This window comes from Arthrobacter sp. 001422645, from assembly GCF_059816125.1.
In genome coordinates, this window is record NZ_JCBANT010000003.1 from 1 (window position 1) to 57,671 (window position 57,671).

Consider the following 57,671-nt stretch of genomic DNA (forward strand, 5'->3'; position numbering starts at 1 on the left):
CCCGGGACGACACCTGCCGCACCCCGTACTGCGACGCCCCGATCCGCCACTTCGACCACATCATCCCCTGGCACCGCGGCGGACCCACCACCCAGGCCAACGGCGCCGGACTCTGCGAAGCCTGCAACCACACCAAAGAAACCCCCGGCTGGAGTGTCCGGCCCCGGCCCGGCCCCAGACACACCATCGAGATTCAGACCCCCACCGGCCACAGCTACCAATCCACCGCACCCCCACTGCCCGGGACGGGTCTGACCGACTCGCCTCCGCTGCCCAACACGGCCGTGCCGGCCACCGACACCAACCATCACCGCCGCAAACTCCGACACCGTTTGAAGACGGTCAGGCGGGCGCAGTCCGCGAAGTCGCTCGCGGCCTGAGTTGCGGCAGGACAGTCACGGGCGGCAAACCTGCGTACAACGCAGCCGCCCGCCGATCCAAAAAGATCGGCGGGCGGCAAGAGGTGAACCGTCGTGGCGCAAGGTCCGCCAGGCGGGCGGGCCGGTCAGCGCGCGGCGACTTCCTCGGGCTCAGGCTCGCCGACGTCCGCCGTCGAGGTTGCCGGTTTGCGCAGCTTGGCGCCCTCCACATCGACGTCCGGGAGGATGCGGTCCAGCCAGCGCGGCAGCCACCAGGCCTTTTCGCCCAGCAGATACATCACGGCCGGGACGATCGTCATCCGGACCACGAAGGCATCAATCAGCACACCGAAGGCCATGGCGAAGCCGAGCGGGCGGACCATGTTCAGGTGCGAGAAGATGAAGCCCGAGAACACGCTGACCATGATGATCGCGGCCGCGGTGACCACGGCGGCGGCGTGGCTGAAGCCGGAGCGGACCGCATGCTTCGCCGATTCGCCGTGCATGTAGGACTCGCGCATGCCCGAGGCGATGAACACCTGGTAGTCCATTGCCAGGCCGAACAGCACGCCGATCAGGATGATCGGCAGGAAGCTCAGCACGGCGCCCGGGTTCTCGACGCCGAAGATGGTCCCCAGCCAGCCCCACTGGTAGACGGCGACGACGGCGCCGAACGCGGCGGCGAGTGAGAGCAGGAATCCGCCGGTGGCGAGCAGGGGCACCCAGATGGAGCGGAACACGAGGAGCAGCAGGATCAGCGACAGTCCCACCACGATGGCCAGATACGGCGGCAGTGCGTCGCCGAGTTTGGTGGACACGTCGACGTTGCCGGCGGTCTGCCCCGTGAGGCCGATGCTGGCGCCGGTGGTGTCCTTGATCTGGCCCTTTTCGGCGCGAAGTTCGGAGACTACCTGGACCGTGCTGGCGCTGGCCGGCCCTTCGTTGGGGATGACCTGGAACACCGCGGTGCGCCGGTCATCGCTCAGCGCCAGTGGCACGGCGGCGGCGACGTTCTCCGTCTCGCGGAGGATGTCCGCGACGTCGAACTGTTTGGCCTGCGCCTCGGCGGCGGTCAGTCCCGCGGGGAAGTCGCCCACCACGATGATCGGGCCGGTCATGCCCTCGCCGAAGCTTCGTTTCGTGACGTCGTAGGCCTGGAACGCCGGCGAGGCGACGGGTTCGGAACTGGCGTCGGGCAGGGCGAGCCGCAGCTGGCTGGCGGGCAACGCCACAACTCCCAGCAGCACAACCCCGGCCAGCAGGGCCAGCCACGGGTGCTTGGTGACAATGCCGCCCCAGCCGTGGCTGCTGCGGTATTCATCCCTGGCCCGATCCTCGGTTTCGTGGCCGGGAGCGGCATTGTGCTTGTCCGCCTTGGCCCACGCCCGCTTGGAGATCAGCTTGCGGCCCACGAGGGAGAGGACGGCCGGCGTCAGGGTCAGGGCGACGACGACGGCGACTGCCACCGTCCCGGCGGCGGAGAGACCCATGACGGCCAGGAACGGAAGGCCCGGAACGACCAGGGCCGCGAGGGCGATGATGACGGTCAGGCCGGCGAAGAGCACGGCATTTCCGGAGGTGCCGGTGGCCAGCGCCACCGACTCCTCGTGGTCCATTCCGGAGAGCAGCTGGCCGCGGTGCCGGTTGACGATAAACAGGGAATAGTCGATTCCGACGGCCAGGCCGAGCATGAGCGCCAGCATGGGGGAGATGGAGCTCATGTCCACGGCGCCGCTCAGGGCGAACGTGGCGCCCACGCCAACGGCGACGCCGACCAGTGCCATCAGCAGCGGAAGGCCCGCGGCGATCAAGGTGCCGAGCATGATGATCAGGACCAGGGCTGCCACCGCGATGCCGATGATCTCGGCGGTGCCGAAGAGCTCGGAGATGTCCTCGCTGATTTCCTTGCTGGGCAGGGCGGTCACGTCGGCGGCGGAAACCTCTTTGACGATGTCCTGGACCTGCTGGCGGACCTCGGGGTCGAGGCCGTTGATCGAGGTCTTGAACTGGACCTGAGCGATCGCGGCCTTGCCGTCCTCGGAGACGAAGCGGAGACCTTGGGAAGCCTCCAGCTGCCGGGCGCCGAGCGCCAGCTGAGCTTCGCCGGCTTCCAGTTCCTTGGTGCCGGCGTCGAGCTTTGCCTGCCCCTCGGCGAGGGCCGCCTTCTGCTGGCCGAGCTGCTGCTCGATCGCAGCGGGGGGCATGCCGGCAGCGGTCATCTGCTGTTCGGCAGCCGCCAGCTGGGCCTTGCCGGCGGCGAGTTCGGCGGCGGACTTCTCCAGCTGCGCCTTGCCGGCGGCGGACTGCTTTTTGCCGGCGGCGAGGTCTGCGGCGGCCTTGTCCAGCTGAGCCTGGGTGGCGAACGGGTCCACCGTGCCCTGAACGTCGGGCAGGGTTTTGAGCTTGGTCAGTGCCGCGGTGACGGCGTCCTTGCCCGCCTGGCTGAACTCGTCACCGTTGGCTTCGAAGACAACGCTGGCGGAGCCGCCGGAGGAGGAGGGAAGCTCAGTCTTGAGCTTGTCCGCCATCTGCTGGGTTTCGGTTCCCGGGATCTGGAAGTTGTTGGACAGGGTGCCGTGGAACGCGGCGGCCGCGCCGCCCACCGCCACCATCACTGCGAGCCACACGGAGATGACCAGCCAGCGGTGGCGGTACGAGAACTTGCCGAGACGGTAGAGCAGTAGGGCCATGTCAGTGCCGATCTGGGGAAGGGGCGGAGGTGTTAGCCGGGGTGGCTGCTGCCGGAGTGGTGTCAGGGCGGGCGAACCCGGAGCCCAGCAGGGTCATGGAATCGATCAGGAGTTGGCGCAGGCTGGACAGGGATTCCGGCGTAAGGGATCCGCCGCACCGGGAGAACCAGACGTCCATGGCGGCTTTGCCGCACGAGATGACGGAACCGGCCAGGGCGCGGAGGTACAGTTCGTCGAGTTCGACGCCGGCCGCCCCGCGGGAACGCTCGCGGGCCGCGCTGATGATCTGGACGGTGCAGTGGTCCCAGGCTTCCAGCTCGGACCGGCTGAGCTGCGGATTGGCCTGGCCAAGGCTGTACAGCTCGGCCAGCGGGGCCACGGTCATGGGGTCTGCGAGCGCCACGAGGGCGGCGCGGGCCGATTCCATGAACGGTTCCCCGGCCGGACGCAGCCGGAACTGCTGGAGTGCCGTGTCCAGGAATCCGAAAGTGACGGCGGCGATGGCCGCTTCGGTACTGCTGAAGTAGTTGAAGAAGGTGCGGCGGGAGATACTGGCGGCGTCGGCGATGTCCTCGACCGTGAAGTTGCCGGGGCCGTTGGACCGGAGCAGCGCCAAGGCGGCGTCGGTGATGGCCTGACGGGTGGCCGCTTTGTTCAACTCACGGCGCGACAGTACTGACGGTGGTTCAGCCGGCGCAGGGGATGCCGACGGTGCGGTTGGGCTGGCAGGCGGGGAGGCGGGCACGCAATTACACTACGTGCATGTTTGCACTCAGGGCAACTTTTAGTCAGCTTCGGGCCTTGTCAGGAAAACGGACTGCCCGGTGGCGCCCGGTTCGCCTTCCGGGAGGGGGATGGCGAAGACGGCGGTGCCGTAGGCGCAAACCTCGGTCCAGGTGGTGCCCAGCTGCGAATTGTCGAAGCGCATGGCCACGATGGCGTTGGCCCCGCGCTGTTCCGCCTCCTTGACCATCCGGGCCATGACCTCCTGCCGGCTCTCGTAAAGCATGCGCGTCATTTCGGGCAGTTCCCCGCCGCCGATCGAGCGGAAGCCCGCCATGACCTGGCCGCCGATATCGCGGGCGCGGACGGTCAAACCCATCACTTCGCCGAAAACGGCGTCGATCCTGTGGCCGGGGATGTCATCGGAGGTCACGATCAGCATGACCCGAGCGTACCCAGTCCGGGGCCGTCCGGACCCGTAAACCTGCGAATAAGCCCGGGAAAGTCTTCCGAACCAGGTGCGAGGGACGCTCCGGAACCTTCACAGGAACATGAAAGGTTCCGAACAGCTCCCGCTGAAGCGGTCCCCGCAGACTTGAACCACGTCTTGAACGAGACAATCACCGCTACCAGCCGTGGCAGCACGGCCGAACCAGGAGACAGCAGATGTCACGCACCAAGAGAATGACGCTCGCCATTTCGGCCGGGGCCTTGGCCCTCGGCGCCGGGCTTGGAGTCACCGGGATGGCCTCCGCCGCCACCACCACTCCGACGCCGACCCCCAGCGCCTCGGCAGAGGCGACGCCAGGGACCTCCGGCGCCGACGGAATGCGCGGCCACGGCCACGGCAGGGGCGGGGAGCGCGGCGGCGCCCAGGCTGCCGAACTGGCCGCCAAACTCGGCGTGGAGGAGGCCAAGGTCACAGAGGCGCTGCAGGCCTTCCGCGAAGCCAACAAGCCCACCACCCCGCCCGCCGAGGGCACCAAGCCGGACCGCGCAGCCAGGGACGCTGCGCTCGCCAAGTCGCTGGCGGAGTCGCTGGGGATTGAGGAATCCAAGGTCACCGCGGCGCTGGAGGAGCTGCGGACCGCGGCCCAGGCTGACCGCGCTGCGGCGTTGAAGACCAAGCTGGACAAGGCGGTCACCGACGGCACCTTGACCCAGGCTGAGGCGGACGCCGTTACCAAGGCCGTGGAGAAGGGTGTCATTGGGGGCGGCGGACACTAGGACCCTGTCTGGCTGCAGCCGCCGGCTCACAGCGGACACGGCTTAGCAGCACGTCAAAAGAGAAGAAGTCCCCGGGAGCTTCCCGGGGACTTCTTCCGTGATGGCTTGTAACGGCGGTTAGGCCTTGGCGTCGGCCAGTTCGCGGCCTTCCGGCGACGCCGCGCCGGCAGCGGCGGCGGAAGTACCGTCGGAAGTACCGCCGTCGGCTGATCCGGCGACCGTGGTGTCGGTGTCGGCGTCGGCGTCGTCGCTGAACGGGTCACCGGAGCGCGGTGCGTTGTACAGCGACTCGTCCAGGATGCCCTGGCGCTTGGCCACGATGGTGGGGATCAGGGCCTGCCCTGCCACGTTGACGGCGGTGCGTCCCATGTCCAGGATCGGATCGATGGCCAGGAGCAGCCCGACGCCGGCGAGCGGCAGTCCCAGGGTGGAGAGCGTCAGGGTCAGCATCACGACGGCGCCGGTGGTGCCGGCGGTCGCGGCGGAGCCCAGCACGGACACGAGGGCGATCAGGAGGTACTGGGTGAAGTCGAGCTGGATGCCGAAGAACTGGGCCACGAAGATCGCGGAGATGGCCGGGTAGATCGCGGCGCAGCCGTCCATCTTGGTGGTGGCGCCGAGCGGGACAGCGAAGGAGGCGTAGCCGCGGGGGACGCCCAGGCTGCGTTCGGTCACGCGCTGGGTCAGCGGCAGGGTGCCCACCGAGGAGCGGGAGACAAAGGCGAGCTGCACAGCCGGCCAGACGCCGGAGAAGTACTGCCGGACGGACAGGCCGTGGGTGCGGACCAGGACCGGGTAGACCACGAACAGCACCAGGGCGAGGCCCACGTAGATGGCGAACGTGAACTTGCCGAGGGAACCGATAGTGTCCCAGCCGTAGATCGCCACGGCGTTGCCGATCAGGCCGACGGTGCCGATCGGGGCGATCCGGATGATCCACCAGAGGACTTTCTGGATCACGGCGAGGGCGGAGGCATTGAGGTTCAGGAACGGCTCGGCCGCCTTGCCGACCTTCAGCGCGGCGATGCCGACGGCGACGGCGATCACCAGGATCTGCAGGACATTGAAGCTCACCGTGGTGGTGGCGACGTCCTCGGTGATGGTGGTGCTGGCGCCGAGGCCCAGGAAGTTCTTCGGGAACAGGCCGGTCAGGAACGCCCACCAGCTGCCCACCTTGGACGGCGCTTCGCCTTCGCCGGTGATGCCTGTGTTGGCGCCGGGCTGCAGGAGCACGCCCAGGCCGATGCCGATCAGCACGGAGATCAGCGCGGTGATGGCGAACCAGAGCAGAGTGTTCCAGGCCAGCCGGGCGGCGTTGGAGACGGCGCGCAGGTTGGAGATGGAACTGACCACGGCGGTGAAGATAAGGGGCACGACGGCGGTCTGCAGCAGCGAGACGTAGCTCGAGCCGATGGTCTGCAGTGTGGCGCCGAGGGCGTTGGGGTCCGCCTTGGTGCTGCCCGTGTATTTGGCCAGTAGGCCGAGGCCCAGGCCCACGATCAGGGCGGCGATGATCTGGAAGCCGAACGAGCCGGCCCATGTGGGCAACTGGAAGCCGGTCTTTCCGGCGGGTGCGGGGGTGCTTGTCTGAGTGGTCACCGGATCACGCTAGGACCAGTGCAACTATCACGTCGAAAGGATGTTGAGAAATATTACGCGCCCAGCGTTCGGTCCCAGCCGCCGGATCCCCGGAACCACGCCGCAAAACCACCCGTTTGTGAAGTTATTCCAGCCTCCGGTGTGGCGATTGTCTCCCCTGTTTTCGCCGAGGTGAGAGTTCGCGCCCATGACCCTCAAGGACATGGGCGCGAACTCTCACCTCGGCGGTGCGACGGGGTCTCGACCTACCCCAGCAGCGCGCGCTTCAGGGTGTCGAGGCCTACGGAGCCGATGTTGAGGGCTTTCGTGTGAAACGCCTTGAGGTCGAAGCCCGGGCGGGATTCGAGCTCGGCGCGGATCTGCTCCCAGAGCCGCTGGCCCACCTTGTATGACGGCGCCTGGCCCGGCCAGCCGAGGTAGCGGGTGAACTCGAAGTTGAGCTGGCCTTCGCTGATGGCGAGGTTCTGCTTCAGGAACTCGTAGCCCTTGTCCGGGGTCCAGGTGCCGGACCCCCAGCGGGCGGGAACTTCGAGCTCCAGGTGGACGCCGATGTCGAACACCACGCGGGCCGCACGCATCCGCTGCATGTCCAGCATGCCCATGTGGTCGCCCGGATCCTTGAGGTAGCCCAGCTCCTGCATGAGCTTCTCGGCGTAGAGTGCCCAGCCTTCGCCGTGCCCGGAGGTCCAGCAGACATTCCGGCGCCACTTGTTGAGCAGCTCGCGGCGGTAGGTGGCGGTGGCGACCTGAAGGTGGTGGCCGGGGACGCCCTCATGGTAGACCGTGGTGGTCTCGGCCCAGGTGGTGAAGGTGTCTTCTCCCGGCGGGACGGACCACCACATGCGGCCCGGACGGCTGAAGTCGTCCGAGGGCCCGGTGTAATAGATGCCGCCTTCGTCGGTCGGGGCAATCTTGCACTCCAGGGTCTTCATGACGTCCGGAATGTCGAAGTGGACGCCCGCGAGGTCGGCCACGGCCTTGTCCGAGAGCTCCTGCATCCACGCCTGGAGGGCGTCAGTGCCCTTGAGCTGCCGCGCGGGGTCGTTGTTCAGGACCTCCTTGGCTTCCTCGATGGTGGCGCCGGGGCGGATCTCCTCGGCCACGCGCTCCTGCTCGGCGATCAGGCGGTCAAGTTCCTGCACGCCCCAGGCGTACGTTTCCTCGAGGTCCACCGTGGCGCCGAGGAAGGCGCGGGAGGCCAGCGAGTAGCGCTCGCGGCCGACGGCGTCCTTCTCCGGGGCGACGGGCAGCAGTTCGGACTCCAGGAATCCGGCCAGCCGTGAGTAGGCCACCCTGGCGGCGGCAGCGCCGGCGTCGAGCTTGGACTGTACGTCCCCGGGCAGCGGTCCGTCCGCGGTCGTGGCGCCGGCGGCCAGCTTCGCGAAGAAGCCGTCCTCGGCTGCGTGCTTGGTGGTCTGCTCGATGACGATTTTCACCTGCCGCGCGGCGGCCACCTTGCCGTCCTCCTTCGCGGAGCGCAGCGACTCGATGTAACCGTCCAGCGCGGCGGGGACGTTGTGCGCCCGCCCCGCGATGTGGTCCCACTGTTCGGCGGTGTTTGTTGGCATCAGGTCGAAGATCGCCCGGATCTCCTGGGCGGGGGAGGCGATGTTGTTCAGTTCGCCGAGGTCCCAGCCGGATTCGTGGAGTTCCAGCTGCAGGCCCAGGCGCTCGCGCATGGCGTCCAGGGTGACGGCGTCGACGTCGTCCACCGGCTCCAGTCCGTCCAGCGCGGCGAGGGCCTTCCGCGCGGCGGCGGCGAACTCCCGGTGCCCGGCGGGGGAGAAGTCCTGGTATTCGGTCTCATGTCCGGGGAGGCCGAGCTCGGTGGCGAAGCTCGGGTTAAGCCGGATCAGGGTGTCCGTGAAGGCGTCGGCGACGGCATCGATAGCGGTCTGCGGGCGCACGGCTGATGTGTTTTCAGTGGTTTCGATAGTCACCCGAAAGAGACTAGCCGGGCTGCCGCCGTTATGAAAGGGTTGCTGAACTTTTCGCCCAGGGACTTTGTCTTAGCCCCGGCTGCGCTTCCACGAGCCGGGACCCGGCCTCGGCGCCAGCTGCAGCTGCTGACGGCGGATCCAGTGCCGGGCGCCGGGCTTTTCCGGTGCCGGCGCTGCGCCGCTGTCCAGGGAGAGCACGACGGCGGACAGCGCCGCGAGCTCTTCCGGCGTCGGGTCGCCCTTGGCCACGGCGAACAGGGGCCGCTCCGCCGCCGCGGCTTCCAGGGGCTCGCTTTCAGGCGTCACAGCGGGATGTTCCCGTGCTTCTTGGCGGGCAGGCTGGCCCGCTTGTCCCGCAGGGCACGCAGGCCCTTGATGATCTGCATCCGGGTCTCGGACGGCGCGATGACCGCGTCCACATAGCCGAGCTGGGCGGCCTGGTAGGGGTTGAGCAGCTCTTCCTCGTACTGCCGGATGACCTCGGAGCGCTTGGCCTCGACGTCGCCGCCGCTCTCCGCCACTGCGGCGAGCTCACGGCGGTACAGGATGTTGACCGCGCCCTGGGCGCCCATCACGCCGATCTGGGCGGTGGGCCAGGCCAGGTTGAGGTCCGCGCCGAGCTTCTTGGAGCCCATCACGATGTACGCGCCGCCGTAGGCCTTGCGGGTAATGACGGTCAGCTTCGGCACGGTGGCCTCCGCGTAGGCGTAGAGCAGCTTCGCGCCGCGGCGGATGATGCCCTGGAACTCCTGGTCCTTGCCCGGCAGGAAGCCCGGGACGTCCACAAGGGTGATGATCGGGATGTTGAAGGCGTCGCAGTGCCGGACAAAGCGGGCGGCCTTCTCCGAGGCGGCAATGTCCAGGGTTCCGGCGAACTGCATCGGCTGGTTGGCGACGATGCCGACGGTGTGGCCCTCCACCCGGCCGTAGCCGATGATCACGTTCGGGGCGTAGAGGGACTGCATCTCCAGGAAGTGCGCGTCGTCCACGATCTGCTCGATGACCTTGCGCATGTCATAGGGCTGGTTGGCCGAGTCCGGGATGAGGACGTCCAGGGCGAGGTCGTCGTCGTCGAGCTCCAGCTCCTGGGAGTGCTCCAGGACGGGGGCTTCGGAGAGGTTGTTGGAGGGAAGGAAGTCCAGGAGTTCGCGGACGAACTCGACGGCGTCGGCCTCGTCGGAGGCCAGGTAGGTGGAGGTACCCGTGTTGGCGTTGTGCTGGCGGGCGCCGCCAAGGGTTTCCATGTCCACGTCCTCGCCGGTGACGGTCTTGATGACGTCCGGGCCGGTGATGAACATGTGCGAAGTCTTGTCCACCATGACCACATAGTCGGTCAGGGCGGGGGAGTAGGCCGCGCCGCCGGCGGAGGGGCCCATGATGAGGGAGATCTGCGGGACCACACCGGAGGCATGGACGTTGTTGCGGAAGATGTCCGCGAACATGGCCAGCGAGGCGACGCCTTCCTGGATGCGGGCGCCGCCGCCGTCGAGGATGCCGACCACGGGGCAGCCGTTGCGCAGCGCGAATTCCTGGACCTTGACGATCTTCTCGCCGTTGACCTGGCTCAGCGAGCCGCCATAGACGGAGAAGTCCTGGCTGTACACGGCCACGGGGCGGCCGTCCACGGTGCCGTAGCCGGAGACCAGTCCGTCGCCCAGCGGCTTCTTCTTCTCCATGCCGAAGGCGGTGGAGCGGTGCACGGCCAGGGCGTCGAATTCGACGAAGGAGCCGGCGTCCAGCAGCAGGTCGATGCGCTCGCGGGCCGTGTTCTTGCCGCGGGCATGCTGCTTCTCGATCGCTTCCGGGCCGGAGGGCTGCTCAGCACGGGCCTGGCGGTCGCGGAAGTCGGCAATCTTTCCCGCGGTCGTGGTCAGATCGTGGCTCATCAAGTGTCTCCGGCTCTGTCGCTGATGGTTGTGGTGCTGAATCGTGTGCTGCTGGTAGTGCTGTGCTGCTGGTAGTGCTGTGCTGCTGGTAGTGCTGTGCAGGCCCTGTCCTCGTGGCGTTTTAGTCGGTATCCACAAAAGCCGGGCCCTGAGGGCAAGTCTAGTGACGGCATTGGCCCACGCCGCTGTAGAAACCCTACAATTTTCGCCCCCACCCTCCCGGGGACCACGTCAGCTTCTCCCGAAGGGCGCCCCATGAACCCTGGCCGACTGCCGCCCCGCCGCGCGGGACCTTCCTGCCCGGTTGCCCGGTCCTGGAGGGGCTATCCGCTAAGCGAATCCCCGGGATTCCGCGGGTCCGCCGGCCTGTCGGCACATCGTGTCCGGAGGAACCGGGCGGGAGCGTCGGAGGAGGCCGGCGGGGCAGGCCGGCGGGGCGCGGCGCTCGCGCCCAGAAAATGTTACTCACCAGTAACATGAGTCGGCTAGAGTGTCCTCATGACTTTGAGCAACGACGCTTCGGGCGCCGCCCCGCATCCCCAGCAGCCCGCGCCACAGCAGTCCGGGCCCTACCGAGCCGCCGGTTCCCTCCAGGGCCGCACCGTCCTCATCTCCGGGGGCAGCCGCGGGATTGGACTGGCCATCGCCACCCGTGCCGCGCGCGACGGCGCCAACATCGTCCTGATGGCCAAAACCGGCCAGCCGCACGCCAAGCTGGAAGGCACGGTTTACTCCGCGGCCGAACAGATCGAGGCGGCCGGCGGTCAGGCCTTGCCGCTGGTGGGGGATGTGCGCAATGACGCCGACGTCGCGGGCGCCGTCTCCGCCGCCGTGGAACGCTTCGGCAGGATCGACATCGTCATCAACAACGCCTCCGCGATCGACCTGTCCACGACCGACGACGTCGACATGAAGCGCTACGACCTGATGCAGGACATCAATGTTCGGGGCACCTTCCTGCTCTCCAAGCTCGCCCTGCCTGCCCTGCGCGAATCCGGTGCGGGGCAGATCCTGACGCTCTCCCCACCGCTGAACCTGGACCCCAAGTGGGCCGGCATGCACCTTGCCTACACCATGGCCAAGTACGGCATGAGCCTGACCACCCTGGGCCTGGCCGAGGAACTGAAGGCCGACGGCATCAGCGTGAACTCCCTGTGGCCCTGCACCCTGATCAACACGGCCGCCATCCGCAACATGCCGGGCGGCGAAAAAATCGTGCGCGGCGCCCGGGGCCCCGAAATCATGGCGGACGCGGCCCACGCCGTGCTGACCAACAGCCACGCGGTCCCGGAGTCCGGCAGCAGGAGCGGCAATTTCTACACGGATGAGCAAGTCCTGGCCGCCGCGGGCGTCACCGACTTCACGCCGTACAGCCTGGGCGCGCCGGAAGACCGGTTGATCCCTGACATTTTCCTCTGAGTTTCCTGTGGGCTGGTCCGGAGCCGACGACGGCGTAACTCGGTAGGATTCAAAGCATGGAAGCCGCGCAGGAAGCCCCGGACCGTCCGCCCCTCGACGTGAACGCCCTCAGTGATGAGGCGTTCCTCTCAGCCAACGGCATTCCGCGGCTCACAATCGTGGAGTCCACCGGGTCCACCAACGCGGACCTGCTGCGCGGAGTCACCGAGGATCCCTCGGCCTATCCGGACCTCACCGTGCTCACCGCCGAATACCAAAGCGCTGCCCGCGGCCGGCTGGACCGCCGCTGGGAAGCACCCGCCGGCAGTGCTGTCTCCGTGTCACTGGTGCTGCGTCCGGTCAACGCGGACGGACGTCCGCTGCCGACCCAGAGCTACTCCTGGCTCTCGCTCCTCGCGGCACTTGCCCTGCGCGAGGCGCTCCTGGAAACCGCCGGGATCCCCGCGGAACTCAAGTGGCCCAACGACGTCCTGGTCCGCGGACGGAAGATCGCCGGCATTCTGGCCCAGATGGGCCCGATGCAGGGCGGCGCCGTACCGCCGGTTGTGCTGGGGACAGGGCTGAACGTCACGCTCACCGAGGCCGAACTCCCGGTGCCCACCGCCACGTCCGTCCTGCTGGAACAGCCGACGTCGGTGGACCGGACCGGGCTGCTGAAGAGTTATCTGTCCCGGTTCGCGACGCTCTACCGCAGCTTCTGCAACGCCGACGGCGACCCCGCCGCGGGGATGGCCGGCGGACCGTCGCTGCACAAGCGGATCGAGCACGTCCTCACGACGCTCGGCAAGCAGGTCCGTGCCCAGCTTCCCGGTGACCACGAAATCATCGGCCACGCCACACGCCTGGATGACTACGGCTCACTCATGGTGGTCGACGCCGGAGGACACGAGCACGTGGTGACGGCCGGAGATGTGGTGCACCTGCGGCCCTGGACGCCCCCCGGCCAGGATTCGGGCCACGAAAGCGGCTATGCGTAAAGAGCTCCTCCCGGGCGAGCAAGTGATTGTGGTGACCCGGCCGCAGCCCCGGACCCTGATTTTTCCGGCGCTGCTGTTCATCTTGGTTCCGGCGCTGGCCGCCTACGGCAGCGCCTGGATTGTGAAAGGCGGCCCGTCCCACCTCATGCCGCTGATCAAGGAGTCGGCCAGGCAGTGGACACCCTGGCTGATCGGAGCCTGCATTGGACTGGCGGCCTGGGTACTGCTGGGCTACTGCCTGCCGCGGGCCATGACTTGGCACGCCACGAAGTACACCCTGACAAGCCAGCGGCTGGTTGCCCGTTACGGCATGCTCCGGCGGCGCGACCAGCAGGTTTCCCTGGCCACCGTCCGTAATGTGGTCATTCATCAGTCGTTGCTCCAACGCATATTGCGTTCAGGGAACATATCCTTGGATACCGGGTACCCCAACAGCACGGTGGTCCCCGACGTTCCGGAAGTCGCGACGTTCCGAAACTTCATCCTCGACGCCATCGATGATCTCCCGCCTGCCGGGGACCTGGGCGTCGCGGATGTGCCCTACGACCACGCCAGCCCCTGGCAAGTAGAGCCCTGGCCGATAGAGACGAGAGAAGGTGGAAGAGATGAGCGCTGAGAACGTTCACCGGGAAACGGGACTGCTGGCGAACGAGCCGTCGCACGTTTCGGATGCCTTCGTTGAGGCCGCCAGCCTCGAAGCAGCGGTCCTCGACTCCCTGGCCGAGGCCGCGGATGACGTTCCTGCGGAGTCCGCTACTGTGCCGGACCAGACTGTTGCAGCGCCCGACGACGCCGATTCGGACGAGACGGACACAGACGCCGATTCGGCGGGCACGGACTCCGACGCCGATTCGTCCGCGGGAGACAGCGACGCCGACGACAGCGACGCCGACGACAGGGCGGAGCAGCCCCCCGCTGCAGCTCCGCCCACCGGGGCCATGTCCGCCGAACGCATTGCCTTGAAAGCCCTTGAACAGAGGCTGCTTGGCGGAGAACGCAAGCTGCGCCGCCGTGAAGTCGCATCCGGCGCGGGACTGTCCCTGCTCTCCGCCCGGAAACTGTGGCGGGCCCTGGGCTTTCCCAACATCGGTGACGAGGACGTGGCCTTCACCGAACGCGACCAGGCCGCGCTGAACACCATCGTGGACCTGGTCCGCGGCGGCAAACTCACCGAGGAAGCCGCGATCTCCGTCACCCGTGCCATCGGCCAGATGACAGACCGCATGGTGGTCTGGCAGGTCGAAGCCCTCGTGGAGGACATGGTCCAGAACCAGGGTGTCACCGACGCCGTCGCACGCAAGCGGCTGGTTGGCGAACTGCCGTCCCTCGTGGACGCTCTGGAGGAAATGCTGCTTTATTCCTGGCGCCGCCAGCTCAACGCCGGTGTCCAGCGACTTGCCGTGCGCGCCGAGGCCGGGCTCGCCTCCAGCGAGGAAGGCCGCGAAGGCGACGAGGATGACGCCCCGCTGCCGCTGGCACGCGCCGTCGGATTCGCGGACCTGGTCTCCTACACGAGCCTGTCCCGCCGGATGAACGAAAAGACCCTCGCCCAGCTGGTCCAGCGCTTCGAGAACAAGTGCGCCGAAATCATTTCGGTGGGCGGCGGGCGGCTGGTCAAAACGGTCGGCGACGAAGTGCTCTACATTGCCGAGACCCCCGCGGCCGGCGCCGAAATCTCCCTGGCCCTGTGCCAGGCCTTCACCGAGGACGAAATCCTTCCCCAGGCACGCGTCGCCATGGTGTGGGGCCGCATCCTGTCCCGGCTCGGCGATATCTACGGTCCCACCGTCAACCTCGCGGCGCGGCTCACGGCACTGGCAGATCCGGGAACGGTGCTGGTGGACTCCATGACCGCGGCCGCGCTGGAACAGGACGAGCGGTTTGTCCTGCTGCCGCGGCCGGCCGAGGACGTCCGCGGCTTCGGCGAAATCCACCCCGTTCAGCTCCAACGCGGCAGCGGCCGCGGACTCGTCCTGGATTAAGCGCCCCTGAGCTGCATCGATGCTGATCCTGCCGGACTTGACTCCGCCGGGGTTTCTCTAATCGATAGCTAATATGCAATAGTCGAAGCTATCTGGCACCAGCACGGGCGATGCCCCCTGCGTGGCGGCCGTGATCTTCCGGGGGACACAGCACACATGAAGACTTTCCTGACAGCCCTGCGGCCCAAAACCCGCAGGCCGGAACCATCACGCCCGCTCACTGCCGCCCGCCGCCGTTTCCTGAGCGCGGCCGGCCTTGCCGTCGCCTCCGCGGTCCTCATCACCGGCGCCATCATTTATCCGGGGTTTAAGACTGCTGAGGTGGAGTTGAATGATGGCGGGGTGTGGGTGGTGTCGAAGTCGAAGAATGCGGTGGGGCGGTTGAATTATCCGTCGCGGGTGTTGGATGGGGCGGTGACGCCGGCGTCGACGACGTTTGATGTGTTGCAGGATGCCGGGAATGTGTTTGTGGATGATTCGGCGGGGTCGACGTTGAATCAGGTGTCGGCGGCGCAGATGCGGTTGGGCGGGGATAAGAAGTTGCCGGGTTCGGCGGTGGTGAGTTTCGGGTCGGAGGTCATTTCGGTGACGGATGCGGCGCGGGGTTCGGTGTGGGCGTTGTCGCCGTCGACGGTGAACGGGTTTGATGAGGAGAATTCCGAGCCGGTGTTGAAGGGTTCGCAGGGGACGGTGTCCGCGGTGGGGGCGGATGACCGGATTTATAGTGCGGATCCGGTGTCGGGGCAGGTGACGGTGACGTCGGTGGATGCCGGGGGTGCTGTGACGGATGCTGAGGTGAGCGCGTGGGAGGGGTTGAAGGGCGCGGGGGATCTGCAGCTGGCGGTGGTGGGGGACCGGCCGGTGGTGTTGGATGCGGGCCGGGGGAAGCTGTTTTTGCCGGGCGGGCGTGAGCTGGCCCTGGCGGAGGCGCGGGATGCGAAGTTGCAGCTCTCGGGTCCGGCCGCGGACTCCGTGGCGGTGGCGACGCCGAAGGCGTTGTTGCTTCAGCCGTTGGATGGGTCGGCGGCGAAGACGGTCACTTTTGGCGGGCAGGGGGTGCCGGCGGCGCCGGTGCAGCTGGGCGGGTGTGTGCATGCGGCGTGGTCCGGGGCGAACAAGTATGTCCGGGACTGCACGGATGATGCCAGTGACAAGTCCGTGGCTGTGCCGAAGGCGAGTGCCTCACCCAGTTATGTGTTCCGGGTGAACCGGGATTTGGTGGTCCTGAACGATGTGAATTCCGGCAATGTGTGGCTGGTGAACCAGAACATGCAGCTGGTCAACAACTGGGACGACGTCATCCCGCCGCAGCAGACCTCCGACGACGCGGACAAGGACTCCGCCGACGAAGTCCAGCAGACCGTGCTGCCGGACCGCACCAAACCCAACAGCGCGCCCGTCGCCAAACCCGACACCTTCGGCGTTCGCGCCGGCAAGACCACCATCCTCCCCGTGCTCGACAACGACACAGACCCGGACGGCGACATCCTCACCGTCCGCAGCCCGGACCCGCTCACATCCGGGCTCCTCGCGCCGATCTACGGCGCCACGGGCTTCCAGGTCAGCGTCGGGGACAACAAGGCCGGATCGGAAACCTTCAAATACACGGTGGACGACGGCCGCGGCCTCTCCGCCACCGCCGACGTCACCCTCAACATCGTGCCGCCGGGAGAGAATGCCGCCCCGCGGCAGAAACCCAACCGCAACACCACCCTCGTCGTGCAGTCCGGCAAGGTAGTCAGCCAGAACATCCTCACCGACTGGATTGACCCCGACGGCGACGACCTGTTCGTCGTCGGCGCGGCCAGCAGCGATCCCCGCGACCAGGTCAAGGTCCGGCCCGACGGCCTGCTCAGCTTCCAGGACGCAGGCTCCGAGCCCGGCCGCAAGACCGTCACCGTCACGGTCTCGGACGGACGCTCCACCGCCGACGGCAAGGTCACCGTGGACGTCCGCGCCCCGGGCGCCCTGCCCCCGATCGCCAACGCGGACCACGTCGTCGCCGTCGCCGGGGTGAACACGGTCATCGCTCCGCTCAAAAACGACTCTGACCCGCAGGGCGGCGCCCTCCGCCTCGCCCAGGTCACCCCGGACGGCAACTCGACCGCCACGATGGGCGCGGACCAGCAGACCTTCACGTTCAACTCCACCGCCCAGGGCGCCCACTACGTGACCTACCTCGTCACCAACGGACCGGCCAGCGCCCAGCAGCTGGTCCGGGTCGACGTGGTCCCCGGCGGCGGGGACGGCGCCCCGGTGGCTGTCCGCGACACCGCCCTGCTGCCCAGCGGCGGCAGCGTCCTGGTGGACGTCCTCGGCAACGACTCCGACCCGTCCGGCGGGGTCCTGGTGGTGCAGTCCGTGACCGCCGCTGACGGCCTGCCCGTGAGCGTTTCCGTGCTGGACCATTCCGTGGTCCGGGTCACCGACATCCGTGCGCAGGGCCAGCTCAGCGTCAAATACACCATCTCCAACGGCAAATCCTCCGCGAGCGGCGAGATCGCCGTCCTGGTGGTCCCCGCGCCCGCCAAACTGCAGGCGCCGCAGGCCAAACCGGACGAAGCAACGGTCCGCGCCGGGGACGTCGTCACTATCCCGGTCCTGGAGAACGACACCGACCCCAACGGCGGCAAACTCAGCCTGGAACCGGTGCTGGCCCAGCAGCCGGACGCCGCCGACGGCCGGATGTTCACTGCGGGAGGCGCCCTGCGCTTCATCGCCGGCGAAGTCCCGAAGACCGTGTACGCCATTTACAAGGTCACCAACGCCTCCGGGCAATCGGACTCCCAGCAGGTCACCATCCGCATCCGGGCCCGCGACGACGAACGCAACACCCGCCCGGAACCGAAAAACCTCACCGCCCGCGTGGTGGCCGGCATGACCGTGCGCATCCCCGTGCCGCTCGACGGCGTCGACACCGACGGTGACTCCGTCCAGCTGACCGGCGTGGACAAGGCTCCCGCCATGGGCACAGCCGTGGTCAAGGACGGCTACCTGGAATTCACCGCCGCCGGCAACGGCGCCGGAACGGACACGTTCAGCTACCGTGTCCGGGACCGGATCGGCGCCGAAAACACCGGGACCGTGATCGTCGGCATCGCCCCGCAGGAAGCCAACAACCAAAAACCCATCGCCGTGGACGATGCCGTGGACGTCCGGCCCGGACGCAAAGTCGCCGTCGAGGCCCTCCAGAACGACTCGGACCCGGACGGCGACCCGATCAGCCTGGTCGGCAACGCCTTCGAGGCGCGCCCCGAACTCGGGGTCGAAACCGCCGACGGCGGCAAGGTGCTCCTCACCGCCCCCGCCACCGCCGGCAACGAAAGCATCAGCTACAAGATCCAGGACGACAAAAAGGCCCAGGGCAGCGCCGTGATCCGGGTCCGGATCAGTCCGGACGCCGCCTTGAAACCGCCCCTGGCCAAGGACGATGTGGTCACCCCCGCGGAGACGCTGGGCAAGTCCGCCGTCGACGTCCCGGTCCTGAAGAACGATTCCGATCCCGACGGCGTTGCCGCCGAGCTGAAGATCAGCCTGCCCGACGGCAACCCGAATGCCCGCGCGGGCGACGGCAGTGTCCGGGTGGCCCTCGCGCCGAAGGACCAGCTGGTCCCGTACACCGTCACCGACGTCGACGGCAAGAGCGCGACGGCGGTCATCTGGGTCCCCGGGCAGGGCGAACAGCACCCGACGCTGGCCCGGGCGGACGTCGTCGAAGTGATGGCCGGCAAGCAGATCGACCTGGACCTGAATGACTACGTCCGGGTCAGGGAGGGCCGCACCCCGCGGATCACCCAGGTGGACAAGGTCCGGGTGCAGGGCGCCGATCCGCAGAACGTGGTGGCCGGGAACGGAAGCGCGCTGCGCTACGCCGCGCTCAAGGACTACGTGGGCCCCGGCTCCGTCACGTTCGAAGTGACCGACGGCACGGGCCCAGACGATCCGCAGGGCCTCAAATCCACCCTCAGCATCATCACCAAGGTCGTCCCCGACCCGAACGCCAACCACCAGCCGAGCTTCAGCGGCGCCACCCTGGAGGTACCCACGGCCGAATCCGCCACCTTGGACCTGGGCAACCTGGCCAAGGACGTGGACTCCGGGGACCAGGAGAAGCTCAAGTTCGAGCTGGACGGCACCCTGCCCGAGGGCTTTAAGGCCACCCTGGACGGTGCCATCCTGAAAGTCACCGCCGACTCCGCCAGGGCTGCCGGCTGGAAAGGCAGCATCCCGCTCAAGGTCACCGACGGCCGCTCCGAGCCGGTCAAGGCCAGCATCGCGGCAACCGTCGTGGCGTCCAACCGGCCGCTGCCGGTCGCGAACGAGGACGTGATCGAGAAAGCCAACGCCGGCAAGACCGAAACGGTCAACGTGCTCGCCAACGACTTCAACCCCTTCAGCGAGACCCCGCTGAGAATTGTGTCCGCCACCGTGGAAACCGGCTCCGCCGCCGGACAGCCCGCGATAGCCGGCGACTCGATCACGGTCACCCCGGCCGGGGGCTTCAAGGGCGTTATGGTGCTCCGCTACACCGTGATGGACAAGACCGGCGACGTCTCCCGGCAGACCGACGGCCGGGTCCGGATCACGGTCCGGGACAAACCCGATGCGCCCTCGGCACCGGCGGCCACGGACGTGCGCAGCCGGACCGCGGTGCTCAAGTGGGCGCCGCCGTCGGACAACGGCGCCACCATCAGCAAATACACGGTGCGCTCGAACGGGTTCAGCCAGGACTGCGCCACCACCACCTGCACCCTCAGCGGACTGACCAACGACGTCAAGTACGTCTTCACGGTGACCGCCACCAACGAGGTGGGGGAGTCGGTGCCGTCGCAGGCCTCCAACGAAATCCGGCCGGATGAGAAGCCCTCGCCGCCGGAGTCTCCCGCGGTCAAGGCCGGGGACAAGAACATGGTCATCACCTGGCCCGCGGCGAAAACCGAAGGCTCGGCCGTGAAGAACTACAACCTGGAGATCTCCCCGCCGCCGGCCAGCGGCATCGCCGTGAAGAACGGTGTGGCCGGCCTGAGCTACACGTGGCCCGGACTGACCAACGGTGTGCGGTACAAAGTCCGCGCCCAGGCCGTCAACGAACTCGGCCCCTCCGAGTGGGGCGCCTACTCGGCCGAGGACAACCCGGCCGGTGTTCCCGCCGCCCCGGCCGCCCCGACGACGGCGGTGGCGTCCTCCGTGGGGACCTCCAACCAGCTCCAGGTGAACTGGAACGAGCCGGACACCAACGGCGACGCCATCAAGAACTACTACGTCACGATGAGCGGCGGCGGCGGCACCACCGAGACCCAGATGGTCGCCGGGACGGTGCGGACCGCCAACTTCACCGCGAACAACTCCGAAGCCGGGTATACCTTCACGGTCCAGGCCGAGAACAAGGCGGGCAAAGGCGCCGTCAGCGCCGCCTCGGCCCCCCGCCGCGCCACCGGCAAACTCGGCCAGGTTTCCGGCGTCAGCGCGACGGCGGCGGACACCGGCGGTGCGGGCCGGGCCCTGGTCATCAACTTCCGGGAACTGGATGCCGCCGGACGCAACGGATCCCAGCCCGGCGAGGTCAGCTACACCTACTACGCAAGCCCCGGCGGAAAGACCGGCGCGATCCGCCCCGGCCAAAAGGTGGGCGGGTTCACCAATGGCCAGGCCACCACGATCACCGTGACGGCCAACTCGACCGTCGCGCCGAGCTCCGACGCCAGCGCCGGGGCCACCGCCACGCCGCACGGGTCACCCGGAACACCGTCCGCCTCCGGCCAGGACGGCGCCGAAAACCAGAGGAACCTCAGCTTCAGCTGGAGCTCCCCGTCGACAACCACCAACGACGTTGCCTACACCCAGATCAGCATCGACAACGGCGGCTGGGAGCGCGTGCCCGCCGCGGGAAGCCGGACAGTCAACACCGGCGGCTTCAGCGAAACGCACTCCATCCGGGTCCAGACGGTCAACTCCCTCGGCACCGGCGGCCCGATCGCCTCCGCCTCTGCCCGGTCCGGGACTGAAAAGACCCGTTGGACCACCCGGCTCAACAGCGGGATGAGCCGCAGCTGCACCGATCTGCCCGGAGCCACGTCCTACGACAACAGCGAGCCGGGGAACTTCACCTGCGACGGCCAGAGCGGCACCGACCGGCCCTGGATGGGCCCGTCGGATGTGTTCGACGTTATGTGCTGGAAGCCGCACGGCACTTACTACAGCGGTGACGGGCAGTGGTACTACATCATGCGCGGCTCGCCGAACCAGACGCGCTGGATCAACTCCACCCACACCTCAATTGGTTCGCCCGGGCAGAGCGGCGTCCCGCTCTGCACCTTCCCGACCGGAGCGACACCATAACCGCCCCGGCAGCCGTGGGCGCACCGGCCAACGGGCAGACCTGCCCATCGCGCACTTCCGGACAGTTCGGTAGGCTGTCGCGGGAACTGAGGGCCTTGTCTCGGGTCCACCACGGGAATCACGACGCCATCCTGAAGGAAATCTGAAGCTGTGACACGTCTGCTCGCCACGCTGGGGTCTAAAAAGCCGGGGTCCAAAAAGCCGCGTCCCAACAGCCCCGGCCCCATCAAACAGCGCAAGAAGCTCATCGCCGGCACCGCTATCGCCTCCGCGGCCGCGGTGCTGGTGACCGCTGCCATCATTTATCCGGGGTTTAAGACTGCTGAGGTGGAGTTGAATGATGGCGGGGTGTGGGTGGTGTCGAAGTCGAAGAATGCGGTGGGGCGGTTGAATTATCCGTCGCGGGTGTTGGATGGGGCGGTGACGCCGGCGTCGACGACGTTTGATGTGTTGCAGGATGCCGGGAATGTGTTTGTGGATGATTCGGCGGGGTCGACGTTGAATCAGGTGTCGGCGGCGCAGATGCGGTTGGGCGGGGATAAGAAGTTGCCGGGTTCGGCGGTGGTGAGTTTCGGGTCGGAGGTCATTTCGGTGACGGATGCGGCGCGGGGTTCGGTGTGGGCGTTGTCGCCGTCGACGGTGAACGGGTTTGATGAGGAGAATTCCGAGCCGGTGTTGAAGGGTTCGCAGGGGACGGTGTCCGCGGTGGGGGCGGATGACCGGATTTATAGTGCGGATCCGGTGTCGGGGCAGGTGACGGTGACGTCGGTGGATGCCGGGGGTGCTGTGACGGATGCTGAGGTGAGCGCGTGGGAGGGGTTGAAGGGCGCGGGGGATCTGCAGCTGGCGGTGGTGGGGGACCGGCCGGTGGTGTTGGATGCGGGCCGGGGGAAGCTGTTTTTGCCGGGCGGGCGTGAGCTGGCCCTGGCGGAGGCGCGGGATGCGAAGTTGCAGCTCTCGGGTCCGGCCGCGGACTCCGTGGCGGTGGCGACGCCGAAGGCGTTGTTGCTTCAGCCGTTGGATGGGTCGGCGGCGAAGACGGTCACTTTTGGCGGGCAGGGGGTGCCGGCGGCGCCGGTGCAGCTGGGCGGGTGTGTGCATGCGGCGTGGTCCGGGGCGAACAAGTATGTCCGGGACTGCACGGATGATGCCAGTGACAAGTCCGTGGCTGTGCCGAAGGCGAGTGCCTCACCCAGTTATGTGTTCCGGGTGAACCGGGATTTGGTGGTCCTGAACGATGTGAATTCCGGCAATGTGTGGCTGGTGAACCAGAACATGCAGCTGGTCAACAACTGGGACGACGTGGTCCCGCCCAAGAACCAGTCCAATGACCAGGACCAGGAATCGGCGGACAACAACACCATCAATATCCTGCCGGACCGCACCAAACCCAACCGGCCCCCGGAAACCAAGCCTGACGCCGTCGGCGTCCGCCCGGGCCGCACCACCATCCTCTCCGTGCTCGACAACGACTCGGACCCCGACGGCGACGTCCTCACGGCCACCGCCGGCGGCAACGGCCCCACCTCCGGCAGCCTCGAGAACATCTACGGCGGCACGGCCTTCCAGATCACCGTCCCCGCGGACGCGAAACCCGGCAGCGAAACCTTCGGCTACAACGCCGCCGACGGCCGCGGACTCTCCGCCGCCGGAAGCATCACCCTCAACGTCGTCGGCCCCGACGAGAACAAACCGCCCCTGTTCAAGCGCGGCGACCCCACCACCCTGCTCCTGGAACAGGGCAAGACCGTCAGCCAGAACATCCTCACCGACTGGACCGACCCCGACGGCGACGACCTTGTGCTGATGGACGCCAAGGCCGACAACGACCAGGACCAAGTCAAAGTCCGCCGCGACGGCCTGCTCACCTACCAGGACGCCGGCGCCGCCCCGGGCAAGAAATCCGTCACCGTCACCGTCTGGGACGGCCGCGCCACCACCACCGGCAAAGTGGTGGTGAATGTCCAGCCGCCGGGCGCCCTGCAACCGGTGGTCAACGCGGACCATGTGACTGCCGTCGTCGGCCAGGACCTGGTGATCGCGCCGCTGAAGAACGATGTTGACCCCAACGGCGGCGCGCTGCGCCTCGCCCAGGTGGAGGCCGCCGGCACCGCCCAGCTGGGGCCCGTGACCGACGGCGGGACCTTCACGTTCCGCAGCAACACCCCGGGCCCGGTCTACCTGACCTATATCGCCAGCAACGGACCACAAAGCAGCCAGGGACTGATCCGGGTGGACGTCGAATCCGGCAAGGACGCCGGCAACCCTGTGGCCGTGCACGATGTCGCCCTCATGCCCGTCGGCGGCAGCGTGCTCCTCGACCCGCTGGCCAACGACTCCGACCCGTCGGGCGGCGTGCTGGTGCTGCAGTCCGTCCAGCTCCCGGAAAACGCGACCGCGTCGGTCAGCGTGATCGACCACAGCGTCCTGCGGATCACCGACGTCGTCGGCACCAAGGACCCGTTCACGTTCCGCTACACCATGTCCAACGGGACCAAATCGGCTACCGGCAGTGTCTCCGTGGTGCCCGTCCCGGCTCCCGCCGTCGTCGAGGCCCCGCAACCCAAGCCGGACGAAGTCAACGTGCGGGTCAACGACGTCGTCACCATCCCGGTGCTGGCCAACGACACCCACCCGCAGGGCGAAAAGCTCACCGTGGACCCTGCGCTTCCGCAGCCGGTTCCCGCAGCGGACGGGAAGAGCTTCGTCTCCGAAAACACCCTCCGCTTCATCGCCGGCGCCGAGCCCAAGACGGTCCGTGCCATCTACAACGCCGTGGACCCGCAAGGTCAGAAGAGCGCCGCGGCCGTCACCATCCACATCCTGCCGCTGGAAGGCGCGCAGAACTCCCGCCCGCAGCCGAAGAACCTCACCGCCCGTGTCGTGGCGTCCGGCACGGTGCGGATTCCGGTGGAGCTCGACGGGATCGATCCCGACGGCGACTCCGTCCAGCTGACCGGGATCGACAGCACCCCGGCGATGGGCACCGCCACCGTGGGCAGCAACTTCATCGACTTCACGGCGGCCGGGGACGGCGCCGGCACGGACACCTTCCGCTACAAAGTGGTGGACCGGCAGGGGGCCGTCAACACCGGCACCGTCACGGTCGGCATCGCCCCTCGCGGGGACACCAACCAGAAACCCACCCCGGTGGACGACGAGGTCAAGGTCCGGCCGGGCCGCCAGATCGCCGTCGACGCCACCGGCAACGACACCGACCCCGACGGCGATCCGATCCGGATCCTCAGTGACGGCATCGAAGCCGCGCCGGAACTGCAGGCCACCGTCAGCAAACAAAGCTCCCGCCTGATCCTGCTGGCCCCCGGCGCGGAAGGCACTGTCAACGTGCGCTACTCCGTGGCGGACGACCGTGGCGCCACAGCGCAGGCCGCCGTCGCCGTCCAGGTCAAGAAGGACGTCCCGCTCCAGGCCCCGGTCGCCCGGGATGACCGCGTGACCTCCGCCCAGACCCTGGGCAAGACCGCCGTCGACGTCCCCGTCCTCAAAAACGATGAGGACCCTGACGGCGTCGGCGAAAACCTCAAGATCGCCACCGAGGCCACCACCGCCCGGCCGGGTACCTCGGGCAACATGATCGTGGAACTGACCGAACAGCCGCAGCTCATCCCCTACACCGTGGAAGACCTGGACGGGCAGAAATCCACCGCCATCATCTGGGTCCCCGGCGTAGGCCAGCAGGTCCCCACCCTCGCCAAGGACGAGGTGATCGAGGTTGTCGCCGGGCAGTCCGTGACCGTCGACCTGAAGGAATGGGTCAAGGTCCGCGACGGCCGCTCGCCGCGCCTGACCCAGACGGACCGGATCACCCTGATCGGTGCCGACGGTTCGGATCCGGTGGCCGGCAACGGCACCGCCCTGAAGTACAGCGCCGGCCAGGACTATGTGGGTCCCGGTTCGCTCAGCTTCGAGGTCACCGACGGCTCCGGCCCGGACGATCCCGCCGGCCTGAAAGCGACCCTCAGCATCCGCACCAAGGTCCTCCCGGACCCCAACCGGAACAACCCGCCGGTGCTGCTGGGCAGCCAGCTGGACGTGCCCAAAGCGGACTCCGCCACCGCCGACCTGGCCCGGCTGACCACCGACCCGGACGACGGCGACGCGGACCGGATGACGTACGAACTGGTGGGCGGCGTGCCCGCAGGCTTCAACGCGAGCATTGACGGGACCACCCTGAAAGCCTCCGCCAAGGACGGCACGGACGCCGGCACCAGCGGCGCGGTCCAGGTCAAGGCCAGGGACCCCCGCGGGCTCGAAGCCACCGCGACCTACCAGCTGACCGTCACGGCCTCCAACCGGCCCAAACCGGTGGCCAACGACGACGTCGAACCCAACGCTGCGGCCGGCAAACCCGTCACCGTGCCCGTGCTGGCGAACGACGCCAATCCGTTCCCGGAGACGGCCCTCAAAATCGTGTCGGCCGTGACCGAGACCGGCCAGGGCTCCGCCGTCGCCACCGGCGACTCCGTGACCGTGACCCCGGCCGGGGGCTTCTCGGGCACCATGATCGTGTCCTACACCGTGGCCGACAAGACCGGCGACGCGTCCCGCTACGCGACGGCCAGGATCCGGCTGACGGTGAAGGACAAACCGCTGGCGCCCACCACACCGCAGGCCGCGAGCGTTGGGGACAGCACCGCCCTGTTGAACTGGACCGCCCCGGCGGACCGCGGCTCACCGATCACCAAGTACACGGTGTACGGCGAGGGCGGCTACCGGCAGGACTGCCCGGCCAACTCCTGCACCCTGACCGGGCTGACTAACAACGCCAAGTACCACTTCCAGGTCACCGCCACGAACACCCTGGGCGAATCCGAGCGGTCCCCGGCATCGGCCGAGGTGCGCCCGGACGTCAAGCCGGACACCCCGGCCGCGCCCGCAGTGAAGTTCGGCGACACCCAGCTCACCGTGACGTGGGCGGCACCGGCGTCCAAGGGCTCGCCGGTCAAGAGCTACGACTTGGAGATTTCGCCGGCACCGGCAGGGCAGAACGCCCAAATCCAGAACCTCACCTCGGTGAGTTACGTCTGGAAGGGCCTCCAGAACGGGGTGGCCTACAAGGTGCGGGTCCTGGCCCGCAACGATGCCAAGGAGCCCTCCGAATGGAGCGCCTACTCTGCCGCGGAAACCCCTGCCGGGGTGCCCGCCACCCCGGCAGCACCGAGCGCGACGGCGGCTGGTGCCGTGGGCAACCAAAGCCAGCTCAAGGTCGACTGGGCCGCGCCGGACAACAACGGCGACGCCATCTCGACCTACACGCTGACCACGCTGCGCGGCGGGGCGGCCGTGGCGACGCAGCGGGTCTCGGGCACCACGCAGAACGTCACCGTGGACAACTCGGAGGCGGGTTACACCTTCACCGTCGCCGCCACGAACAAGGCCGGAACGTCCCGCACCAGCGCCCAGTCCGCCGCCGTGCGCGCCGTGGGCAAACCGGCAATGGTGGGCCAGCCGTCGGCCGCCCTGAAGGACACCGGCGGCGACGGCGGCAAGATCGACGTGAGGTTCCCGGTCCTGACCGCAGCACAACGCAACGGCTCCAGCGCCGGTGAAATCACGTACAAGTACAGGCTCACCTCCGGCAGCGGCAGCGGCACCATCCCGGCCGGCGGCGGCGTGGTAGCGGCCCCCAACGGGACGGCCACCGCCGTCGTGGTCTGGGCGGTCTCGTCACGGAGCTCCAGCCCCGGCGATGCCAGCCCTGCCTCGAATTCGGTGAACCCCTACGGACTTGCCTTCGCGCCGGCCGTGACGGGCAGCAAGAGCAGCGGCGTCGGGGACAAGACCGTGTCCTGGACCTGGAACCAGCCCAACGGCAACGGGCGCCCGGTGTCGGGGTACCAGTACAGCCTCGACGGGGGCGCCTGGCAGACCACCCAGCAGCGGTCCTTCTCCAAGAGCGTGGGCTTCAGCGAAACCCACGAACTCCGGGTCCGGGCCGTCAGCGCCGGGCAGCCCGGCCGCGTCGGCAGCGACACCTCGCGCAGCGGATCGGAGCCGCCGCCGCCGGTCCCGACGTCGCAGATCCAGGCACACAACAACACCTGCCCCGGCAAGCCCGGCGAACCGGACACGTACAACCCGAGCGGCCCATCGTGCGGCGTCGGCTGGGTCAGCAGGTCCGAAGGCCGGCTCAACGTTAACTGCACCAAGGACATCTACGGCAACGGCACCCCGTGGTTCCGGGTCACCGAAGGCAGCCACCCCGGCTGGTTCGTCAAATCGACCACTGTGGATCTCTACGGACCCAGGCCCGGCGGATGCTGATGCCTGCAACTAGACTCAACGCCGGACCAAGCGGGAACTCCCTGCCGGCGGACCCTGCAACGCTCCACCCAGAACAGAAGAGGACCAACCCATGACCATGACCACCGAACAGGCCGAATGGTTTGCCGGAACATTCGAGAAGCTCGTCGACAACGTGGGCCAGGCCGTCCTGGGCAAGTCCCACGTCATCCGCCTGACCTTCACCGCGATGCTGGCCGAGGGACATGTCCTCTTCGAGGACGCCCCGGGGACCGGCAAGACCTCGCTGGCGCGTGCCCTGGCGGCCACCGTCCAGGGCTCCAACAACCGCATCCAGTTCACCCCGGACCTGCTGCCCTCCGACGTCACCGGCGTGACCATCTACGACCAGAAGACGCAGAAGTTCGAGTTCCACAAGGGACCCATCTTCAACAACATCGTCCTGGCCGACGAAATCAACCGTGCCTCGCCCAAGACCCAGTCGGCGCTGCTAGAGGTCATGGAGGAATCCCGCGTCACGGTGGACGGCACCACCTATGAGGCCGGCCGGCCGTTTATGGTGATGGCCACCCAGAACCCGATTGAGCAGGCGGGCACCTACCGGCTGCCCGAGGCCCAGCTGGACCGCTTCCTGATCAAGACCTCCATCGGTTACCCGGACCACGCCTCCACCGTGCAGCTGCTGGGCGGCGCCAACCTCAAGGACCGTTCCAAGGACATCACCGCCGTCATCACCACCCAGGCGGTGGCCGACATGGCCGACCTCGCCGCCACCACCCACGTGGACACCGCCGTGCTGGAATACATCTCCCGGCTCTGCGAGGAAACCCGCAGCGCCCCGGAAACCCGCCTGGGCGTGTCCGTCCGCGGCGCCCTCGCCATGGTCCGCGCGTCGAAAGTCTGGGCCGCCAGCCAGGGCCGCAACTTCGTGCTGCCGGACGACGTCAAAGACCTTGCCGCCGTCGTCTGGACCCACCGGCTGGTGATGGACCCGGAAGCAGAGTTCTCCGGCGCCACGGCAGAGGCCGTGCTGGCGCGCGTCCTGGCCGAGGTCGCCGCGCCGCAGCAGCGCGCCGCCGTCGGCTAGCTGCCCGGCACCACCGCCCCGCAGTACAGCCCGCCCTGCGCCCCTCCGCAGGGCCCCGGCACCCCGTCACCCAGCACGAACAAAGGCACCCATATGTCCTCCAGCACTCCGCTGACCCGGCTTGCTGAACGCCTGCAACGGCCCTTCCACCGGGACGGCAGGCCCACGCGGCTGCATCCTGCCTCCCTCTGGGCCGACGCCGGCAGCACCGCCAGCCTGGCCCTGAGGCCGGCGTGGCGCGCCGTGCGCGGGCTCTGGCTGCGGTACGCGTGGCCCGTCCTCTCGGTCGTCAGCGTCCTGGGCTGGTCCGTGCTGGCGGCCTCGATCCTGCTGTGGACCGTCGGCCAGGCCTTCGGCTGGCAGGAAGCCAAAGCGGCCGCGATCGCCGCGTTTGTCCTGTTCGTACTCGCCGTCGGGTTCATCCTGGGCCGTTCCTCCTACGGCGTCGTCCTTGACCTCGCCCGGACCCGGGTGGCGGTGGGGGACAGCGCCGTCGGCAGCATCGCGGTCTCCAACACCTCCGCCCGCCCGCTGCTGCCCGCGGACCTGGAGCTCCCGGTCGGCGCCGCCACTGCCGTGTTCCACCTGCCCCGGATGAAACCCGGGCAGGTCCACGAGGACCTGTTCACCATCCCCACCGCCCGCCGCGCCGTGATCGTGGTGGGCCCGGTCCGGTCGGTCCGCGCAGATCCGCTGCACCTGCTGCGGCGCCAGGTGCTCTGGACCGAACCCGAGGACCTGTTCGTGCACCCGAAAACCGTGGCGCTGGCAGGCTCGGCCGCCGGGTTCATCCGCGACCTTGAGGGCATGCCCACCACCGACCTCTCCAGCGCCGACGTGTCCTTCCATGCGCTGCGCGACTACGTGCCGGGCGATGACCGCAGGCACATCCACTGGAAAACCACGGCGCGCACCAACAAGCTCATGGTCCGCCAGTTCGAGGAAACCCGCCGGGCCCACCTCGCCATCTCGCTGTCCATCAACACGGACGAATACGCCTCCGACGAGGAATTCGAGCTGGCCGTCTCCGCCGCCGCCTCGATCGGACGGCAGGCCATCCGTGAACAACGCGACCTCGACGTGCTGACCCAGAAGGGCCCGCTGCGCTGCGAAACCGGCCGCAACATGCTCGATGACATGACCCGGATCGTCGGCGCACCCCAGCGCAAGAGCGCGGTCGACCTCGCCCGGACCCTGGCGGACACCGTCCCCAACGCCTCCGTCGTGTTCCTGATCGTGGGCAGCAACATCACCCCCACCCAGCTGCGCTCCGCGTCGGCCTCGGTGCCGATGGGAGTCCGCAGCCTCGCCGTCCGGCTCCAGCTCGGCGCCGCGCCGGCCCGGGCCAACATCGGGGACCTGACCGTCCTGACCCTCGGCGACCTCTCTGACCTGGCCATCGTGCTGAGGAAGGCGGCAGCATGAGCACCGCAGCACCGCTCCGCCCCCGGAACAACACGGCAGCGCAGCGCTCCGGCTTCGCCGACGGCCAGCCGCTCTGGCATCTGGCGCTCGACGCCGGCGCCCTCACCGTGCTGCTGGGCCTCGGCGTCCTCGGCTTCAGCCTCAGCTTCGGCGGCGACCCCTACTACCTGATCGCAGGCTTCGGCGGCATCCTTCTCGGCCTCGGCCTTGCCGCCGCCGCTGTGCATTTCCGCCTGGGGCTCCTGATCACCACCGCGTTGACGCTTGGCGCCTACCTCGTCTTCGGCACCGCCCTGGCCGTCCCGGAGGCCTCGATCGCCGGCGTGCTGCCCACCCTCGATTCGCTGCGTACCCTGCTGCTTGGCGTGGTGTTCGCCTGGAAGGACATGCTCACCGTCGGGGTGCCGGTGGGCACGGCCGGCGGCACCTTGATTGTGCCGTTCCTCAGCTCGTTCCTCACCGCGCTGGCCGCCGGGCTGCTGATCTGGCGGGTCAAGAGCCCGTACTGGCCCCTGCTGCCGGTCCTGGTGCTGTTCGTCACCGGCATCGCCTTCAGCACCAATGCCGGCTTCCTCACGGTGGAACGCGGCATTTCACTCACCGTGATTGCCATCGCCTGGGCCACCTTCCGCCGCGACGCGCTCCGCCGCAGCGACACCCGCAAAATCTCCGTCAACAGGCTGGAGAAGGACGAGGCCACCGCCCGCGCGGCCAAGCTGCGCCGGCTGGGAACCGCCGCGGCGGTGATCGCGGCCGCCGTCGGGATCACCGCGATCGCGTCCCCGCTGGTCACCGCGGGCGACGACCGCCGGGTGCTGCGCAACACGATCGTTCCGCCGTTCGACCCCAAGGACTACATCACCCCGCTGGCGAGCTTCCGGACCTTCGTCAAAGACAAAAAGGACGACACTCTCTTCACCGTGAAGGGCCTGCCCAAGGACGCCCGCGTGCGCCTCGCCGCGCTGGACTCCTTCAACGGCACCAACTACAACATGGACCCCAACGGCTCCGGCAGTTTCAGCAAGGTGGGCGACGCCAAGTCCATCAACACCCTCGCGGACTCCACCGGGATCGTGCCGAGCACCAACTACACCCTGGACATCACGATCGAGGACTACCAGGGCTACTTCCTGCCCGGCGGCAGCAAGACCACCGGAATCAGCTTCGCCCGGGACGGCTCGGGTGCCGCCGCGGGACTGTACTTCAACGCCGGAACGGACACTGCCGTGACCACCAGGGGCCTCGCCAAGGGCGACGCCTACCAGGTGCAGGTGGCCGATCCCGCCACCCTGGAACACGGGCAGCTGACCCAGTACGACTTCGCCAAACTGGCCCTGCCGGATCCCGCCGAGGTGCCGCCGGTGGTCGGTTCCCAGGCCAACGACCTGGCCGCCGACGCGCCCACGGCGATCGACCGGGTGCGCCAGGTCGAGGCGCACTTCCAAAAGAAGGGCGCCTTCAGCAACGGCCTGATCGCCGACGGGCAACTGCCCAGCGTCTCCGGCCACAGCGCCAACCGTGTCCGGAGCCTGCTCACCGCCAAGCAGATGCTCGGTGACGACGAACAGTACGCCGTCGCGATGTCCCTCATGCTGCGCCACCTCGGCATCCCCTCCCGCGTGGTGATGGGGTTCTACCCGGATCCGAAGAGCCCGGAGAACGGCGCCGGCGACCTGAAGATCACCGGCAAGGACGTCCACGCCTGGGTGGAAGTCGCCTTCGACCGGGTGGGCTGGGTGCCCTTCGACCCCACTCCGCCCAAGGACAACGTGCCCATCCCGCCGGACCCGGAGAACAAGTCCAAACCCAAACCGCAGGTGCTGCAGCCGCCGCCCCCGCCGCAGGAGCCGGCGGACCTGCCGCCCGACTCCTCACCGGATGCGCTGGATGCCGACGAGAAGAAAAACAACCCCTGGCTGTTCTGGGGTCCCCTTCTCACTGCGATCGGCATCGCGCTCATCCCGGTCGGAATCCTGGCGCTGCCGCTGCTGCTGATCGCGCTGCTCAAGTCCCGGCGCCGGAAGGCCCGTTTCAGCGACGGCCCGCCGGCGCAGCGCGTCGGCGGCGGCTGGAACGAAGTGGTCAGCCTCGCGACCGACCTCGGCGCGGGGGTCGACAGCCGTGCCACCCGGCGCGAGTCCGCCGCGGTGCTCGCCGGTGCCTTCCCGGCCGCCGGGGGGAGCACCACACTGCTCGCCACGCGGGCCGACGCCGCGATCTTCGGCGCCGGCCAGCCGAGCGAGGACCAGGTGCGGGAGTACTGGGACATCGTGGACGGCTCGCTGAAGGAGCTGACCGGGACGCTCGGGTTCTGGGGACGGCAGCGCGCCAGGTTTTCGCCGCGCTCCCTGCTGGCCGACGGCAGGGCCGCACTGAAACGCCGGTCCACACCGAAACTGACGGGCCCCAGGCCGGTCCCGCCTGGCGGCAAGCGCGCTGCACGCGCAGCGTCGGAACCGCCCGCGGGTACAGTGGAAGCCGGTCCTGCCGCCGCAGCCCGCCGTGAAGGTGCCGCCGACGCCGCAACCGAGTCCCGCCAGTCCGCCAGGAAGAACCGCAACGAGCCATGACCGACGACGCCGAGCGCTGCCCTCGCTGCCAGCAGCCACTCCGTCAGGGGGCGGCTTTCTGCACCTCGTGCGGCACGCCGCTGAGCAACCGTTCCGCGCGGAACGCCCGCAACGCCCCGGAGGTTCCTGCCGCCCGCCTGATCCCCGGTAGTATCCCCGTAACGCAGGGCCCAGCCGCGGGCCGCGGACAAGGGGGAGGTCCTTCCATGCCGAACAAGCTCGAAGTGGTGCCCGCACCTGCCGGAAAGCGGCTGGGAGCGGCCGTGCTGGACTGGCTGCCGCCCGTCACCGTCCTGACAATCCTGCTGGCGATCGGTTTCGCCGGGATCACCAGGAGCCAAAGCGGCGGCTTCATCGTGTATGACACCTCGTCCGTGGTGCTGTTCGGCGGCATCGGTGCCGGCCTCACCCTGGTCTACCTCGTGGTTCTGGCCACCCTTGAAGGCCGGTCCGGTGTAACCCCCGGCAACAGCCTCATGGGCGTCCGCTGCACGGATGCTGACGGCTACGCCCCGGGCGGGGGCGCGGTGTTCCTGCGTGGCCTCGTCACCGGCGCCGGGGTGCTCCTGGCCGTGATCGCCGCCGCCGTCGTGGTGATGTTCCAATGGTTCGGCGTGGCCCTGCTGGTTTTGGGACCCCTCCTGTTCGTGGGGGCCGCCTGGGCCGTCCTCGTGGTGCTCTCCAGCGTGTGGGACCGCAACGGACAGCTCCGCGGCTGGCACGACAAGGCCGCCAAGACCCTCGTCTTCGACGTGAAGTCCGGACGCAACCCGATCACCACCGGCGGCATCGCGGGACCATACAGCTTTGCCCCGCTGGACCTCCCGCCGGTCCAGCAGGTCGCTTCGCCGCTGGCCGGTGCCGCTCCGCAGGCAGTTGTCGCAGCACCGCAGGCTGTTGCCGTAGCGCCTCAGGCGCAGGTCCGGCCCGTTCCGGAAGCGGCGTCGTTTGCGCCGCCGGTCGCGTCCGCACCTTCGTCGTCGTGGTCCCAGGACCTCCCGCATCCCGACGACGACCTGGACCGCACCCAGGTCCGCGGAGACACGCACGCCCCGGTTACCGTGGCGATGCTCCGGATCCGGCTGGACGACGGCCGCGACATCGAACTGGACCGCACCGTGCTGGTCGGCCGGAACCCCTCCGGGCACCCCGGTGAGGACTCCGTGCAGCTGATCCCGGTTGCCGATCCGGGCCGTTCCATTTCCAAGACCCACCTCCATCTCCTCGCCGGAAACGGGGGAGTCTGGGTGACTGACCGAAACTCCACCAACGGCAGCGCCGTGACCACGCCGGACGGTATCCGTACCGCCCTCGCGGCGGGGGAGCCCACCCACGTCCGCCCAGGTTCCACCGTCCACTTCGGTGACCGCTCCTTCTACCTAGGACAGGCATGAATACCCAGCCGGCCGCCGTTCCACCCTCAGACAGTTCCGATGCCGCCCCCGTGCCGGCTACGGGCACTCCCTCAAGCAATTCCTCGAGCAGTGCCTCCAGCAGTTCCTCGAGCCTGCGGCTCAATTGCGGCTACGGCACGGACCGCGGCCTGCGCCGCGAAATGAACGAGGATTCCTTCATTGCCTCCGATCCCGTCTACGCCGTCGCGGACGGCATGGGCGGGCATGAAGCCGGCGAGATCGCCAGCGGCATCTGCGTACGCACACTCGCCCGGATCCCGCAGCTGGCCAGCGGCGAGCGGGACGCCACCGCCGGCGTCCTGCAGGAGTACCTGCTGATGGCCGACGAGGGCATCCGCGAGGCCACCGGCTCCCGCGCCGGGACCACGCTCTCCGGCGTCGTGGTGGTGGAACAGATGGGCGCCCCCTACTGGCTGGTCCTCAACATCGGCGACTCCCGGACCTACCGGCTGAGCCAGGGCAAGCTGAGCCAGGTCAGCGTCGACCACTCCGAAGTCCAGGAGCTGGTGGATGCCGGGCAGATCACCCAGAGCCAGGCCGCCGTGCACCCGCGCCGGCACGTCGTCACGCGTGCTCTCGGCTCCGGCGACGAAATCGAGGCCGACTACTGGCTGTTGCCCATCGAGGAGGGGGACCGGATCCTGGTCTGCTCGGACGGACTCAACGGCGAACTCGATGACCAGCACATTTCCAACATCCTGCGCTCCCAGGCGGACCCGCAGGCGGCCGTGGACGAACTCATCCAGGCGGCCCTTCGCAGCGGCGGCCGCGACAACGTCACCTGCATCGTGCTGGACGCCACCAACGTGGCCAGCGACTACGACGGCGCCGCCCAGACCGCACCGCGCAGCGCCGCTGACGCGGAGGACGAGGACACCCTGCCCCGCACCGATGCCCTGGACCTCACCCCCGACGGGGAACCGGCCTCCGGGGACCTGCCGGCTGCCGGGGAGCAGGGCGCTGACGAACACGCAGCCGACGAACACGGCAAGGGCCCGAATGATGGCAAGCAGTAACTCCGCCGCCGCAGCGCGTTACACGCCCGGCAGCTGGCTCGGTGTGGTGCGCTCCGAAACCGTGGTGCTGCTGCGCCCGGACAGCGCGCCCGCCCTGGTTGAATCGCTGTGGCACCTCCTCGACGCCGGTCCCGAAGTGCACGAGGTGCTCGACGCCGTAACGTCCGCCTCGGGCGGTTCGCTCGCCCTGCTGCCGTGGTTCGCGATCATCGACTGCCGGAGCTCCGTGCAGGTGTTCCTGCGCGGAGACATCGACCTGACCGTGGACCTGCCGTCCGGGCCGGTGGAACTGAGCGGGCGGGATGTCACCACCTGGACGGAACGGCGGTTTGCCACAGCGGACGGATTCAAGGTGACGGTTCCCGGCGCCGCCGCCGGAGCATCGGGCGTCGGACCTGACCTGCCGCTGACGGACGGCGTGGTCCTGCTCCAGGGACTAGGGATGAAATTCACCGGTGCTGCCGGAGCGGCGGACACCCCGGCCGTCCCTGCCGTGGCCACCGCTGCAGCCGTTGCGGCCGATCCCACTGCCGCCGGTCCCGCTCCCGACGCCGAAACAGCGGTGGAGGACGAAGTCCTGGCAGCGGCCGAAGCCGACATCGCGGCAGAGTTGAGCGACCATGATGCCTCCGCGGAGACCGTGCTGGAGTTCCCCGGCGAGGACTCCGAACGCGACGGAACCCTGCACGCGGAACCGGAACCGGAACCGGAACCTGGACCGGAACCTGGACTGGACAAACAACCAGAATCCGCACACGAACCCGCCGAACAGGAGCTGACGAGCAGCTACGACCACCTGTGGGATCGAACGGTGATGCGCAACATCGAAGACGCCGCCGTCCGCGAGGACCCCGACGCCGATGCCGAACCCGCCGTCGAGTCCGCCGTCGAATCCGCCAGGGACGAGTCCGCCAGGGACGAGTCCGCCAGCGCCGAGCTGGCGCCCGAGCCGATAGCCGGGCCCCCTGCAGCCGTCGTGCCAGCGGAAGACGGAGCGGAAGCCGCTCCCGGTCCTGCGCCGGAACCGCCTGCCGCGCCGCGCCCGGCGGTACCCACCGGACTGATCGATTCCGTGCCCTGGCACACCGGCGGTGACCGGCCGACGTCGTCCCTGCCCGCCGCACCGCAACCCCCGGCATTTACGCCTGCGCCGGCCGTGCCGACGCCACAGCAGGCACCGGTCCAGCAGCCGCCCGCCGCGGCGCCAGCAGCCGATGCGGACCACGACGGCCAGACGATCATGAAGGGCGAGCTCGCCGATGCCGGTCCGCGGGCTGCCGGCGAGCAGCGCCCGTCCACAGGACGGGACACGGGACCGTCCACCGGGCCCATGGTGCTGGCCCGGGTCTGCCCGGAGGGCCACGCGAACCCTTCCACCTATGCCCAGTGCGGCCGCTGCGGACTGCCGTTGCCCGGGGACGGTGTCCAGGTCCGGCGCCCCCGGCTGGGACGGATGCGTCTGTCCACCGGCGAGCTGATCGACCTCAACCAGTCACTCATCGTGGGCCGCCAGCCCTCGGTGTCGCGCGTCCAGGGCGCCGTGATGCCCAAACTGATCCAGGTGGCGAGCCCCAGCGGAGACATCTCCCGCTCGCACGTGGAGGTCCGGCTCGAAGGCTGGCACGTGATGCTGTGCGACCTTAAGGCGACCAACGGCACCGTGCTGGTCCGCGAGGGCCAGCCCCCGCGCCGGCTGGCCCAGGGCGAGATGGCCATCCTGCTCGACGGCGACATCGCCGAGGTGGGCGACGGCGTCTCGCTGCGCTTTGAGGAGATCCCGTGAGCTCAAAACGGCCTGTAGCCCCGCCGCCGGTCATCCCGGGCTTCACTTACATCAGCCTGCTCGGCTCCGGCGGGTTCTCCGACGTCTACCTCTACGAACAGGACCGGCCGCGGCGCAAGGTGGCCGTTAAGGTGCTGCTCTCGGATCTAAAGACCGAGGGCGCGCGCCGCCGGTTCGAATCCGAAGCGAACCTGATGGCGCAGCTGTCCTCGCACCCGTACATCGTGACCATCTTCGAAGCCGAGATCACCGACACGGGGCATTCCTACCTGGCCATGGAGTACTGCTCCCGGCCCAGCCTGGACGTCCGGTACCGGCGGCAGCGCTTCAGCGTGGACGAGGTCCTGGCCGTCGGCATCCAGGTGGCATCCGCCGTCGAGACCGCCCACCGGGCCGGGATCGCGCACCGCGACATCAAGCCCGCCAACATCCTGGTCACGGACTACAACCGGCCGGCACTGACCGACTTCGGCATCTCCGGCACCCTCGCGGGTGACGCGGACGAGGACGCCGGCATGTCCATCCCGTGGTCCCCGCCGGAGCAGTTCACCGGCCACCAGGTGGACGGCGTCCTGGTGGACGTCTGGGCGCTGGGCGCCACCCTCTACACCCTGCTGGCCGGGCGGTCCCCGTTTGTACTGCCGGGCGCCGACAACTCCCAGCGGGAGCTGATCTCGCGCATCACGAACCTGCCGGTGCCGAAACTGGGCCGCGCCGATGTGCCGGAATCCCTCGAACTGGCGCTCTCGACGGCGATGGCCAAGTCGGACTCCTCCCGCTACTCTTCGGCGCACGCCTTCGCCCTGGCCCTGCAGCGGATCCAGGCCGAACTGAACCTGTCCGTGACGCCGTTCGAGGTCCTGGAAGAACCGCGCGCCGAGGAAAACCACCCCGACGACGGCTTCGAGGAAACCCGGGTCCGCAGCGTCGCCGCGATCGACCCGGACTCCACCGGCAGCACACCCACCTTCCCGGCCAGGTTCCCGAATCCCGACGCCCGCCCCACGGCGGACAACGCCACGACGTTTAAGAATGCGGCCTTCAACAACGCGGCCTCCAACAACGCAGCCTTCACCAACGAAACAGTCCCGCGGCCTCCGGCGCTGCCCGGGTTCGACACCCCCGGGCCCCGGAACACAACCACAGCCCCGGACGACGACGTCGCGGCCACGGTCAACCGTTCCACCGCCGCTGCGGCAGTGGACAGCGGCGAAGGCGGCAGCGGCCACGACGGCGCGGGGGAGCATCCGGCCGGGCACGGCCGCAGGAATCTGCTGCTCTCGATCGTCGGCGGCACCGTCCTGGTGGCCGCCGTCGTGCTGGGGATCGTGGCGGGTACCACCCGGCCGGAGCCGGCGCCCAAAGCCACGGACCAGGTCAGCAAACCGCCCGCGGACGCCCTGGACAACGGGACCGTGCCGGACGTCACCGGGCTCGCCGGAACGGCCGGGCCGGCCGGGAAAGTCCGTTTCACCTGGACCAACCCGCAGCCGAAACCCGGCGACACCTACAAATGGCGGGTCCACACGCTCAAGGGCGACGGACAGTACCAGGCCACCGCAGGGCCGGCCGCCGACATGGCGGCGAACCCGGCCGAACCCAGCTGCATCCAGGTCATGATCGTCCGCAGCGACGGGGCGTCCTCGCCGCTGGGCCCGGATTCCATCGCCTGCGTCCCGAAGTAGCAGCACCAACGACTTTCCAGAAAGGCACGGATTATGGGGGATCTGGCAATAGATTTCTGCGGCGAGTGGCATGAGCCCTCGGACGAGGACATCTTCAGCATCGGCCGTGAAGGCGACCTGGAGGTGGATGACAACCCGTACCTGCACCGGCAGTTCCTGCAGATCGCCCGCTATGACGGCATCTGGTGGCTCAGCAACGTCGGCAGCATGCTCTCCGCGACCATCGCCGACGCCTCCGGCGGCATGCAGGCGTGGCTCTCGCCCGGGGCGCGGATTCCGCTGGTCTTCAGCCACACCAACGTCATCTTCACCGCCGGCCCCACCACCTACGAGTTCGCCGTGCACCTCCGGACCCCCGCGTTCCGGCAGGAATCCCGCGAGGAGGACAGCGGCGGCGACACCACGATCGGCCCCGTGGTTTTCACCGACTCGCAGAAGGCCCTGATCGTGGCCCTCGCCGAACCCATGCTCCGCCGCGAAGGGACCGGCTTCAGCGCCATTCCGTCCTCGGCCGAGGCCGCCCGGACCCTGGGCTGGGCCCTGACCCGGTTCAACAGAAAGCTGGACAACGTGTGCGACAAGCTCGACAGGGTGGGAGTCGCCGGGCTGCGCGGCGGCGGCGGAAAACTCGCCACCAACCGGCGCGCCCGGCTGGTGGAACACGCCGTCACCTCGCACCTGGTGACGCCGGCCGACCTGTATCTGCTCGAGGAACAGAGCACCAAAAAGAAGGGGGACGACGAAGCATGAGAATCCGACTGACGCTGCGCCGCGACCCGGCCGAGGCCAAAGACCTTGCCGTTACCGTGGACGGGCTCGCCACCGTGGCGGACATCGCCACCCAGCTCTGGGCCGCCGACCCGGCACGGCGCGGGACCCCGCCGCCGTCGAACCTGTCCCTCAGCATCGAGGAGGCCTTCGCCGCCGGCGGCATGAAGGGCAGCGTCCTGGACCGCCAGGACAACCTGCTCGAATCCGGGCTGCGGCCGGGCTCGATTGTCTCGCTGACCCGGCTGAGTGAGCAGTTCGCGACCCCCGGTGCGAGCCGGGGGCCGGCGGCGGCGACGCTGCGCGTGCTGTCCGGGCCCGACGCCGGACGCGAATTCCCGCTGCCATCGGGCACCAGCTACATCGGCCGGGACCGCGACGTCGACATCCGGCTCACGGACCCGCTCACCTCCAAGCGCCACGCCCGCATCACGGTGGGCGAGACCATCGAGATCGTAGACACGAATTCGGCCAACGGTCTGCTGATGGACGGGCTGCCGGTCACCCGCGCCACGCTGAACTCCTCGGACACCGTGGCCCTGGGCGACACGACCGTTTCCGTGGTGTCGCTGGGCACCGGGCACAGTTCCGCCCCGAGCTCCCCGCTGATCGACTTCAACCGCTCGCCGCGGGTGGTGCCGCGCTTCGAACAGCAGAAACGGATGCTTCCGGCCGGGCCCAAGCGCCAGGAGCACCACGCTTTCCCGTACATCATGCTGCTCGCGCCGCTGATGATGGGCGCCATCCTGTTCGCCGTCACGCAGAACGTGCTCTCGGTCGTCTTTATGCTGATGATGCCGCTGTTCATCGTGGGCCATTACGTGGACCAGAAGCTGCAGGCCAAGCGGGAACGCAAGGAACAGCTCAAGCAGTTCCGTGAGTCCATGACCGCGTTCCGCACGGACATCACCCGGCTGCAGAACGTGGAGCGCTCCGTCCGGCTGCAGGAAGCCCCCTCGGTCAGCGACACGGTGGACTCGATCTACAAGCTCGGCCCGCTGCTCTGGACCCACCGGCCCGAGCACACCGGCTTCCTCGGCCTGCGTTTCGGCCTGGGCACCGCGCCCTCGCGGATCCAGTTCGAGGAGCCCAACAGCAACGACACCGAAGCCGAATACATGGCCGAAATCCAGGAGTGCATGGCGCAGTTCCGGGAGATCGAAGGCGTGCCGGTCGTCTCGCAGCTGCGCTCCGCAGGATCCTTCGGCCTGGCCGGCTCCCGCGGCCTCGTCGACGACGTGGCCCGCGGCATGGTCCTGCAGCTCGTCGGACTGCACTCGCCGGCCGAAGTGGTCCTGGCCGCCATCACCTCGGCGCAGTCGAAGGAGCGCTGGGAATGGCTGCAGTGGCTTCCGCACGTCGGCTCCGGCCACAGCCCGCTCACCGGCGACCACCTCGCCGCCGGCCCCGCGGGCGGCGCAGCCCTCCTCTCCCGCCTGGAAGACCTGATCGACCAGCGCGAGGCCGCGTCGCAGACCCCGCGCCCGGCCCTGCGGCCCGGCGTCGACCCGCTCAGCACGGATCTCGCGGAACCGCTGCTGCCCACCGTGCTGGTGGTCGTGGAAGACGACGCCCCGGTGGACCGCGGCCGGCTCACCCGGGTCCTCGAGCGGGGCCCGGACTCCGGCGTGCACGTGATGTGGGTGGCGTCCTCGGTGCAGCAGCTTCCGGCCGCGTGCCGGGACTTCATGGCGGTCGACGGCGACCACGGCACCACCACCGGCCAGGTCCGGCTCGGACGGCACACCTTCCCGGTGAGCTGCGAAAGCCTCGACGCCGGGCTCGCCGCCCAGCTGGCCCGGATGCTCACGCCGGTGGTCGACGTCGGCAAGCCGCTGGAGGACGACTCCGACCTGCCGCGGGCCGTCTCCTACGCGGCCCTGATCGGCAAGGACTTCCTGGACAACCCGGCGGCAGTGGCCGAACGCTGGACCGAAAACAATTCGGTCCGGGCCTCCGCCGTGCCCAACCGGAAGGACAATGGCACCCTCCGGGCCCTGGTGGGTTCCAAGGGCATCGAACCGCTCTACCTCGACCTCAAGAACGAGGGCCCGCACGCCCTCGTGGGCGGCACCACCGGCGCCGGCAAGTCCGAGTTCCTGCAGTCCTGGGTGATGGGCATGGCCGCGGCGTACAGCCCGGACCGGGTGAGCTTCCTGTTCGTGGACTACAAGGGCGGGGCCGCGTTCGCGGATTGCCTCCACCTGCCGCACACCGTGGGCCTGGTCACCGACCTGTCCCCGCACCTGGTCCGCCGCGCCCTGACCTCGCTGCGGGCCGAGCTGCACCACCGCGAACGGCTGCTGAACCGGAAGAAGGCCAAGGACCTGCTGGAACTCCAGCGCGAAGCGGACCCGGACGCGCCGCCGTACCTGATCATCATCGTGGACGAGTTCGCGGCCCTCGCCACCGAAGTGCCGGAGTTCGTCGACGGCGTGGTGGACGTCGCCGCCCGCGGCCGGTCCCTGGGCCTGCACCTGATCCTGGCCACCCAGCGCCCGGCCGGCGTGATCAAGGAAAGCCTGCGCGCCAACACCAACCTGAGGGTGGCACTGCGGATGGCCGACGAGGACGACGCGATCGACATCCTCGGCGTGCCCACGGCGGCGTACTTCGACCCCTCCATTCCCGGCCGCGGCGCTGCCAAGACCGGCCCCGGCCGGATCCAGGGCTTCCAGACCGGCTACGCCGGCGGCTGGACCACCGAGAAGCCGCAGCGACCGCAGATCGAGATCGTCGAGATGGCCTTCGGGTCCGGGCCGGCCTGGGCCGCCCCGGCGCCCGAGAGCCCGGTGAAGGAAGAGGCTGCCGGTCTCAACGACATCGCCCGGATGACGGCCAACATCATCAAGGCCGCCGACGTGCTCTCCATCGAGCCGCCGCGCAAACCCTGGCTGGACGAGCTCGCCACGACCTACGACTTCTCCAAGCTGCCGAACCCCCGCACCGACGAGCGGCTGCTCCTGGGCGTGGCGGACGACCCCGCCCACCAGGACCAGCCCACCGTGTTCTACGAGCCGGACCAGGACGGCAACATGGCCATCTACGGCACCGGCGGCTCGGGCAAGTCCGCGGCCCTGCGCGGCATCGCGATCGCCGCCGCGGTCACCCCGCGCGGCGGTCCGGTCAACGTCTACGGCATCGACTGCGGCTCCTCGGGGCTGAAGATGCTCGATGGGCTGCCGCACGTCGGCGAAATCATCAACGGCGACGACGTCGAACGCGTCGGCCGGCTGCTGCGCTGGCTGCGGGACCTCGCCGACGACCGTGCGGCCCGCTATTCGGAAGTCCGCGCGTCGACCATCGTGGAGTACCGCAGGCTCGCGGACCGGCCGGACGAGAAGCGGATTTTCGTGCTGGTGGATGGCATGTCCTCCTTCCGGGAGGCCTTTGAATACAGCAAGCTCTCGGCGCTGTGGGACATCTTCCTGCAGCTCGCCACCGACGGCCGACCGCTGGGCATCCACCTTGTGGTCAGCGGGGACCGGCCCAACTCGGTGCCGGCGTCGCTGCTGGCCTCGATCCAGCGCCGGCTGGTGCTGCGCCTGTCCTCGGAGGACGACTACCTGTCCATGGATGTGCCCAAGGATGTCCTGGGCCAGGCCTCGCCTCCGGGCCGCGGCCTGCTGGGCAACCTCGAAGTGCAGCTCGCGGTGCTGGGCGGCAACTCCAACCTGGCCGTGCAGGCCCGTGAAGTGCACAAGCTCAGCGAGGCCATGCTGCGCCAGGGCGTGGAACGCGCCCCGCAGATCGAACGCCTGCCGGACCAGGTGGACCTTGAGATCCTGCCCGCCGGAAGCCCGGACCTGCCCGTGATCGGCGTCGACGACGAGACGCTCCAGCCGGCCGAGATCCTGGCCAAGGGCCCGCTGCTGCTGGCCGGCCCGCCCGGCTCCGGCCGCACCGTGGCCCTCGTGACCCTGGCCTACGCGCTGCGCCGTTCCAACCCCGGCGTCGAACTGATCTACGTCGGCTCCCGGCGATCCGCGGCGGCGGCCCTGAAGCTCTGGGACCGCTCCGTGGTGGGCGCCGACGACGTCGAGGAAGCCATCGACGAGCTGGTGGACTACTCGACCGGCACGCCGGGCAAGCTGGCCATCTTCATCGAGGGGCTGACCGACTTCACCGACACGGGAGCGGAGTCCGGGATCGAACGGCTCGTCACCGCCTCGATCAAGGCCGAACAGTGGGTGGTGGGCGAAGCCGAGACCTCCACCTGGTCCTCGGCCTGGTCGCTGGCCCAGCCGTTCAAGTCCGGCCGCCGCGGCCTGCTGCTCAACCCGGGCGACATCGACGGCGACAGCCTGCTCAGCACCTCGCTGGGCCGGATCAGCACGGACTTCATTCCGGGCCGCGGCTACATCGTGGGCCGTGGCAAGGTCCGCAAGCTCCAGGTCGCGCTGCCGCCCGAGAACCGGAATTAGACCCGTTGCGCTATCAGATCTGGTTGCTTCGAGGCCTTGATAAGGACAACAAGTGACAGGGCATTGGGGATGGGGAGGGCTGCCCATCGACGCTTTGTCGGCGGGCAGGGTAGTTTTTAGGCAATGGACTTCCGGAACAGCCGGGGGCCTTTGGGGGACGCCGACATGATTCGGGTCCGTCTCTTTGATCTGTAAGGAGATATCACATGGCTATTTGGGGTGCAGACATTGCTCAGCTCAAGACTCTTGGGACGAAGCTGCAGGCCGGTTCGTCCGAGATCGACAAGCAGAAGTCGCTGCTGACCAAGGTGCTTGAGGGCACCGACTGGAAGGGCCCGGACGCCGACAAGTTCCGCAGCGAGTGGAACGGCCAGCACGTTGCCGCCCTGGCGAAGGTTTCCCAGGCACTGCAGGAGGCCGGCAAGCAGGCCAGCCGCAACGCCACCGAGCAGGAAAGCGCTTCCCGCTAAGCAGAGGTTTCGACGCGGGGCCCGGAGGCAGCAGCGTCCGGGCCCCGCGTGCTTAAGCCCCGCTGAGGCGGCACTGCGCCCGCCAATCCTGACCGGACAATGTCGGCGATCTAAGGCAGGATAGGGTCTGTGAGCACAGGGAACACTGCAGCAGAAGCCGAGACACAAACGCCCTCCGAGGCCGTGCGCGAAGAATACGAGGTCCTCGTCGAGGAGGTCCGGAAGCACCGCTTCGCGTACTACCAGGAGGACGCGCCGATCATTTCCGACGCCGAGTTCGACGAACTCTACCGGCGGCTGGAGACGATCGAGGCTTTGCATCCGGAGCTGGTGGCCAACGATTCCCCCACCCAGGAGGTGGGCGGGGAAGTGTCCGCAGCCTTTGCCGCCGTCGAACACCTGCAGCGCATGTACAGCCTGGAGGACGTCTTCTCCCTCGAGGAGCTGGAGGCGTGGGTGGCCAAGGCCGAAGCCAACATCGCCAAACTCGGCAACGGCGCACCGGCATGGCTCACCGAACTCAAGATCGACGGCCTGGCCGTGAACCTGCTCTACCGCGACGGCGTCCTGATCCGGGCGGCCACGCGCGGCGACGGCACCACGGGCGAGGACATCACCCACAACGTCCTCACCATCAAGGAAATCCCGCAACAGCTCAAAGGCGAGGGCTTCCCGGCCGAGATGGAGGTCCGGGGCGAGGTGTTCATCCCGTCCAAGGCTTTTGCGGAATTCAATGAGGCGCTGATTGAGGCCGGCAAGGCGCCGCTGGCCAACCCCCGCAACGCCGCCGCCGGCTCGCTGCGCCAAAAGGACCCGGCGGAAACCGCCAAACGTCCGCTGCGGATGTACGTGCACGGCATCGGCGCCCGCGACGGGCTGGACACCGTCAGCCAGTCCGGCACTTACCAGAGGCTTGCCGGATGGGGGCTGCCCACCAGCCCGTACTTCGAGGTGCTGCCCGGGCTCAAGGACGTGCTGGAGTTCATCACCCGGTACGGCGACAAGCGGCACAGCCTCACCCACGAAATCGACGGCATTGTGGTCAAGGTCGATGACTTCGCCACCCAGCGTGCCCTCGGCTACACGTCCCGGGTGCCGCGGTGGGCCGTCGCCTATAAGTACCCGCCCGAGGAAGTTAACACCAAACTGCTGGACATCGCGGTCAACGTGGGCCGCACCGGCCGTGTCACCCCGTACGGGGTGATGGAACCCGTCAAGGTGGCCGGCTCCACCGTGGAAATGGCCACCCTGCACAACCAGGAAGTCGTCAAGGCCAAGGGCGTCAAGATCGGCGACATCGTGGTGCTCCGCAAGGCCGGGGACGTTATTCCGGAAATCGTCGGACCCGTCCTGGCCCTCCGCGACCAGCAGGACCCGCCGGTCCGCGACTTCGTGATGCCCACCGAATGCCCCGCCTGCGGCACCCCGCTGGCGCCGGCCAAGGAAGGGGACGTGGACATCCGGTGCCCCAACTCCCGCTCCTGCCCGGCGCAGCTGCGCGAACGGGTGTTCCATCTGGCCGGCCGCGGCGCCTTCGATATCGAGGCCCTCGGCTGGGAAGCCGCCATCGCCCTGACCCAGCCGGCCGAACCGGAAACCCCGCCGCTCAGCAGCGAGGCGAACCTGTTCCGGCTAACTCCCGCTGACCTCGCCGCGGTTCGGATCCGGCGGGAAAAGCGGTCCAAGGGCGTGGCCACCGGCGAGTTCGAGCTGGTGCCGTACTTCTACAGCAAGGGCACGGCCAAGACACCGTCCAAGCCCACGGCCACCACCGACAAATTGTTCCGCGAACTGGAGAAAGCCAAGACCCAGCCGCTCTGGCGCGTCCTGGTGGCGCTGTCCATCCGGCACGTCGGCCCGCGGGCCTCCCGTGCCCTCGCGACGGCGTTCGGCAGCATGGACGCCATCCGGCAGGCCTCCGAGGAGGAACTGGCGCACGTCGACGGCGTCGGGCCCGTGATCGCCGCGGCCCTGACGGAATGGTTCGCCGAGGACTGGCACCGCGAAATCGTGGACACGTGGGCCGCCGACGGTGTCCGGATGGAGGACGAGCGCGACGAATCCATGCCCCGGACCCTGGAAGGACTGACAATCGTTGTGACCGGCAGCCTGGAGGGCTTCAGCCGGGACGAAGCCAAGGAAGCCGTCCTGGTCCGCGGCGGCAAGGCCGCCGGCTCGGTCTCGAAGAACACCAGCTACGTGGTGGCCGGCGAGAACGCGGGCACCAAGCTGGACAAGGCCGAACAGCTCGGCGTGCCGGTCCTGGACGAGGACGGCTTCCGCGCACTGCTGGCCAACGGCCCGGACAGCCCGGACGGAGCCGCCGCCGAGTCGGGGGACGCCGAGGAAGACCACCAGGAAGCCGTGAGCGAATGAGTGCCGGCGCGGCCAGCCCGAGTTCCAACAGCGCTGCCGGGAACCTGCCGGCAGCGCTGCTCGAACTCGCGCTGGCCGCGGCGGCGGCCGGGGCCGCGGTCCTGGCCGGCCGGAACACCGCCCAGCTGGACGTCAGCAACAAGGGCGACTCCGGGGACTGGGTGACCGCCTTCGATCTCGCCGCGGAAAACGCAGTCCGTGCCGTCATCACGGGGGCGCGGCCCGCCGACACCATCACCGGCGAGGAAGGCGGCACCGTCCTTCCCGCGGCGGCCAGCGGCTACCGCTGGTCCATCGACCCGCTGGACGGCACCACCAACTTCATCCGCAACATCGTCTACTACGGCACCTCCGTGGCTGTGGCGGACCCCGACGGCGTCTGGCTGGCCGGCGTCGTCGACGCACCTGCGCTGGGCCGGAGGTATTACGCCCTGCGCGGGCAAGGGGCGTGGCTTGAGGAGGGCGGCCGGCGGACGCCGTTGTACGGACCGGTCGCGGGGCGTACCGGTCAGATCCTGGCCACCGGCTTCAGCTACGATCCCGCCGTCCGGGCGGAACAAGCCGCCGGGCTGGGCAGCCTCATGGACGGCTTCGCCGACGTCCGCCGCCTCGGCTCGGCCGCCCTGGACCTCTGCCTGGTGGCGGACGGAACCCACGACGCCTACGGCGAACGGGGCCTCAACGAACACGATTTCGCCGCCGGCGCCCTGATCGCCGAAGAGGCGGGCTGCTGGGTGCGCCGCCCGCGGCTGACCAGCCCGCTGGAAGGCGGCCCCTCCGACGACGAACGCCTCGCGGCCTGGACCTGCGCCGGGACGCTGGAGCTCTCCGGCAAGTTCCCGCTCTAGGTCCGCTTCCCGGGCAGGGCGGTTCTGCTGGCAACCCGTTCTGCTGCGGCAGCCCTGTACTGATAGTTCAGTCACGGAAACGGCGGTTCCTGGACCGGACCGCCGTACCCGCCCGTAGCATGGACAGGTGCATCCTCAGATCCTCATCCGCCCTGCAGTTCCGGCCGACTACGACGCCATCGCGCGCATCACCCGGGACGCCTATCTGGCCGCGGGCTACTTTGAGAGCGCCGACCACCCGTATATGCTCCAGATCCAGGACGTGGCCCGCCGGGCAGCGAAGGCCACCATCTGGGTGGCCGAACGCGGCGGCCGCATCGTCGGCTCCGTGACCCTGGCCGTCGCCGGCGAACCCTATGCGGATATCGCGCAGGGCGATGAACTGGAATTCCGGATGCTCGTGGTGGACCCGGACGTACAGCGCAGCGGCGCCGGCAAGGCGATGGTCGAGGCCATCCTGGACCACGCCCGGTCGCTGCCCGGGATCAACGCCGTGGCCCTGACCACGGGCCTGACCTGGGAAAGCGCCCACGGGCTCTACCAGAAGACCGGCTTCCAGCGGGCCCCGGAACGCGACTGGGTAGTGCCGGACACGGACATCAAACTGCTGGTTTACCGCCAGCAGTTGTAGCCCACGGTTCCAGCCGCCGGGAAGGGAACACTCCCATGAGCGCCGCCGTCGCCGTGTAGGGTTTTGGTCAATCGAAAAGCTAAGTCTCAGGCAAAAGCACTTCACTCTGGAGGATCCATGGCACCGCACATCCCCGGCTCAATCGACGGCAAACTCCTTGGTCTGTACCTCTCCGACCATCTGACCGGCGCCACCGCCGGTGTCTCCCGGATCCAGCGCATGGCCGAGGCCTTCGCCGACACCCCGGTGTCCGCCGAGCTCTCCCGGGTCAGCGCGGAAATCACCAGGGAACGGGAGGTGCTCCTCGGACTGATCCAGGATCTGGGCGTGCGGCAGCGCCCGCACCGCCAGGCGGCCGCGTGGCTGGCCGAGCACGCCGGGCGGCTCAAGCTCAACGGCCGCGTCGTTCGCCGGTCCCCGATGACCCTGGTCCTGGAAGCCGAGCTAATGCGCGCCGCGATCCTGGGAAAGCTCGGCGGCTGGCAGACCCTGGAGGAGCTGGCCCCCGACCTCGGGCTCGACCCGGCCACGTTCGCCGCCCTTGGCGACGACGCCCGGTCCCAGATCGAGGCCCTCAGCCGCGTCCACGAGCACGCCCGCCGCAACGCGTTCCGCCAGAACCGGGACATCGGCAGCTGACCCCGGGACAACCACCCCGACACATTTCCACCGGTTTACAGGCAGTGGCTTCTGCCGCCCTAAAGTGGTGCCGACTCCACGGCACACTGCGAAAGGCACTTCCATGCGCACAACATTCGGCACCGGTTCCGTCTGGGAACAGCAGGTCGGCTACTCCCGGGCGGTCCAGGTGGACAACACCCTGTACATCTCCGCAACCGCGGCCAGCGGTGAGGACGGCATCGTGGGCGAGGACTTCTACACCCAGACCCGTTTCATCCTGGACAAACTCGGCACCGTCCTGGCCGACGCCGGCTTCGGCTACGCGGACGTCGTGCAGTCCAAGCTGTACCTGACGGACATCAGCCAGTGGGAGGAAGCCGGACGCGCCCACGGCGAAGTCTTCGGCGAGATCCGCCCCAGCCTGGCCCTGGTCCACGTGCTCCCGTTCCTGGACCCCAAGATGCTGGTCGAGATCGAACTCGTGGCGCAGAAGAGCAGCGACTAACCACAATGCGGGAGGGGCCTCAGGCGCCTGCTGCCGGGGGCAGCCCGTAGCGGTGCTCCGGCCGCCCGGTGGTGCCGTACCGCAACTGGATGTCGACGGCGCCGTCGTCGGCCAGCGCTGAGAGGTACCGCTGGGCGGTGGCCCGGGAAACGCCCACCCGGGTGGCCACCTCGGCCGCGGAATACTGCTCACCCGGTTCCAGCGATTCCAGCACGGCGGCCTCGGTGGCGGACCGGGGCTTTGCCGACGCAATGACGTCCCCCGGGATAAGCGCGCGCTTTGCCCGCTCCACCGTCTCCTGGGACACGTTCCCCGGCTGGGCCAGGATCCGCCGGTAGCGCGCATACGAACGCAGCAGCTGGGACAGCGACTCGCCCGTAAAGGGCTTCAGCAGATACCCCAGCGCACCGCGACGGAACGCGAGCCGGAGCGAGGCCGTATCCGACGCCGCACTGAGGATCATGGTGTCCACGTCCAGCTGGTGCAGCAGGTCCAGGCCAGAAGCGTCCGGCAGGTAGACATCCAGCAGCACCAGGTCCGGGCGCAGGCTGTGGATCGCCTGCAGCGCCTGCGACGCCGATCCGGCCGGAGGCAGCGCCAGGAACCCCGCCACCGAGTCCACATAGGCCGCATGCAGCTTGGCGACGTGGAAATCGTCATCCACAATCAACACCCGGAAGTCCTCAGACATCGTTGTCCCTTTCGTTGGGCTTCGTTTCAGTGGGCTTCGTTTCAGTGGGCGCTGCCTCGTTGGGCGCCGTGGTCCCCGGCAGGGTCGCCATAAACACCGCGCCGGGGCCGCCGGGGGAGCCCGGGTCCAGGACCCGCACGTCCCCGCCGCGGCGGCGCGCCAGCTGCCGGGCCAGCGCCAGGCCAAGGCCGTGGCCTGCTCCCGCCCGGACCGGGAGTTCCGACGTGGTGAATCCCTCCGTGAACACCGCCTCGGCATCTCCGCCCGCCGCAGCGGCCGGCAGCCCGTCACCGGAATCCCCGACGACGATATGGAGGGTCCCGCCGTCGGACCCGGTACCGGGACCGTCGAGCACCTCCACCTCGACCCAGCGGTCCGGTGCCGAGCCCGCGACGGCGGCGTTCACGGCGTTGTCGATCAGGTTGCCCAGGACCGTGGTGACTTCCTGCGGCTCCGTGACCTGGCCGCGGACCAGGGTTTCCGGGCCGAGCCTCAGGGCCACGCCGCGTTCGTCCGCTTCCACACCCTTGGCGCCGAGGAACGCCTGCAGGTACGGGTCCTGGAGCAGCTCGGCCTGGTCCACCGGGAACTTCAGCGGCCCCGTCGCTGCCAGCCGGGCCAGGTAGTCGCGGGCCTGCTGGTGCTCGCCGATGCTCATGAACCCGGCGATGGTGTGGAGCTGGTTGGCGAACTCGTGCCGCTGGGCCCGGAGCGCGGTGGACATGGTCCCCACGGCGTCCAGTTGGCGGGTTAGCTGCTGGAGTTCGGTCCGGTCCCGCAGCATGACCACCCAGCCCAGGTCCTCGCGGCCGTGCAGGGCCTTGCGGGCGCTCGCCACCAGCACGCGGCCGCCGGCGACAAGCTCCACCGCATCGCCCTCCGCGGCGTCGGACTTGGTCAGTGCGATCAGCTGCGCCGGCACCGGGGCTCCGGCCCACGGCGTCCCGGTGAGGTCGGGCTGGCCCAGCAGGCGCCTGGCGGCGGCGTTAAACACACTGATCCGGCCGTCGGCGGCGATGCCGATCACGCCGTCGTCGACGCCCTGCAGGACGGCCACCTGATCGTGGACCAGGGTGCTGATTTCCTCCGGTTCCAGGCCCAGTGTCAGCCGCTGCAGCCTGCTCCGGAGCAGGAAGGAGGCGAACACGCCGACCATAAGTGCCCCGACGGCGGTCAGGGCGATCGGGACAACGTCCCGGGCCAGGCTCTGGCCGATGGTTTCGGTGGAGTAGCCCACGCTGACTTCTCCCACCACGGTGCCCGAATCCGGAGCGAACACCGGGACTTTGGCCCCGGCGGAGGGGCCGAGGGTTCCGGTGTTCCGGGTGGTGACCTCGTTGCCGGCCAGGGCCTCGGACGGGTCCGTGCTGACCCGTTCGCCGAGCCGCTCGGCATCGGGGTGGGCCAGGCGCAGGCCGGTCTCGTCGGTGATGACCACGAACAGGGCGCCGGTGCGGGTGCGGGCGCCTTCGGCAGCGGCCATCAGCGGCCCGGCCAGCAGTTCGGATGCCGGGGGAGTGCCGGGTTGGGCGCTGATCTGCTGCACCTCCGCCCGCACCTCTGGATCCGAGGCCACGGTCCGGGACAGCGTCAGGGCCTGGTTCTCCGCCTCCCGGCCCAGCTGCTCGTAGGTGAGCCAGACGTAGACGGCGCTTGTCAGGAGCACCACCAGCGCCACGACCCCCAGCTGGAGCAGCAGGGTCTGGGTGGAAAAGCGCAGCGGAGTCCTGCCGGTCATCGTCCGGCCGGTTAACCGTGCCACGGCGGTCCTCCTTCGGGTGTGAGCACAATGCGCAAAATGCGTCCAACAAGCAGTATGCCAATCAAATGAGGCAAAGGCCCAGCCGTGACGCGCGCCACTCTAACGTCTGTAGTACGCATCACACCGGGGTGGTGCGATTCAATGAAGAAGGAGCCGGCCGTGCTGGTATTACTAGGATTCGCCATGATCGCGGTGTTCATGGTGCTGATCATGACCAAAAAGCTGACGCCCGTGCTGGCGCTCATCATCGTCCCCACAGTCTTCGGACTCTTCGCCGGCGCAGGCCTCGGCATCGGCCCCATGGTCATGGACTCCATGAAGTCGATGACGTCCACCGCAGCCCTGCTGATGTTCGCCATCATCTACTTCGGCCTGATGATCGACGTCGGACTCTTTGACCCCCTGGTCCGCTTCATCCTGCGCAAGCTCGGCAACGACCCCGCCAAGGTGGTCCTTGGCACAGCCATCCTCGCTGCGGCAGTGTCCCTCGACGGCGACGGCTCCACCACCTTCATCCTCACCACCGCGGCCATGCTGCCCGTCTACCTGCGGCTCAAAATGAGCCCCGTGGTCCTGACCTGCGTAGCGGGCCTCGCCAACGGCACCATGAACATCCTGCCGTGGGGCGGCCCCACCGCCCGTGCCGCAACCGCGCTGAAGCTCGACGTCAACGATGTCTTCGTTCCGATGATCCCTTCGCTGATTGCGGGCCTCGTTGTGGTCTTCGCCTTCGCATGGCTCCTGGGCCTGCAGGAACGCAACCGGCTCCGCGCCGTGGCCCCGGAAATCTGGGATACCGATAACACGTTCGACGGCGGCACCGGCACCGGCCGCACCGGCCGTTTCTCCGGCGAAACCCCCGCCGGCAACGGTTCGGTGGCTGTCCTGGAACGCACCGAAGTGCTCGTCGACGATCGCGATTCCGCCATGGCGGACACCGCACTGGACCCCAACCGTGCCACGTTGCGTCCCAAGCTGTTCTGGTTCAACCTCGGCCTGACGGTTGCGGTCATGGTGACACTCGTCGCCAACATCATTCCGCTTCCGTTCGTCTTTATGGTGGGCGCCGCCATCGCGCTGCTGGTCAACTTCCCCAAGGTCAAGGACCAGGGTGCCCAACTGATCGCCCACGCCCCCTCGATCGTCGCCGTCGTCAGCATGGTCATGGCCGCCGCGGTACTCACCGGAGTCCTCAACGGCACGGGCATGGTCAAGGCAATGTCGGAATGGCTCGTTGCGATCATCCCCTCCGACATGGGTCCCTTCATGGCCATCATCACCGGCGTGCTGAGCATCCCGATGACGTTCTTTATGAGCAACGACGCCTTCTACTTCGGCGTCCTCCCGGTGCTCAGCGAGACGGCAGCCCACTACGGGGTCAGTGCCGCCGACATGGCGCGCGCCTCCATCACCGGCCAGCCCTTCCACCTGCAGAGCCCGCTGGTCCCCGCGATCCTGCTTCTGGTCTCCCTCGCCAAAGTGGACCTGGGCGACCACCACAAAAAGGTCCTCTGGCGCACCGCCGTCATCTCCCTGGTCATGCTGGGAGTAGGAGTCCTCACCGGAGCCATCGGCATCGGCTGACAAACCAACGAGCACCACAAGAACAAACAACAAGACTGTCGGGTCCGGAGATTTTCCGGACCCGACAGTCTCGTTTTGTTTGCTTCCGCATTCTGGAAGGCGAGAGAAGCACACCGGCGACGGGACGGACATCCGGAAGCGTGCGTCTAAGCGAGTGCCCCGCCGTCAGGGTTCCCTGCCCGAGGGGCCACGCCGGCGAGGGACCCGGCCTGAGCTTGCCAAGGCTGGGAGCCGGTGGGGACTTGCGAGGGGAGGGGGACGGTGGGGAGAACGAGCGAGCACGCGGAGGATCGTCCGGCCTGCCGCCGGAAGGCGGGAGGCGCCGCTAACGAGTGCGGAACAGCAGACCAAGACACGTAGACTGGGACGGAAAATAATCCGAACTTGCAGGGGAGATCCATGGCTGCGATCAACCGCGACGACGTCGCGCATCTCGCGCGTCTCGCGCACATCGAGATGAGTGCTGAAGAGCTGGACCGGATGGCCGGCGAACTTGCCGTCATCGTCGATTCAGTGAAGTCCGTCAGTGAAGCCGCCGGTGACGATGTCCCGGCCACGTCCCACCCGATTCCGCTGACGAATGTGTTCCGCGAGGACGTTGTGGGCCACACTTTCACGGCCGAGCAGGCACTCTCCGGCGCCCCCGATGCGTACGAAGGCCGCTTCAAGGTCCCGGCAATCCTGGATGAGGGCTAAGAACATGACTGAGAACAACGAACTGATCCGCTCCTCCGCCGCAGCGCTCGCCGGCAAGCTGGCCGCCCGCGAGGTCACCGCCGTCGAGGTCACCCAGGCGCACCTGGACCGCATCGCCGCCGTCGACGGCAAGGTCCACGCTTTCCTGCACGTCAACACCGACGAGGCGCTCGCCGTCGCCGCCGAGGTGGACGCGATCCGTGCCGCCGGCGGTGCCGCTGCCGAAGAACTGCATGCCCTCGCCGGTGTGCCGATCGCCGTCAAGGACCTGATCGTCACCGTCGGCCAGCCCACCACAGCCGGCTCCAAGATCCTCGAAGGCTGGCACAGCCCGTACGACGCCACCGTCGTCCAGCGCCTCCGCGCCGCGAAGATGCCGATCCTGGGCAAGACCAACCTCGACGAATTCGCGATGGGCTCCTCCACCGAGCACTCCGCCTACGGCCCCACCCACAACCCCTGGGACCTGGACCGCATCCCCGGCGGATCGGGCGGCGGATCCGCTGCCGCCGTCGCGGCCTTCGAAGCCCCGCTGGCCCTCGGCACCGACACCGGCGGCTCGATCCGCCAGCCCGGCGCCGTCACCGGCACCGTCGGCGTGAAGCCCACCTACGGCGGCGTATCCCGCTACGGCGCGATCGCCATGGCCTCCTCGTTGGACCAGATCGGCCCGGTCTCCCGCACCGTCCTGGACTCGGCGCTGCTGCACCAGGTCATCGGCGGGCACGATCCCTTCGACTCCACGTCGCTGCCGGACCCGCTGGAGGACCTCGTCGCCGCCGCGTCGATCGGCAACGTGCGCGGCATGAAGATCGGCATCATCAAGGAACTCCACGGCGAGGGCTACCAGGCCGGCGTCGAGAACCGCTTCAACGAGTCCCTCGAGCTGCTCAAGGAAGCCGGCGCGGAAATCGTCGAGGTCTCCTGCCCCAACTTCAAGTACGCCCTGGGCGCCTACTACCTGATCATGCCCTCGGAGGCGTCTTCCAACCTGGCCAAGTTCGACGGCGTCCGGTTCGGCCTGCGGGTCCTGCCCGAAGACGGCCCGATGACGATTGAACGCGTGATGGGCGCCACCCGCGCCGCCGGGTTCGGCGACGAAGTCAAGCGCCGCATCATCCTGGGCACCTACGCCCTGAGCGCCGGCTACTACGATGCCTACTACGGCTCGGCCCAGAAGGTCCGCACCCTGATCCAGCGCGACTTCGACGCCGCGTTCGCCAAAGCCGATGTGCTGATTTCCCCGACGGCGCCGACCACGGCGTTCAAGCTGGGCGAGAAGCTCAACGACCCGCTGGCGATGTACCTCAACGACGTCGCCACCATCCCCGCCAACATGGCCGGCGTCCCGGGGCTCTCCCTGCCCGGCGGCCTGGCTGACGAGGACGGACTGCCGGTGGGCGTCCAGCTGCTGGCCCCGGCCCGCCAGGACGCGCGGCTCTACCGGGTCGGCGCCGTGCTCGAATCACTGCTCGAGGCGCAGTGGGGCGGCCCGCTCCTGGATAAGGCTCCTTCCCTGACCGCTCCTTCACTTAACGATTCTTCTTCGGCTGCTACTTCAGCGGCTGGCGCCGCCCTGAGCCACGGAGGTTCCCACTAATGACTGACGCAACCCTCAGCTTCGAAGAGGCGATGGAGAAGTACGATCCCGTCCTGGGCTTCGAGGTCCATGTGGAGCTCAACACCAAGACCAAGATGTTCTCCTCCGCGCCCAACGTCTTCGGCGACGAGCCCAATACCAACGTCAACGAGGTGGACCTCGGCATGCCCGGCGTGCTGCCGGTGGTGAACCGGACCGCGATCGAATCCTCGATCAAGATCGGCCTCGCGCTCAACTGCAAGATCGCCGAGACCTGCCGCTTCGCCCGGAAGAACTACTTCTACCCGGACACCCCGAAGAACTTCCAGACCTCCCAGTACGACGAGCCCATCGCGTATGACGGGTACCTGGACATCGAGCTCTCCGACGGCACCATGTTCCGCGTCGAAATCGAACGCGCCCACATGGAAGAGGACGCCGGCAAGCTGACCCACATGGGCGGCGCCGCCGGCCGTATCCAGGGTGCGGACTACTCGCTGGTGGACTACAACCGCTCCGGCGTGCCGCTCGTCGAGATCGTCACCAAGCCGATCGAGGGCGCCGGCAGCCGCGCGCCCGAACTCGCCAAGGCCTACGTGGCCGCGGTCCGCGAAATCGTCAAGAACCTCGGCGTCTCCGACGCCAAGATGGAACGCGGCAACGTCCGCTGCGACGCCAACGTCTCACTCCGTCCGCACGGCCGCGAACGCTTCGGCATCCGCTCCGAGACGAAGAACGTCAACTCGCTGCGCGCCGTCGAGCACGCCGTCCGCTACGAGATCCAGCGGCACGCCGCCGTGCTGGACTCCGGCGAGCCCGTCATCCAGGAAACCCGCCACTGGCACGAGGACACCCGCTCCACCACCTCGGGCCGGCCCAAGTCCGACGCCGACGACTACCGCTACTTCCCGGAGCCGGACCTGGTGCCGATCGTCGCCTCCCGCGAGTGGGTCGAGGAGCTCCGGGCCACGCTGCCCGAGCCGCCGGCCGCCCGCCGCAAGCGCCTGCAGGCCGACTGGGGCTACTCCGACCTCGAGTTCCGCGACGTCGTCAACGCCGGCGTGATGGACGAGATCGAGGAAACCATCGCCGCCGGTGCCACCGCCACGGTGGCCCGCAAATGGTGGATGGGCGAGATCGTCGGACGCGCCAAGAACGCCGACGTCGATCCCGGCCAGCTCGGCGTCGCGCCGGCCACCATCGTGGAGCTGAACAAGATGGTCGAAGACGGCAAGATCAACAACAAGATGGCCACCGAGGTCCTCGACGGCGTGCTCGCCGGCGAAGGCACCCCGGCGGAAATCGTGGAGAAGCGCGGCCTCGCCGTAGTCTCCGACGACGGGCCCCTGCTCGAAGCCATCGATGCGGCCCTCGCCGCGCAGCCCGGCGTCGCGGACAAGATCCGTGGCGGCAAGATCCAGGCGATCGGCGCGATCGTCGGCGGCGTGATGAAGGCCACCCGCGGCCAGGCCGACGCCGGCCGGGTGCGCGAGCTGATCCTGGAGCGCCTCGGCGTCGAAGGATAGGTCCTAACCGCCCACCAAATCGGTCATGATGGTCTGCAGTGCTTCGCAGACCATCATGACCGATGTGCGTTTAAGGTTCTCCGGCCGGGCCAGGACGTCGATCCGGCGCCGGGTGCTGATGCCTTCGAGCGGCCGCAGCACAATGCCCGGGCTCAGCACCGGCCGCGCCGTGTACCGGGGCAGCAGCCCGATCACGTTCCCGGTGGCCACCAGCGCGGCCACGGTGGAGTAGTCGTTAATCCGGTGCACGATGTTCAGTTCCCGGCTGGCGACGGCCGCGACGGCGGAAAGCACGTCCGCGGGGGAGTATCCGGTGCGGCTGGTCACCCAGGGTTCCCCGACGACGTCGTCCGCCGTCACCGCCCGCTGGCCCGCCAGCCGGTGCCCGGCCGGCAGCGCGACGTCCAGCGGCTCGTGCGCGAGCGGGATCACCGCAACCCGCTCCTGGGGCCAGCGCGGGCTGTGGTCCATCCGGTGCGCCAGCACCAGGTCGTACCGGGCCGTCAGCGCCGGGAAGTCCTGCTGCGCCACATCTTCGTCGGAGAGCAGGATCCGCGGCTGCCCGGGCCCCGCCAGCAGCCGCGCGAGCGGCGCGAAAAGTGCCTGGCCCGCGCTGTGGAAGCCGCTCAGCGTCACCGCCGCCACGGGAGAGCCGTGATACGCGCCGATGGCCGTCCTCGCGTCCGCCATGGCGCTGACGACGGCGGCCCCGGCGTCCGCCAGCACCTGCCCGGCTTCCGTGAGGACCAGGTTGCGGCCATCCTTGCGGGTCAACGGGACCTCCACCGATTTCTGCAGCGCCGC

General features: G+C 68.6%; 37 protein-coding genes (1 of these 37 running past the window's edge). 27 read left to right on the forward strand and 10 right to left on the reverse strand.

Translation table 11 applies throughout. From position 1 onward, the window contains the following. Window positions 1-380 (forward strand): HNH endonuclease (locus tag AC6EUH_RS05110; protein WP_499737979.1); only part of this gene is annotated, 380 nt, incomplete at its 5' end. A 125-nt stretch (window positions 381-505) separates the two neighbouring features. Here the strand turns inward: AC6EUH_RS05110 and AC6EUH_RS05115 are convergent. The 3 genes from AC6EUH_RS05115 to AC6EUH_RS05125 all read right to left on the reverse strand — a co-directional run bounded on the left by AC6EUH_RS05115 (window position 506) and on the right by AC6EUH_RS05125 (window position 4,214). Further along, window positions 506-3,049, reverse strand: a complete 2,544-nt coding sequence (locus tag AC6EUH_RS05115) for an MMPL family transporter (protein ID WP_056427170.1) — start codon at window positions 3,047-3,049, stop codon at window positions 506-508. 1 nt (window position 3,050) lies between these two features. Next, window positions 3,051-3,722 (reverse strand): TetR/AcrR family transcriptional regulator, encoded by a 672-nt coding sequence (locus AC6EUH_RS05120; protein WP_499738104.1) that lies wholly within the window; start codon window positions 3,720-3,722, stop codon window positions 3,051-3,053. A 111-nt stretch (window positions 3,723-3,833) separates the two neighbouring features. After that, window positions 3,834-4,214 carry a YbjQ family protein gene (locus tag AC6EUH_RS05125; RefSeq protein WP_499737980.1) on the reverse strand — a complete coding sequence of 127 codons (381 nt, stop codon included), beginning with the start codon at window positions 4,212-4,214 and terminating at the stop codon, window positions 3,834-3,836. A gap of 224 nt (window positions 4,215-4,438) precedes the next feature. Between AC6EUH_RS05125 and AC6EUH_RS05130 the strand changes: the two genes are divergently transcribed. Next, window positions 4,439-4,999 carry a hypothetical protein gene (locus tag AC6EUH_RS05130; RefSeq protein WP_499737981.1) on the forward strand — a complete coding sequence of 187 codons (561 nt, stop codon included), beginning with the start codon at window positions 4,439-4,441 and terminating at the stop codon, window positions 4,997-4,999. A gap of 117 nt (window positions 5,000-5,116) precedes the next feature. On the opposite strand, the gene AC6EUH_RS05135 is transcribed toward AC6EUH_RS05130, so the two are convergent. From AC6EUH_RS05135 to AC6EUH_RS05150, 4 genes are all read right to left on the reverse strand, one after another. Continuing rightward, window positions 5,117-6,598 carry a dicarboxylate/amino acid:cation symporter gene (locus tag AC6EUH_RS05135; RefSeq protein ID WP_499737982.1) on the reverse strand — a complete coding sequence of 494 codons (1,482 nt, stop codon included), beginning with the start codon at window positions 6,596-6,598 and terminating at the stop codon, window positions 5,117-5,119. A 245-nt stretch (window positions 6,599-6,843) separates the two neighbouring features. Then, complete coding sequence (locus AC6EUH_RS05140) at window positions 6,844-8,538, reverse strand: DUF885 domain-containing protein (protein WP_499737983.1); 1,695 nt, start codon at window positions 8,536-8,538, stop codon at window positions 6,844-6,846. Window positions 8,539-8,607: 69 nt separating this feature from the next. Next, on the reverse strand, window positions 8,608-8,844 hold the full coding sequence (locus AC6EUH_RS05145; RefSeq protein ID WP_056427155.1) for an acyl-CoA carboxylase subunit epsilon: 237 nt from the start codon (window positions 8,842-8,844) through the stop codon (window positions 8,608-8,610). Next, on the reverse strand, window positions 8,841-10,424 hold the full coding sequence (locus AC6EUH_RS05150) for an acyl-CoA carboxylase subunit beta (RefSeq protein ID WP_056427152.1): 1,584 nt from the start codon (window positions 10,422-10,424) through the stop codon (window positions 8,841-8,843). The genes AC6EUH_RS05145 and AC6EUH_RS05150 overlap by 4 nt, the downstream gene beginning before the upstream one ends. A gap of 498 nt (window positions 10,425-10,922) precedes the next feature. Here AC6EUH_RS05150 and AC6EUH_RS05155 point away from each other — a divergent pair, with 498 nt between their 5' ends. From AC6EUH_RS05155 to AC6EUH_RS05255, 21 genes are all read left to right on the forward strand, one after another. Next, complete coding sequence (locus AC6EUH_RS05155; protein WP_056427147.1) at window positions 10,923-11,843, forward strand: SDR family oxidoreductase; 921 nt, start codon at window positions 10,923-10,925, stop codon at window positions 11,841-11,843. 56 nt (window positions 11,844-11,899) lie between these two features. Next, window positions 11,900-12,820 carry a biotin--[acetyl-CoA-carboxylase] ligase gene (locus tag AC6EUH_RS05160; protein ID WP_056427144.1) on the forward strand — a complete coding sequence of 307 codons (921 nt, stop codon included), beginning with the start codon at window positions 11,900-11,902 and terminating at the stop codon, window positions 12,818-12,820. Then, window positions 12,813-13,436: a PH domain-containing protein gene (locus AC6EUH_RS05165; protein WP_499737984.1), complete on the forward strand. Its 624-nt coding sequence runs from the start codon at window positions 12,813-12,815 to the stop codon at window positions 13,434-13,436. The genes AC6EUH_RS05160 and AC6EUH_RS05165 overlap by 8 nt, the downstream gene beginning before the upstream one ends. After that, entirely contained in the window at window positions 13,426-14,802 is a 1,377-nt protein-coding gene (locus AC6EUH_RS05170; RefSeq protein ID WP_499737985.1) for an adenylate/guanylate cyclase domain-containing protein, read from the forward strand. The genes AC6EUH_RS05165 and AC6EUH_RS05170 overlap by 11 nt, the downstream gene beginning before the upstream one ends. Before the next feature lie 156 nt (window positions 14,803-14,958). After that, window positions 14,959-21,141: an Ig-like domain-containing protein gene (locus tag AC6EUH_RS05175; RefSeq protein WP_499737986.1), complete on the forward strand. Its 6,183-nt coding sequence runs from the start codon at window positions 14,959-14,961 to the stop codon at window positions 21,139-21,141. Window positions 21,142-21,291: 150 nt separating this feature from the next. Next, window positions 21,292-27,426, forward strand: coding sequence for an Ig-like domain-containing protein (locus tag AC6EUH_RS05180; RefSeq protein ID WP_499737987.1), 6,135 nt, complete (start codon window positions 21,292-21,294; stop codon window positions 27,424-27,426). Window positions 27,427-27,517: 91 nt separating this feature from the next. After that, window positions 27,518-28,492 carry an AAA family ATPase gene (locus AC6EUH_RS05185; RefSeq protein WP_056432790.1) on the forward strand — a complete coding sequence of 325 codons (975 nt, stop codon included), beginning with the start codon at window positions 27,518-27,520 and terminating at the stop codon, window positions 28,490-28,492. A 93-nt stretch (window positions 28,493-28,585) separates the two neighbouring features. After that, the gene (locus tag AC6EUH_RS05190; RefSeq protein ID WP_499737988.1) at window positions 28,586-29,917 is read left to right on the forward strand and encodes a DUF58 domain-containing protein; all 1,332 of its coding nucleotides are present in this window, start codon (window positions 28,586-28,588) and stop codon (window positions 29,915-29,917) included. Beyond that, a complete protein-coding gene (locus AC6EUH_RS05195) occupies window positions 29,914-32,487 on the forward strand; it encodes a transglutaminase TgpA family protein (RefSeq protein ID WP_499737989.1) in 2,574 nt (857 codons plus the stop codon). Before AC6EUH_RS05190 ends, AC6EUH_RS05195 begins: the two co-directional genes overlap by 4 nt. Beyond that, window positions 32,484-33,881, forward strand: coding sequence for an RDD family protein (locus AC6EUH_RS05200; protein WP_499737990.1), 1,398 nt, complete (start codon window positions 32,484-32,486; stop codon window positions 33,879-33,881). Before AC6EUH_RS05195 ends, AC6EUH_RS05200 begins: the two co-directional genes overlap by 4 nt. Continuing rightward, window positions 33,878-34,918 carry a PP2C family protein-serine/threonine phosphatase gene (locus AC6EUH_RS05205; RefSeq protein ID WP_499737991.1) on the forward strand — a complete coding sequence of 347 codons (1,041 nt, stop codon included), beginning with the start codon at window positions 33,878-33,880 and terminating at the stop codon, window positions 34,916-34,918. The genes AC6EUH_RS05200 and AC6EUH_RS05205 overlap by 4 nt, the downstream gene beginning before the upstream one ends. Further along, window positions 34,902-36,701: an FHA domain-containing protein gene (locus tag AC6EUH_RS05210; protein WP_499737992.1), complete on the forward strand. Its 1,800-nt coding sequence runs from the start codon at window positions 34,902-34,904 to the stop codon at window positions 36,699-36,701. The genes AC6EUH_RS05205 and AC6EUH_RS05210 overlap by 17 nt, the downstream gene beginning before the upstream one ends. After that, entirely contained in the window at window positions 36,698-38,386 is a 1,689-nt protein-coding gene (locus AC6EUH_RS05215) for a serine/threonine-protein kinase (protein WP_499737993.1), read from the forward strand. Before AC6EUH_RS05210 ends, AC6EUH_RS05215 begins: the two co-directional genes overlap by 4 nt. 33 nt (window positions 38,387-38,419) lie before the next feature. After that, complete coding sequence (locus AC6EUH_RS05220) at window positions 38,420-39,136, forward strand: hypothetical protein (protein ID WP_056432776.1); 717 nt, start codon at window positions 38,420-38,422, stop codon at window positions 39,134-39,136. After that, a complete protein-coding gene (locus tag AC6EUH_RS05225; RefSeq protein ID WP_499737994.1) occupies window positions 39,133-43,578 on the forward strand; it encodes a type VII secretion EssC family protein in 4,446 nt (1,481 codons plus the stop codon). The genes AC6EUH_RS05220 and AC6EUH_RS05225 overlap by 4 nt, the downstream gene beginning before the upstream one ends. A 206-nt stretch (window positions 43,579-43,784) precedes the next feature. Further along, on the forward strand, window positions 43,785-44,048 hold the full coding sequence (locus AC6EUH_RS05230) for a hypothetical protein (RefSeq protein ID WP_056432770.1): 264 nt from the start codon (window positions 43,785-43,787) through the stop codon (window positions 44,046-44,048). Between the two features lie 129 nt (window positions 44,049-44,177). Beyond that, on the forward strand, window positions 44,178-46,424 hold the full coding sequence (gene ligA, locus AC6EUH_RS05235) for an NAD-dependent DNA ligase LigA (RefSeq protein WP_499737995.1): 2,247 nt from the start codon (window positions 44,178-44,180) through the stop codon (window positions 46,422-46,424). Beyond that, a complete protein-coding gene (locus AC6EUH_RS05240) occupies window positions 46,421-47,272 on the forward strand; it encodes an inositol monophosphatase family protein (protein ID WP_499737996.1) in 852 nt (283 codons plus the stop codon). The genes ligA and AC6EUH_RS05240 overlap by 4 nt, the downstream gene beginning before the upstream one ends. A gap of 127 nt (window positions 47,273-47,399) precedes the next feature. Beyond that, window positions 47,400-47,903, forward strand: a complete 504-nt coding sequence (locus AC6EUH_RS05245) for a GNAT family N-acetyltransferase (RefSeq protein ID WP_056432763.1) — start codon at window positions 47,400-47,402, stop codon at window positions 47,901-47,903. Between the two features lie 117 nt (window positions 47,904-48,020). Beyond that, complete coding sequence (locus AC6EUH_RS05250; RefSeq protein ID WP_499737997.1) at window positions 48,021-48,542, forward strand: hypothetical protein; 522 nt, start codon at window positions 48,021-48,023, stop codon at window positions 48,540-48,542. A gap of 103 nt (window positions 48,543-48,645) precedes the next feature. Beyond that, window positions 48,646-49,029, forward strand: a complete 384-nt coding sequence (locus AC6EUH_RS05255; RefSeq protein WP_499737998.1) for a RidA family protein — start codon at window positions 48,646-48,648, stop codon at window positions 49,027-49,029. 19 nt (window positions 49,030-49,048) lie between these two features. Here the strand turns inward: AC6EUH_RS05255 and AC6EUH_RS05260 are convergent, their stop codons facing one another. Together AC6EUH_RS05260 and AC6EUH_RS05265 are read right to left on the reverse strand one after the other, a co-directional pair. Then, window positions 49,049-49,720 (reverse strand): response regulator, encoded by a 672-nt coding sequence (locus AC6EUH_RS05260; RefSeq protein WP_056432754.1) that lies wholly within the window; start codon window positions 49,718-49,720, stop codon window positions 49,049-49,051. Then, window positions 49,713-51,458, reverse strand: a complete 1,746-nt coding sequence (locus AC6EUH_RS05265; RefSeq protein WP_499738105.1) for a sensor histidine kinase — start codon at window positions 51,456-51,458, stop codon at window positions 49,713-49,715. The genes AC6EUH_RS05260 and AC6EUH_RS05265 overlap by 8 nt, the downstream gene beginning before the upstream one ends. Window positions 51,459-51,623: 165 nt before the next feature. Here AC6EUH_RS05265 and AC6EUH_RS05270 point away from each other — a divergent pair, with 165 nt between their 5' ends. The 4 genes from AC6EUH_RS05270 to gatB all read left to right on the forward strand — a co-directional run bounded on the left by AC6EUH_RS05270 (window position 51,624) and on the right by gatB (window position 56,867). Beyond that, a complete protein-coding gene (locus AC6EUH_RS05270; protein ID WP_499737999.1) occupies window positions 51,624-53,066 on the forward strand; it encodes a CitMHS family transporter in 1,443 nt (480 codons plus the stop codon). Between the two features lie 399 nt (window positions 53,067-53,465). After that, a complete protein-coding gene (gene gatC, locus AC6EUH_RS05275; protein WP_056432749.1) occupies window positions 53,466-53,762 on the forward strand; it encodes an Asp-tRNA(Asn)/Glu-tRNA(Gln) amidotransferase subunit GatC in 297 nt (98 codons plus the stop codon). A gap of 4 nt (window positions 53,763-53,766) precedes the next feature. After that, window positions 53,767-55,362 (forward strand): Asp-tRNA(Asn)/Glu-tRNA(Gln) amidotransferase subunit GatA, encoded by a 1,596-nt coding sequence (gatA, locus tag AC6EUH_RS05280; RefSeq protein WP_499738000.1) that lies wholly within the window; start codon window positions 53,767-53,769, stop codon window positions 55,360-55,362. Beyond that, complete coding sequence (gene gatB / locus AC6EUH_RS05285; protein WP_499738001.1) at window positions 55,362-56,867, forward strand: Asp-tRNA(Asn)/Glu-tRNA(Gln) amidotransferase subunit GatB; 1,506 nt, start codon at window positions 55,362-55,364, stop codon at window positions 56,865-56,867. The genes gatA and gatB overlap by 1 nt, the downstream gene beginning before the upstream one ends. Window positions 56,868-56,870: 3 nt before the next feature. Here the strand turns inward: gatB and AC6EUH_RS05290 are convergent, their stop codons facing one another. Beyond that, window positions 56,871-57,671 carry the 3' portion of a LysR family transcriptional regulator gene (locus AC6EUH_RS05290; RefSeq protein WP_056432741.1) on the reverse strand. Its footprint extends 108 nt past the window's final position, so 801 of the gene's 909 nt are visible here — the last part of the coding sequence; its start codon lies off the right edge, out of view; it ends in the stop codon at window positions 56,871-56,873.

Bases quoted from the DNA above. Each gene is read 5' to 3' on its own strand.
- AC6EUH_RS05230 (WP_056432770.1), top strand. From the start codon at position 43,785: ATGGCTATTTGGGGTGCAGACATTGCTCAGCTCAAGACTCTTGGGACG.
- AC6EUH_RS05175 (WP_499737986.1), top strand. From the start codon at position 14,959: ATGAAGACTTTCCTGACAGCCCTGCGGCCCAAAACCCGCAGGCCGGAA.
- AC6EUH_RS05160 (WP_056427144.1), top strand. From the start codon at position 11,900: ATGGAAGCCGCGCAGGAAGCCCCGGACCGTCCGCCCCTCGACGTGAAC.
- AC6EUH_RS05155 (WP_056427147.1), top strand. From the start codon at position 10,923: ATGACTTTGAGCAACGACGCTTCGGGCGCCGCCCCGCATCCCCAGCAG.
- AC6EUH_RS05190 (WP_499737988.1), top strand. From the start codon at position 28,586: ATGTCCTCCAGCACTCCGCTGACCCGGCTTGCTGAACGCCTGCAACGG.
- gatC (WP_056432749.1), top strand. From the start codon at position 53,466: ATGGCTGCGATCAACCGCGACGACGTCGCGCATCTCGCGCGTCTCGCG.
- AC6EUH_RS05185 (WP_056432790.1), top strand. From the start codon at position 27,518: ATGACCATGACCACCGAACAGGCCGAATGGTTTGCCGGAACATTCGAG.
- AC6EUH_RS05130 (WP_499737981.1), top strand. From the start codon at position 4,439: ATGTCACGCACCAAGAGAATGACGCTCGCCATTTCGGCCGGGGCCTTG.
- AC6EUH_RS05265 (WP_499738105.1), bottom strand. From the start codon at position 51,458: ATGACCGGCAGGACTCCGCTGCGCTTTTCCACCCAGACCCTGCTGCTC.
- AC6EUH_RS05260 (WP_056432754.1), bottom strand. From the start codon at position 49,720: ATGTCTGAGGACTTCCGGGTGTTGATTGTGGATGACGATTTCCACGTC.
- AC6EUH_RS05125 (WP_499737980.1), bottom strand. From the start codon at position 4,214: ATGCTGATCGTGACCTCCGATGACATCCCCGGCCACAGGATCGACGCC.
- AC6EUH_RS05240 (WP_499737996.1), top strand. From the start codon at position 46,421: ATGAGTGCCGGCGCGGCCAGCCCGAGTTCCAACAGCGCTGCCGGGAAC.
- AC6EUH_RS05205 (WP_499737991.1), top strand. From the start codon at position 33,878: ATGAATACCCAGCCGGCCGCCGTTCCACCCTCAGACAGTTCCGATGCC.
- AC6EUH_RS05150 (WP_056427152.1), bottom strand. From the start codon at position 10,424: ATGAGCCACGATCTGACCACGACCGCGGGAAAGATTGCCGACTTCCGC.
- AC6EUH_RS05250 (WP_499737997.1), top strand. From the start codon at position 48,021: ATGGCACCGCACATCCCCGGCTCAATCGACGGCAAACTCCTTGGTCTG.
- AC6EUH_RS05200 (WP_499737990.1), top strand. From the start codon at position 32,484: ATGACCGACGACGCCGAGCGCTGCCCTCGCTGCCAGCAGCCACTCCGT.
- gatA (WP_499738000.1), top strand. From the start codon at position 53,767: ATGACTGAGAACAACGAACTGATCCGCTCCTCCGCCGCAGCGCTCGCC.
- AC6EUH_RS05225 (WP_499737994.1), top strand. From the start codon at position 39,133: ATGAGAATCCGACTGACGCTGCGCCGCGACCCGGCCGAGGCCAAAGAC.
- gatB (WP_499738001.1), top strand. From the start codon at position 55,362: ATGACTGACGCAACCCTCAGCTTCGAAGAGGCGATGGAGAAGTACGAT.
- AC6EUH_RS05255 (WP_499737998.1), top strand. From the start codon at position 48,646: ATGCGCACAACATTCGGCACCGGTTCCGTCTGGGAACAGCAGGTCGGC.
- AC6EUH_RS05220 (WP_056432776.1), top strand. From the start codon at position 38,420: ATGGGGGATCTGGCAATAGATTTCTGCGGCGAGTGGCATGAGCCCTCG.
- AC6EUH_RS05195 (WP_499737989.1), top strand. From the start codon at position 29,914: ATGAGCACCGCAGCACCGCTCCGCCCCCGGAACAACACGGCAGCGCAG.
- AC6EUH_RS05170 (WP_499737985.1), top strand. From the start codon at position 13,426: ATGAGCGCTGAGAACGTTCACCGGGAAACGGGACTGCTGGCGAACGAG.
- AC6EUH_RS05115 (WP_056427170.1), bottom strand. From the start codon at position 3,049: ATGGCCCTACTGCTCTACCGTCTCGGCAAGTTCTCGTACCGCCACCGC.
- AC6EUH_RS05270 (WP_499737999.1), top strand. From the start codon at position 51,624: ATGAAGAAGGAGCCGGCCGTGCTGGTATTACTAGGATTCGCCATGATC.
- AC6EUH_RS05210 (WP_499737992.1), top strand. From the start codon at position 34,902: ATGATGGCAAGCAGTAACTCCGCCGCCGCAGCGCGTTACACGCCCGGC.
- AC6EUH_RS05165 (WP_499737984.1), top strand. From the start codon at position 12,813: ATGCGTAAAGAGCTCCTCCCGGGCGAGCAAGTGATTGTGGTGACCCGG.